This window comes from Spirochaetales bacterium, from assembly GCA_016930085.1.
Taxonomy (GTDB): domain Bacteria; phylum Spirochaetota; class Spirochaetia; order SZUA-6; family JAFGRV01; genus JAFGHO01.
The window spans coordinates 1-53,845 of sequence record JAFGHO010000053.1; the positions used below are offsets into that span (position 1 = coordinate 1).

General features: G+C 47.7%; 42 protein-coding genes and 1 pseudogene. 27 read left to right on the forward strand and 16 right to left on the reverse strand.

Annotated features, from left to right (window positions below):
* Positions 1 to 263 precede the first annotated feature (263 nt).
* Together pgsA and JW881_08495 are read right to left on the reverse strand one after the other, a co-directional pair.
* Positions 264 to 896, reverse strand: a complete 633-nt coding sequence (gene pgsA, locus JW881_08490; protein ID MBN1697536.1) for a CDP-diacylglycerol--glycerol-3-phosphate 3-phosphatidyltransferase — start codon at positions 894 to 896, stop codon at positions 264 to 266.
* Between the two features lie 8 nt (positions 897 to 904).
* Positions 905 to 1,972 carry a M48 family metallopeptidase gene (locus tag JW881_08495; protein ID MBN1697537.1) on the reverse strand — a complete coding sequence of 356 codons (1,068 nt, stop codon included), beginning with the start codon at positions 1,970 to 1,972 and terminating at the stop codon, positions 905 to 907.
* Between the two features lie 192 nt (positions 1,973 to 2,164).
* Here JW881_08495 and JW881_08500 point away from each other — a divergent pair, with 192 nt between their 5' ends.
* Complete coding sequence (locus tag JW881_08500) at positions 2,165 to 3,196, forward strand: diguanylate cyclase (GenBank protein MBN1697538.1); 1,032 nt, start codon at positions 2,165 to 2,167, stop codon at positions 3,194 to 3,196.
* A gap of 150 nt (positions 3,197 to 3,346) precedes the next feature.
* Here JW881_08500 and JW881_08505 read toward each other — a convergent pair whose 3' ends face one another.
* The 5 genes from JW881_08505 to JW881_08525 all read right to left on the reverse strand — a co-directional run bounded on the left by JW881_08505 (position 3,347) and on the right by JW881_08525 (position 9,655).
* A complete protein-coding gene (locus JW881_08505) occupies positions 3,347 to 5,116 on the reverse strand; it encodes a hypothetical protein (GenBank protein MBN1697539.1) in 1,770 nt (589 codons plus the stop codon).
* Between the two features lie 21 nt (positions 5,117 to 5,137).
* Entirely contained in the window at positions 5,138 to 6,139 is a 1,002-nt protein-coding gene (locus tag JW881_08510; protein MBN1697540.1) for an ATP-binding protein, read from the reverse strand.
* A 16-nt stretch (positions 6,140 to 6,155) separates the two neighbouring features.
* Complete coding sequence (locus JW881_08515; protein ID MBN1697541.1) at positions 6,156 to 7,091, reverse strand: hypothetical protein; 936 nt, start codon at positions 7,089 to 7,091, stop codon at positions 6,156 to 6,158.
* Between the two features lie 3 nt (positions 7,092 to 7,094).
* Positions 7,095 to 9,203: a PEGA domain-containing protein gene (locus JW881_08520; protein MBN1697542.1), complete on the reverse strand. Its 2,109-nt coding sequence runs from the start codon at positions 9,201 to 9,203 to the stop codon at positions 7,095 to 7,097.
* A gap of 233 nt (positions 9,204 to 9,436) precedes the next feature.
* Complete coding sequence (locus JW881_08525) at positions 9,437 to 9,655, reverse strand: hypothetical protein (GenBank protein MBN1697543.1); 219 nt, start codon at positions 9,653 to 9,655, stop codon at positions 9,437 to 9,439.
* 279 nt (positions 9,656 to 9,934) lie between these two features.
* On the opposite strand from JW881_08525, the pseudogene JW881_08530 reads away from it, so the two are divergent.
* The 3 genes and pseudogenes from JW881_08530 to JW881_08540 all read left to right on the forward strand — a co-directional run bounded on the left by JW881_08530 (position 9,935) and on the right by JW881_08540 (position 10,909).
* A pseudogene (locus tag JW881_08530) lies at positions 9,935 to 10,012 on the forward strand (hypothetical protein).
* A 117-nt stretch (positions 10,013 to 10,129) separates the two neighbouring features.
* On the forward strand, positions 10,130 to 10,720 hold the full coding sequence (locus tag JW881_08535) for a hypothetical protein (protein ID MBN1697544.1): 591 nt from the start codon (positions 10,130 to 10,132) through the stop codon (positions 10,718 to 10,720).
* A gap of 18 nt (positions 10,721 to 10,738) precedes the next feature.
* Positions 10,739 to 10,909: a hypothetical protein gene (locus tag JW881_08540; protein MBN1697545.1), complete on the forward strand. Its 171-nt coding sequence runs from the start codon at positions 10,739 to 10,741 to the stop codon at positions 10,907 to 10,909.
* A 66-nt stretch (positions 10,910 to 10,975) separates the two neighbouring features.
* On the opposite strand, the gene JW881_08545 is transcribed toward JW881_08540, so the two are convergent.
* A complete protein-coding gene (locus JW881_08545; protein ID MBN1697546.1) occupies positions 10,976 to 12,685 on the reverse strand; it encodes a WG repeat-containing protein in 1,710 nt (569 codons plus the stop codon).
* Between the two features lie 275 nt (positions 12,686 to 12,960).
* Positions 12,961 to 13,590, reverse strand: coding sequence for a hypothetical protein (locus tag JW881_08550; protein MBN1697547.1), 630 nt, complete (start codon positions 13,588 to 13,590; stop codon positions 12,961 to 12,963).
* 263 nt (positions 13,591 to 13,853) lie between these two features.
* On the opposite strand from JW881_08550, the gene JW881_08555 reads away from it, so the two are divergent.
* The 4 genes from JW881_08555 to JW881_08570 all read left to right on the forward strand — a co-directional run bounded on the left by JW881_08555 (position 13,854) and on the right by JW881_08570 (position 21,203).
* On the forward strand, positions 13,854 to 14,219 hold the full coding sequence (locus JW881_08555; GenBank protein ID MBN1697548.1) for a hypothetical protein: 366 nt from the start codon (positions 13,854 to 13,856) through the stop codon (positions 14,217 to 14,219).
* Between the two features lie 254 nt (positions 14,220 to 14,473).
* Positions 14,474 to 16,438: an EAL domain-containing protein gene (locus JW881_08560; GenBank protein MBN1697549.1), complete on the forward strand. Its 1,965-nt coding sequence runs from the start codon at positions 14,474 to 14,476 to the stop codon at positions 16,436 to 16,438.
* A gap of 131 nt (positions 16,439 to 16,569) precedes the next feature.
* Positions 16,570 to 18,660: a DNA topoisomerase III gene (locus JW881_08565; protein MBN1697550.1), complete on the forward strand. Its 2,091-nt coding sequence runs from the start codon at positions 16,570 to 16,572 to the stop codon at positions 18,658 to 18,660.
* A gap of 167 nt (positions 18,661 to 18,827) precedes the next feature.
* A complete protein-coding gene (locus JW881_08570) occupies positions 18,828 to 21,203 on the forward strand; it encodes a hypothetical protein (GenBank protein MBN1697551.1) in 2,376 nt (791 codons plus the stop codon).
* Between the two features lie 49 nt (positions 21,204 to 21,252).
* On the opposite strand, the gene era is transcribed toward JW881_08570, so the two are convergent.
* Positions 21,253 to 22,134: a GTPase Era gene (gene era, locus JW881_08575; protein ID MBN1697552.1), complete on the reverse strand. Its 882-nt coding sequence runs from the start codon at positions 22,132 to 22,134 to the stop codon at positions 21,253 to 21,255.
* 182 nt (positions 22,135 to 22,316) lie between these two features.
* On the opposite strand from era, the gene JW881_08580 reads away from it, so the two are divergent.
* The 3 genes from JW881_08580 to JW881_08590 all read left to right on the forward strand — a co-directional run bounded on the left by JW881_08580 (position 22,317) and on the right by JW881_08590 (position 29,325).
* Positions 22,317 to 27,845, forward strand: a complete 5,529-nt coding sequence (locus tag JW881_08580) for a DUF3857 domain-containing protein (protein MBN1697553.1) — start codon at positions 22,317 to 22,319, stop codon at positions 27,843 to 27,845.
* Between the two features lie 104 nt (positions 27,846 to 27,949).
* Positions 27,950 to 28,978 (forward strand): FAD:protein FMN transferase, encoded by a 1,029-nt coding sequence (locus JW881_08585; protein MBN1697554.1) that lies wholly within the window; start codon positions 27,950 to 27,952, stop codon positions 28,976 to 28,978.
* A gap of 152 nt (positions 28,979 to 29,130) precedes the next feature.
* The gene (locus tag JW881_08590; protein ID MBN1697555.1) at positions 29,131 to 29,325 is read left to right on the forward strand and encodes a hypothetical protein; all 195 of its coding nucleotides are present in this window, start codon (positions 29,131 to 29,133) and stop codon (positions 29,323 to 29,325) included.
* A gap of 53 nt (positions 29,326 to 29,378) precedes the next feature.
* Here JW881_08590 and JW881_08595 read toward each other — a convergent pair whose 3' ends face one another.
* Positions 29,379 to 29,831, reverse strand: coding sequence for a UvrD-helicase domain-containing protein (locus JW881_08595; protein ID MBN1697556.1), 453 nt, complete (start codon positions 29,829 to 29,831; stop codon positions 29,379 to 29,381).
* An 831-nt stretch (positions 29,832 to 30,662) separates the two neighbouring features.
* Between JW881_08595 and JW881_08600 the strand changes: the two genes are divergently transcribed.
* Positions 30,663 to 30,881, forward strand: coding sequence for a type II toxin-antitoxin system HicB family antitoxin (locus JW881_08600; GenBank protein MBN1697557.1), 219 nt, complete (start codon positions 30,663 to 30,665; stop codon positions 30,879 to 30,881).
* Between the two features lie 82 nt (positions 30,882 to 30,963).
* On the opposite strand, the gene mtnP is transcribed toward JW881_08600, so the two are convergent.
* Positions 30,964 to 31,830, reverse strand: a complete 867-nt coding sequence (gene mtnP, locus JW881_08605) for an S-methyl-5'-thioadenosine phosphorylase (protein ID MBN1697558.1) — start codon at positions 31,828 to 31,830, stop codon at positions 30,964 to 30,966.
* 213 nt (positions 31,831 to 32,043) lie between these two features.
* Here mtnP and JW881_08610 point away from each other — a divergent pair, with 213 nt between their 5' ends.
* The 3 genes from JW881_08610 to JW881_08620 are packed head-to-tail and all read left to right on the forward strand — an operon-like array spanning position 32,044 to position 34,670.
* A complete protein-coding gene (locus JW881_08610) occupies positions 32,044 to 32,637 on the forward strand; it encodes an ATP-dependent Clp protease proteolytic subunit (protein MBN1697559.1) in 594 nt (197 codons plus the stop codon).
* A 13-nt stretch (positions 32,638 to 32,650) separates the two neighbouring features.
* A complete protein-coding gene (locus tag JW881_08615; protein MBN1697560.1) occupies positions 32,651 to 33,613 on the forward strand; it encodes a phosphoribosylaminoimidazolesuccinocarboxamide synthase in 963 nt (320 codons plus the stop codon).
* Positions 33,614 to 33,629: 16 nt separating this feature from the next.
* Positions 33,630 to 34,670, forward strand: coding sequence for an endonuclease/exonuclease/phosphatase family protein (locus tag JW881_08620; protein ID MBN1697561.1), 1,041 nt, complete (start codon positions 33,630 to 33,632; stop codon positions 34,668 to 34,670).
* A 31-nt stretch (positions 34,671 to 34,701) separates the two neighbouring features.
* Here JW881_08620 and JW881_08625 read toward each other — a convergent pair whose 3' ends face one another.
* Both JW881_08625 and JW881_08630 read right to left on the reverse strand, forming a co-directional pair.
* Positions 34,702 to 35,136, reverse strand: a complete 435-nt coding sequence (locus JW881_08625) for a hypothetical protein (GenBank protein ID MBN1697562.1) — start codon at positions 35,134 to 35,136, stop codon at positions 34,702 to 34,704.
* Between the two features lie 129 nt (positions 35,137 to 35,265).
* A complete protein-coding gene (locus tag JW881_08630) occupies positions 35,266 to 36,474 on the reverse strand; it encodes a VWA domain-containing protein (protein MBN1697563.1) in 1,209 nt (402 codons plus the stop codon).
* 308 nt (positions 36,475 to 36,782) lie between these two features.
* Here JW881_08630 and JW881_08635 point away from each other — a divergent pair, with 308 nt between their 5' ends.
* From JW881_08635 to JW881_08685, 11 genes are all read left to right on the forward strand, one after another.
* Entirely contained in the window at positions 36,783 to 37,772 is a 990-nt protein-coding gene (locus JW881_08635; protein ID MBN1697564.1) for an AAA family ATPase, read from the forward strand.
* The gene (locus JW881_08640; GenBank protein ID MBN1697565.1) at positions 37,769 to 38,644 is read left to right on the forward strand and encodes a DUF58 domain-containing protein; all 876 of its coding nucleotides are present in this window, start codon (positions 37,769 to 37,771) and stop codon (positions 38,642 to 38,644) included. Before JW881_08635 ends, JW881_08640 begins: the two co-directional genes overlap by 4 nt.
* 18 nt (positions 38,645 to 38,662) lie before the next feature.
* On the forward strand, positions 38,663 to 39,739 hold the full coding sequence (locus JW881_08645; protein ID MBN1697566.1) for a hypothetical protein: 1,077 nt from the start codon (positions 38,663 to 38,665) through the stop codon (positions 39,737 to 39,739).
* Positions 39,723 to 40,928: a hypothetical protein gene (locus JW881_08650; protein ID MBN1697567.1), complete on the forward strand. Its 1,206-nt coding sequence runs from the start codon at positions 39,723 to 39,725 to the stop codon at positions 40,926 to 40,928. Before JW881_08645 ends, JW881_08650 begins: the two co-directional genes overlap by 17 nt.
* Positions 40,929 to 42,011, forward strand: coding sequence for a VWA domain-containing protein (locus tag JW881_08655; GenBank protein ID MBN1697568.1), 1,083 nt, complete (start codon positions 40,929 to 40,931; stop codon positions 42,009 to 42,011).
* Positions 42,008 to 43,057 carry a VWA domain-containing protein gene (locus tag JW881_08660; protein MBN1697569.1) on the forward strand — a complete coding sequence of 350 codons (1,050 nt, stop codon included), beginning with the start codon at positions 42,008 to 42,010 and terminating at the stop codon, positions 43,055 to 43,057. The genes JW881_08655 and JW881_08660 overlap by 4 nt, the downstream gene beginning before the upstream one ends.
* Positions 43,044 to 44,138: a tetratricopeptide repeat protein gene (locus JW881_08665; GenBank protein ID MBN1697570.1), complete on the forward strand. Its 1,095-nt coding sequence runs from the start codon at positions 43,044 to 43,046 to the stop codon at positions 44,136 to 44,138. Before JW881_08660 ends, JW881_08665 begins: the two co-directional genes overlap by 14 nt.
* Positions 44,139 to 44,142: 4 nt before the next feature.
* On the forward strand, positions 44,143 to 45,999 hold the full coding sequence (locus tag JW881_08670; GenBank protein ID MBN1697571.1) for a BatD family protein: 1,857 nt from the start codon (positions 44,143 to 44,145) through the stop codon (positions 45,997 to 45,999).
* A complete protein-coding gene (locus JW881_08675; GenBank protein MBN1697572.1) occupies positions 45,996 to 46,832 on the forward strand; it encodes a hypothetical protein in 837 nt (278 codons plus the stop codon). Before JW881_08670 ends, JW881_08675 begins: the two co-directional genes overlap by 4 nt.
* A gap of 209 nt (positions 46,833 to 47,041) precedes the next feature.
* Positions 47,042 to 47,392 carry a PilZ domain-containing protein gene (locus JW881_08680; protein MBN1697573.1) on the forward strand — a complete coding sequence of 117 codons (351 nt, stop codon included), beginning with the start codon at positions 47,042 to 47,044 and terminating at the stop codon, positions 47,390 to 47,392.
* Between the two features lie 11 nt (positions 47,393 to 47,403).
* Positions 47,404 to 48,555 carry a DUF362 domain-containing protein gene (locus JW881_08685; GenBank protein ID MBN1697574.1) on the forward strand — a complete coding sequence of 384 codons (1,152 nt, stop codon included), beginning with the start codon at positions 47,404 to 47,406 and terminating at the stop codon, positions 48,553 to 48,555.
* A gap of 30 nt (positions 48,556 to 48,585) precedes the next feature.
* On the opposite strand, the gene JW881_08690 is transcribed toward JW881_08685, so the two are convergent.
* Complete coding sequence (locus JW881_08690) at positions 48,586 to 49,890, reverse strand: 1-acyl-sn-glycerol-3-phosphate acyltransferase (GenBank protein MBN1697575.1); 1,305 nt, start codon at positions 49,888 to 49,890, stop codon at positions 48,586 to 48,588.
* A 391-nt stretch (positions 49,891 to 50,281) separates the two neighbouring features.
* Between JW881_08690 and ilvE the strand changes: the two genes are divergently transcribed.
* Positions 50,282 to 51,379, forward strand: a complete 1,098-nt coding sequence (gene ilvE, locus JW881_08695) for a branched-chain-amino-acid transaminase (GenBank protein ID MBN1697576.1) — start codon at positions 50,282 to 50,284, stop codon at positions 51,377 to 51,379.
* Positions 51,380 to 51,419: 40 nt separating this feature from the next.
* Here the strand turns inward: ilvE and JW881_08700 are convergent.
* Positions 51,420 to 53,845 (reverse strand): hypothetical protein (locus tag JW881_08700; protein MBN1697577.1); only part of this gene is annotated, 2,426 nt, incomplete at its 5' end.

The window sequence follows — 53,845 nt, forward strand, 5'->3', positions numbered from 1 at the left end:
TATTGTCCACTACTCTTGCGAGTAGCAGATTTCTTGACTCATAACCCGCTCTTGTTTCTCCCTTCCCTCTATATTTCCAAAGATCAAACGCCTTGAGAGGCCGAATTGTAATGTATATAAAAAAACGGCCGCACGTCAAGAGGTAATGAACATTACATCACCCTTTTATTCAGGGCGGGTTCATTAATATTAAGAAAACCATCTCATTCGGAAGTGGTTTTTTGCTATAATTGAGTAGTTTTTCCCGAATTTACCGGAAAAAATTACTTAATCTTTTTATCTATATGTTGCCAGAAAACAGATGAATAGTCAATCACTGAAATTACAGCAATGACCGCACACAATATAAACACAATTTCCTTTACGCATGTCACTATGTCATTGATTTGAGGAAACATCAATAGCTTTCGTAATGAAAAATATATCATACCTGTAATACCCGCGCAGGCATAAAACCATGCCTTAATCTTGCCCGACCATCGGGAACCGAACATAATGCCTCTTTTTGCGATAAAAAGTCTGATAAAGGAAACGGTGATGTCCCTGTAGACGAGGACAAGCAGAATCCAGACGGGCATAAATCCCATTCCGGTAAAACAGATGAAATAGGTAAGCCTGCTGAATGAATCCGCAAACGGATCGAGCACTTTCCCCAGTTCGCTTTCTTCGTTTCGCCTCCGGGCAAGTATACCGTCAAATAGGTCGGATAGTTCAATAGCGATGAAAAGTATCCAGAGAATGATAAAGAGGAACCATGTCGCAGCGGAGCACACATCGATAACAAAAAACAGGATAAAAAAAACAGGTGAGAGAATGATCCGCAGTATTGTTACTTTATTTGCCTGAGTCATGAAATTATAGACGATACCCGCCCGGTATTGAAGAATGATCTGCATCAGGGTGTCTATTTTTCTTTTTCATTTTCGTCCTTTTCTTTGTCCCTTCCGGTATCGAATCCTTTCATCATGTTGTCAAAAAAATCACCGATATCCTCGACCGCCTTATTTACTCCCTTGATGATATTATCAACCGGCTCGGAAAGAACGCTCGCAAGGGGGTCTTTCGATCTTTTCATATCTTCTGTGTATTGTTCGGCCGCCTTTCTCAATCGATTGACGACATCCTCCTTGTTTTCATCTTCTCTCCTGATGTATTCCCCGCCGAGTGTTTTTTCATAATCGCCGCGATCGATCCATGTTTTTAATTCGGTAAGCCGTAATACGGGAAACGGATGTGTCTGCCTGAGAAGGACCAGTATTTTAAAGACGCTGTCGATGATATCACCCCCTTCGTCATACTCCTGTGCCTGTTTGAAAAACTCGTCAATATTCATTTGTTCGACCTTGGTCCCCCCGGCCAGTTTCATAAGCAGCGTATAGGATACATTGGGGTCCTGCACGGCAAGGAGTCCCGCCCTGTCCGCACTCAATTCACTTTTCCTGAACCATTCATACAGGGCGGCGATAATCGCCTCGATGACCATCCGTGAAATCGGCAGCTGGAGAAGGTAGAGGGAAAGGTTGATAAGCAATATAAGAAGAGTTCTGTAGAGGGCGTGACCGCTTATGCAGTGACCGACCTCATGCCCCAGAATGGCCACGGCCTCTTCGTCCGTGAGTTTTTCGACGATTGAAGAGTTGAGAATAATAAATGGTTTTTCATAACCGAGTGCACCTGCGTTCATGAAAGGGTTCTCGGCAACATAGAGTTCGGGAAGATATGGGGTATCGAGTGTGGTGCACACCTCCTGTAAAAGCGTATGGTAGCGGGGAAATTGATATGCGTTCACCCGGACAGCCGAACCCAGAGCGATGAGACGGAAGGCCTTGTCGCTGACGATTCCCAGTAATTTCTGTAATAAAATATCGAGCGCGGGAATCTGTTGCAGCGATGCGAGGGTCGCCCTGTCTGCGGGATGTTCCCATGCGAACGGACTGATATTCGTTAATATCACTTTTTTCTTTTTGCCCATATTCCCTCCTCCTGTCGTCTGTTCATGATTGATATTATCACTATATCGCTCTTTATTGTACAATGTCAAGGTATGGCGTTTCCACCGGTTTGGGTGTGTTTTTCAGGGTTAAACTGTGTTTATACGAATTTATTTTTCTCCAATAAAAGTTGACCAGAAGAAATTTTTATTATAGATTTTTAACTAGTGTCAATGGAAAGGGTAAATCTATTAATAGTCGACGACGAGAGTGAATATCTCGACCAGATGGTCGAAATCCTCAGGGAAGAAGGATATTCCATTTTTACGGCCCCTTCCGGGGACGGCGCTCTTGCCGTTATGCAAAAGGAAAATATCGATATCGTTCTCCTCGATATCCTGATGGGCGGGATGACCGGATACGAGGTCTGCAAGGAAATCAGAAAGCGTTATAATACGAAACCAATGCAAATCGTACTCATTACCGGTCTGACGGAGGATCACTATCTCGAACAGGCGATCGAGGTCGGGGGAGATGATTTCATTCATAAACCCATAACGCCGATCGAACTCCAGCGTCGAATAAAGGCGGCAGTGATCAGGTTACGAAGCCAAAAGAAATTATTCAGCGAGCGCGAACATCTCAAAGAAACGGTTATTGAAAAGGAAAAATTTTCCAATAAAGTACTCGATCAGCATAAAACACTGAAAAAGGAATATGAAACGATCAAGAAAATGAATGTCGAACTCACGACGTCGAACAAGGAATTGAAAATAATCGCCCGCTTCGACATGCTTTCCGGTCTTCTTAACAGGATGAGTCTATTCGATCAGATCGACAAAGAGATAGAACGTTCGGTACGTTCGGGTACGACATTGACCGGTATTATGCTGGATATCGATCATTTCAAGAATATCAATGACAATTTCGGTCATCAGGTTGGCGATATGGTCATCAAAGCCCTCGGCGATATGCTCAGGAAATCACTCAGAAAGTATGATTATGCGGGCAGATACGGGGGGGAGGAGTTCTATATGGTACTCACCTCGGCCAATCTTCAACAGGGGTTTATCATCGGCGAGCGCTTCAGGAGGGAAATGGAAGAAAATCCGATTAATTGTGCGGGGAAAGAGGTTCATGTCACGGTCTCCATGGGAATCGCACAGTATCGTACCGGTGAATCGCGTGATTCCTGGATTCAGCGTGCGGACAAGGCCATGTACAAGGCCAAAAAACTCGGAAGAAACAGGATTGTCCTCGAGTAGGAATAGCCCGTCGAGAAACTGTTACGCCGGGCTGTGATATACGTCAATAAGCCGCAAAACTCGAGCGTCCCTGACTTCCTCGCGCCGCCGGTGTTATCGCTTTCACAAGCGTTGAAAAATTGAACGCGCATGAGGATGCGCACCCATATATCATCTGAATTGCTTTTTTATAAACCGGTCAAACTCGGCGGAAAAACAGGCAAGCGAATCATCTTCGTTTCTTACAATATATCCCTTTCGTTCCAGTGCCTCGGCGGGAGGAGAAGCCCCGTCAGGTTGTTTTCCCCCTGCTATCCTGCCGAATATGTCCCGTTCATCATCCGATAACATTTCGAACACATATTCAAAATGCGGTGTTGCCTCTTCCCTGAACATATCGGTGACATCCCTGGGGGTGGTTTTCCTTACAAAATTTTCGGCGTCACATCCTTCACAATCAAGATATTCGAACCAGGCCGAACAGGCCATCTGGAGGAAGAAAGGGTACGTTCCTCCCAGTTCGAGTATCTTGTCGCAGACAGGGGCAAGTGGAATCCCCCACTGTTCCGAGGGTTTTTCTATCAATTCACGGGCTTCGTTCGTCGTAAAAAGACCGATGTGATGGACCGCGAATATATTGAAAAAGGGAGAATCCGATATCTGGTGCGATACGCACATGTCTTTTAAATTCTTCCCGGAAGCGGTGACAAAGGCCAGGGCGTAATTGTTGGCAAGGGATCGAAAGAATGAATAGAATGCCGGGCCGATATGTTCGTTTTTTGTCACGGATTCAAACTCATCCAGAAAAAGTATAAACTTATACCCGCTTTCCGTTATCTGTTCACAGAGAAAGCGTAACCCGTCAAAGTCTTCCTTGCATACTATCTCTATCTCTTTTCCCATCTGTTTTTTCAAGGCGGAAAAAATCATTGTAATGACCTGGGTTTCGTCCGTTGCGCGCATTTGTTGAAAATCAATGAAGAGAAAAAGGTATTGCTGCGCCTCCTCCATTCCGGACAGCCTTGTTTGAGGAAAGTTGAGATAATTGAGGAGCGATGATTTTCCGATCCGCCTTTCGCCGACAAGCGAGACGGACTGCGGACTTTCTGAGGAAATGCGCCTCAGGATTCTTTTAACCACCGATTTCCTTCCGAAAAACATATCAGGGTGGGGGATCATCACACGGTTGAGATAGGGGTTGCCTTTTGTCATCAGAGGTCTGATCTCTTTCTGTTTTTCCTGCAGATCGACGGGCTTCCTTATGACGACTTTCTGCTTCAGCGGAACGGCTTTTTTTACAGCCTGGGCTGGTTGCATGCGGCTGTTCCATGATTTCCTTATATCTTCTTCCGGCCTGTTGTCCCAGTTCACGACATAGAAATCGATCTGCTTCGTCTTTCCTTTTACGAAATCCTTACCCAGAAAAACGAGGGGGAAATCCTGATCCGCTATTTTTTCCTTTAGTGATCCGGAGATGAGGATTTCGGCGGCTCCGGCACGGGCTTCGACCCTGGCGGATGTATTGACCATATCACCGAAGAGATCCCTGTCGTCGACGACCGCCTCTCCAAAATGAAGCCCCATCCGGACCTGTATCCTCTGATTTTCGTGCTTTGTGGCATTATGTGAGGCGAGGGCGGTCTGCATCTCGATCGCGGATCTGATGCTTTTAACTGGGTCTTCGAAGCTTGCCATAATCGAGTCGCCGATCGTCTTGATGATTTTGCCGCCATACTTCTCGATGATGGGGAAAAGGAGATCGTTATGGGTCTGAATCATCTGCCTTCCCGCGATATCGCCCATTCGTTCGAAATAATGGGTTGAACCCACGATATCGGTAAAGAGAAGGGTAATCGGTTTGGTGTATTCCTTGAGAATCTCACCGTCGATCTCTTCGAGTAATGCTTGTCTCTGTCGTAACAGTTCTTCGATATTTTTCATGGCTTCCTGTACCTTTGGCGGTTAATAATATTTCTGCCCCTTGAAAAGCCCGGCAGCCGGATTTCGTTTGAGAAAAGCGAGAAAAGCAGGTGAAAAAGGAGATAACAATTCATCGTCTTCAACAAGAAATCCATGCCGGATCAAAGGCCGGAGAAGATGAACGTCTTTTTGATCGGGTTGCCTTCCTTTTGCTATGTGCTTGAGCGGTGAAGAGGCTTCTTTCGGTAATATTGTCAATATTTCTTCGAAGTATGGGGAAATGACGGGCAATAATTTTTGTTCGTAATGGTTTTCATCCAATTGTAAAAGAGCGGGATTTTTTTCATATCCGCAAGCGATAAGCTTGATCATATAGGGGATGGGACCAGCCCACGATATGATGTTATCGGCGACCTCTTTTTCGATCCCGGAGATCGTTTGAAGCAGTATTGCGCCGTTTTGCACGGAAAGCGGGCCAATGGCGAAATTGGTAAAGATATTGAAAAAAGGAGATTCTTCTATATCCTTGGCGACACATAATTTCTGGAGTTCCAAAAACGATGTGGTTACATATGCGACATTATAATTGTTGGCCAGTGAACGTAAAAAAGAAAAAAACTCCAGGGGGAATTCCTTGTTTCCGGTGACAAAGTGAAAATCATCGAGCAGGAGAATGAGTTTTTTCCCCGCCTGATGAATATCCTGCACTATTTTCTGAAGCGTCGCATACTGATTCGTATCCGGTTCCATATCCGGTGAGGCGCTGCCGATTATTTTTGAAATGAAGTGTTCGGCCCGTTCCGAGGCATGCTCCTGTGAATGCATCAGATAAAAGATATAGTTATCCGGTTGTTTGAGGTGCTCGTTTCTGATTTTCTCATTGAATATATAGTTTATAATCGATGTTTTCCCGCTTTTTCTTCCGCCGATAATCGCGATCGATTGGGGCCTCTCGGCGCCGATACGGGAAAATATCCGTCTGATGATAGCCGTTCTTCCGAAGAAATCATCGGGATTGGTGACAGGTGCATCGGGATCGATCATGAATATTCGTCTCCTCTTAAAAGTTAAAAAACAGGTATATATTTAAATTGGCAAATAAAAACCGCAGCATATCCGGGATAATGTCAATCGAATCATAGCCTGAAGTAATCTCGGACGTTTTTGAACCGAGCATCAGATCGAGTCTTACGATCTCGACTTCTGCGGCAAGTCCCAGACCTATACGCCAGATCACTTCACCGTGGCCACATAGACCGAGGGAATGGGTAAAGCCATAGTAATTGCGGTCGTTTTCAAGATAATTGTCCAGAGAAAAGATATAATATGTCGATAACCCGAAAACGACCTGTTCTATCCTGAACTCCGGAATCCAGATGATCCCGCCCTGAACGCTGAAATTTTCGAGCAGTCTTGCCGTCAGCTGAACTCGTGCATCGAGGACCAGGCTGAAATCCTCACTCAGGTTATAAGCGTAATGAAGCCCCGGTTGAATGATCGAAAGCAGGGTATCCTGGTGTTTAACAAGCGATGTAATGATACCGATATTGTGCCGTTTTGTCGTTCGTGAGAACCTGGCGAGGTATTCGGTTTTAACTTCATTAAAGAGTTTGATGAGTCTGGGTGGCACGACGGTAGGATCGTCGAGTTCGAGGCCCAGATCGAGACGTATCGCCTGGAGAAAGAGAAATCTAATCTCTTCCTGATAACCTTCGGTCAGAAAAACAAATGAAACCATAGCCCGAAGCACATAGATATCCGACCGGACGCTGACCGGGTAGAATATGTCCTTTTCCAGAAATTCGTAGATATATGAATCAAGAAGCTGTTTGCATTCTTCATATTCTCCCTGATCATAGAGTTCTTTCGCATTCATGTATTTCATCTGCGCTTCTTTTCTCGATTCCGGCGTATCGGCGCCCCCCTGTGCTTGGATTGCCGCGCAAAAAAATGATGTGATTGCGAGCATGGTGATGATATATCCGGTGGTTCTCATCAGCTACTCCTTTAAGATTTCGGGTGGTTGTTTTTTGGTGAGATCCCAATCGATGGTTAGGGTTTTCCCCTCTTCGACCGTGACGGTGACGGTCTCGGATATCTTGAGGCTTTCGTTTTCAATTTTCAGCTGTTGCGTGCCCGCTTCCACCCTCAGGGGTTTCACCCGCGGGGTTTCGACCGGGTGGGCCACTTTTTCCTCGAACTCGATCACCGAGGTATCCTCGAAATAGACAAGTGCAGTGGGCCGTATCCGCAAGACAATGAAGCCGGATATGCGTTCCAGGTCCATTTCGACTGTTATCGGGGCTTCCTTGTCGACGGCGACCTCTTTCGATACCGTTCTGTGACCTTTGAGTTTTAGTTCCACCGTATATGTGCCGGGATCAAGCCCGCTCAAGACATTCGGTGTTTTCAAATCCGTCTTTTCCCCGTTCACGATGATGTCCGCGCCGGGGGGGGTGCTTGAAATGATGATCGAACCGATGGCGGCTTTTTGGACAGTCCGCGGAGTTTGCTTATTTTCCTGCCCGGCAGCCCCCGACTCCTTCTTGAAACTGACCTCGATCGCCTGGTTATCGGTATTCACCAGTGTCGCCATATTGATTTTTTCACCCGTCTTCGGATATATAAATTGAAAAGTATGGTCTCCGGCGGTCATGACCGGGTAGACGATCGTCAAAACATCGTCACCGCCTTCACTTGAAAGGGTCAGGGCTTCGTCGATGACCACACGAAATGGCCCGTAATTCGAACGGAAAACGATATCGTTCACTTCACTCCCGGCTTCAACGCCCGTGCGTATGTCTTGCCCGTTTCCTTCGGCGATACCGGTAGCCTCGGGGCCTTTCAGGTTGGCGCCGGAAAGAATAAAAACCCAGAAGAGAATGATGCCGATGACCGGCACTGAAGCGATGAGGCCGACGATGACGGGATTTACGGGCCTTTTCAATCCCAGACCTATTTCCTTTGTCACTTTCCAGATGGAATGCTCTTTTTTTATCCATCTCCTGAAGATATCCATGCGAAAAGAGTATTCCTGGCGGTCGTTTTTTTTGAGAAATTCCATATGGTAGGCATCTTCAAGCAGAATATTAATACGTTCTTTCTTGAACGGCAGCTGGATCTTGTTTTTCATCAGGTATGCATAGATTTCCTGTGTTCCCGCTACTGCCGCGGGTCCTTTCAGCACTCCGCTTAATGCGGAAAGTATGAGTCTGATATAATCGCCGAGGTTGTTCCACGAGTAGATCATCTGGGGTAATGGATTGTTGACGATATCCTTGATAACGGTTTTGAGATCCTCCGGGGAAACATCGTTACGCTCTTCCTCGATAAGCAGGTCGACGATATTCTGGCATATCACCTGAGTGTAGAAGGGTTGGCCCCCGGTAAGTCTGTAAATCGACCCTATGACATCTTCCGGATAATCGATGTAATCTTTCAAAGGATCGGTAATAAGCCGCGCGGTATCGTTTTCAGAGAAGTAGGAAATTTTTCTGTATATCGATTTTCCGAGTAGCGATTTCCAGAAATCGACCTTCCTGTTTTCCAGATTTGTCGACCCCGTAAAAATAAACGACACCTTGTACGGGCTTTCCAGAATCCCCGAAAGAAAATGGATGACCGATTCACTGAATGTCCCGTCCTTGATCTTTGTTTCGATCAGTTCATATTCGTCGAGAAGAAAGAGTACTATTTTTTCCGGATATCGCTCCCTGACAAGATCCAAAAATGCCGTAAAAAGACTCTCGGTTTTTTTCTCCGGGGCGGTGTTTTTAATCGTATCGATCGTAAGTCCCGGTATTGAGAGTTGTGAACACGCGACATCGAGGATTGCTTTGAAGAAATCAGTATCGTTTTTTATGCCGGCGAGTATCTGCATATCGATAAGAATGGGAAGGAATTCTCCGCCGAGCCGGCCGAGCCGTATCTGAAAAAGAATCGATGTTTTGCCGCTTCTTCTGTCACCGCAGAAAATCAGAACCTGATTCGAGTGGCCGCCTCCGATCTTTCGGATTACATATTGAAAATCGTCTTCCCGGCCGAAGAACATCTCCTTTGTCTTTATAGGATTACCGACAATATAGGGATTATAGGGTATCTTTTTCATCACTGATCAAAATTATAATACATTTTGAACCGTAATGGTAGGTTAATACTTCTTTTTTTTATAATAGAAGAATAAAAATTGAGTCGAATTATTGTATAGCGAATATTGTCGTTCAGCGTGCGATTTTCTCACCGGAATGAAGCATCTCCGCCCTGTTTCGGCGTTTTTTTGAATCACCTCGACGGATATTATTGCGGCTGTACGCGAGAAATTCGCGATAGCCGCTTTATCGGTTACGGTTTACTTCCGATGAGGGTGATATTCATTCCGATCTGGTAACGTTCTCCGCTTTCCGGATTGGTTACCTTTTCACCTGCATAAAAACCGACCGATCCCGTTGAAAAATGTTTTTTCCCGGCGATAAACGATCCCCAGGTCTTCCCCTCCGGGGATGTAATTGTTACTTGAAGAAAATCCGGCGCTTTCTGGTCTCTTTTTTTCGGTTCGGGCATGGAACCTCCTTTTGAAATATATGTTCGACTGGGTGCTGGCTATTTATACATCAGGTTGAGGAATATGTCAATATTTCGGGGGCATTGCAGTTATTTCAAGTATCCGGATGTTTTTATATATCGGTTTTTATATTATACTGTTTCCTGAACAATATAGTTATATATCCGGACGACTCTGAACCGGGTTCGGTTTTATTTAACAGGATAATTCGATATGGTGTTAAATAAAAGACCGGAAAGCAGGCTCCTCATTATACTCCGGAAGGACACAGCGACAGAATCGTTGCGTTATGTATCGCCCCCGGAGGAAAACGAATTATTTCCGTTAGCAGGGACAGGACATTAAGAATCTGGGATGCCGATATGGGGCGGTGCATGATCTCGATTAAAAAGGGTATTAAAGACATTACCTCACTGGCAGTAACGCCCGACGGTAATCATTTTTTGACGGGCGGGAAAAACGGAGTCATAACGATGCGGGCTTTGGAAAACGGAAAAAAATGTAATAGATTCGAAAGTAAATTATCGGCAGTAAATAATGTTCTGGTCACCGGGGACGGGAAATATGTTATATCGGGGAGTGAGGATAAAACGGTGAGAATATGGAACCTGACTTCAGGAAAATGTCTTTGGATTGTCGGGGGATATCATTGGGAAAATAATGCGGCGGTTCGTTCAATGGCTATAACACCCGGCGGCCGCTATATTGTATCGGCAGGTCTGGATATTGTTATCTGGAAATTCGGTAAATTGACGTTAAAGCTGCCGGATTTGATTCGTTTTATATTGTGGGGATTAACGCGGTCAGGTCCGGCACGAATTTTTACAATAGACGGTTATATGTATGCAAATGTGCTATTGATTATTAACGGTAACTATATCGCTTACTCATCGGACCGAATTGGGGAAGTTAATTTGATAAAAAGAAATAATGGGAAATGTGTTTGGGTTTTGGAATCGATGAATACGAAGAACACCGTACTGTCTCATACGGACGGCACACTAATAGCAGCCGGCTGTGAAAACGGCACGATACACCTCTGGGATTTAAAACTTATAGTATAAGCAGGATTTACAGAAATAATGAAACGCACGATAATTATCGGGGACATTCATGGCTGTATCGACACCGGTATATGTCACGGGGGGTATCTTACAGCAGACACTATTCCCGATTTCAAGATATATTCGGTCAAGGCCGCTAAGAATTATTGGTCCAAAATCAAACATGAATGGAAGGGTATTGAATTATGAGTGTTGGTTCATTGAAAACATCATCCGCTCCCTTCACAGGTTTTCGATAGTGGATGTGCTATCGGGTCATTTTACCTTTATTTCAATAAGGCCGTATTTGCCTTTATCCCTGACCGCAATATAGTAAATACCATTTTTTTCTTTTAATATGTAGGCGTTTTCAAACAACGGTTCAATAATAATTCTTCCATCACGGTCGATCACACCGGATTTATCATCTTTCTTGATTCGTCCCCAATTTATGTAATATTCAACCATATCATACCGTGGTTCTACGATTGTGCCGGTTGACGTATCGACAAAGCCCGCTTTTCCGTTCTTGATAATAATTATATATTTATTTTGAACACTGTAAATTGAATCATATTTCGGTTCTACGACTATATGTCCTATTTTATCGATAAAACCCCATTTGCCTTCACTTTCAAAGGACGCCATTTCTTCCAGTATGAAATCACCGACGTCAACAAAAGACGGTTCGATAACAAGTGTGCCGTTTCTGTCCAGGAATCCCCACAAACCGTTTTTATTGATTTTAGCCAGCCCATGATAAAATGTTTTTCCGACATAATCATACTGCGGTTCAATGATTGTTTTCCCGGTCTTATTGATAAAGCCTTCTTTTCCTTCGATTTTTATTGACGCGTAGTCATTCTCGAGTTTCCCGATACTGTCATACACAGAAGCCAACACAATATTGCCGTCAGTATCCATTAATCCGTATTTGCCTTCTTTCGTCACCTTAAGTAAATCCCTGAATTCTTCCCTGTTTTCCGAACAACAAGTGAAATACTCTATTGTATCAAGCTGGGGTTCAAGAAGTGTTTTGTTCCCATATTTATCCATTATTCCCCATTTACCGTTTTTTTCTATCAATAAATTGCCGTCAAGAAGATTTTTAATGCAACTATATTGTGGAGGCTGCTTTATCCTGCCTGTGACATCAATGAGTCCCCATAACATGCCGGATTTTATCTTGAACACATTTGTCACAATTTCCCCCTCATTATTCGAAAAAGAAAGCGCTTCCATTTCATTGTATTCCGGTTCGATTATGATTTCTCCCCGGGATGACATCATTCCCCACCGGTTGTTTTGTTTAATCATGACATAATTTTTTCCCGGATAATCGCTGATTTTCACTTCATCGAACATTGGATTTATCAATAATCTGTATTTAAAGTTGAAAAATCCCCATTTCCCGTTTTTTCTGACCGGTGTTATTCCTGCAAAACCAAGGCGTTCTCCTAATTCGTCAAAGCATGGTTCAATGACGAAGTCTCCATTTATATCAATGAATCCCCATCTGCCTTCTATTTCAACACCCATCATTTTGCCTAAAAACGACACTTCGACGGTATCAAACCTGGGTTCAATAATGAAGTTTCCTTTTTTGTCAATGAATCCCCATTTCCCTTCTTTTTCAACGCCAACCAATCCTTCCGAAAAAAAATAATATGCCCGGTGAAATTGAGGAGGAATCACTATTTCACATTCGGTATTAATAAAGCCTGCTTTTTGATCGAGCCATATCCGGGCGAAATCATCATGCCCGGGATGCTCGATAGATCCGTATTTTATATCCAATACCATATTACCGGATTTATCGATGATACCCCATTTATCATTTTTCTCGATAAGAAAACGATTGTCGTCGAAAACCTCTATTTTCTCGAATTCAGGTTTCAATATATATCGATAACCGTTACCGGAGCTGCATTGGAATAACAGAATGACTGAAAATAATAAAATGAATATAGCTGTAATTTTATTCATTTTTTCTCCTTTTTCACGTATCAGCGTTAATGTAACAAGTATAAAAGCTGTAAAGATAAGGAAAACAGATAATAATAAATTATTTTGATTTACGGGTCAAGGAAAGGAAAATAAACGCTGAAACGGCCATATGACTGTTGGAACTGAGTGGTTACTTATCGAATTATGTTCTCCCCCGCCTCCATCTCCCCAGGTTGGAACGAGAAGTAAATGAAACCGCCATGGCGGAAAGAGATGCTCCTGTTTGCACCGGCGGCAATGCGTAAGACTTTCTGTCAGAACGAAAAATCAAGGAAGAGAACGAGTTTCAAAAACTCGAACCGGTATTCCGGAAGGTCCGGCCGGGGATTAAAAGTGAAGGGGTGGATTATTGCCTTGATTCCCGTAGAAAAACTGAAGAAACGGATCGCAATTCCCGCGCCACTGCACACATACACACAGGTGCCTAAAAGCGCCGCCTCATCTTCGGTAATAAGTCCATATCCTTTACCAAAGCGCCACTGGACTGTCCCCATCCCGATTTCCATGAACGGGTCTATTTTCGCCTCACCGCCGAGGAAGTGAAAAGCGGCAAAAACACTGAAATCAAAAACAATGAAGGTGTATATGGGATTACCGAGTGCGTCATAGCCCGGGTAATTTACCAGTAACAGAAGCATACCGATTCCCAGCTTGTCAAAAGTGATTTCAGTGTGGGCGCCGTACCTGAAGTCCTCTTCCATATGAAAAACCATCTCTGTGTCTCCTGAAACGAGGGCGTCGATATCGAGGTTGGCGGCCATATCGATTCCAAGATGTACATCGGAAAACAGGAATGAAGAGACCAGCAGAAGGGGCGGCACAAAGCACGACATCGCGATCCCGGTAATGTGTCTGCCGGGGGACTTCTTGCATCGGTTTTTCATAATAATGTCCTACATTGATATGATAAGTGATTGCATGACCGAAATCAAGGGAATCCGGATGACAAAGTCCTGTCAGAAGGGGTCATTATAAACAGGTGTATTCAAGATAATTTCGAATCGTAAAACTCAAGCGGGATGAGGGACAGCCTGGTGAAATCGATATTTCGATTGACAAATGACCATAAAATACTAAGATTATCAATGGAGGTGTTTGTAAAAATCGACTCGATTAAATATGAAGTATGTAATACAGGAGAATTAAGTTGAATGATAAACTATCGATAATTACTTACAATGGTCAAAAGATAATATTTCTGGATCTGACGAATTTAAAGGAGGAACATATTCTTGCAACCCATCCTGACCTGGTGGAATTTTCCGTAAAAAACAACATCCGGCTATTATTAATCGATACGACGAATACAATAACGACACCAAAGGTAAAGGAATCATCTGCCAATACGACAAATAGAATTGAAGAAAAAATCGGCAAGACGCTTATTGCCATAATCGGGTTGCGGGGAATTCAAAAATTAATTGCGAATGCTATCGTCAAAGGAATTTATTTTGCAAAAGATAAAGACGATGGCTGCGAGTGGCTGGTTAAAAACTCCGGTAATTTGAGTTAGGCTTGACATTATAAGGAGGATATTCCTGCTTTTTGCCGGAGCCGGAATATTGATTAAAAAAACAATGTCTCACGGACGCCGATCTCCTGAATGTATGTTATATATATGTTGTCTGTAAGCGCAGTTCTGAGAATATTCTTATCTTTTTTCTTGATAGATAAAATGAAAACTCCTATTATTTATAGAAGGGATACCGAGTATCCCCGGGAATCCGCCGGTACGGGTGTTCCCGTGGATGCGAGAGGATAATTCTTGTGATTGATAAAGATTATAAGAAAATAAACAATTCTCTGAAACAGACGATAAAGGACAAGGAAAAATATATCGAATACCTGGAACAGGTCATCGTCTCCCAATTCAATACCATCCTTCTTTCCGATAAAGCCCGCATGGATGCGGATCAAACCGTCAAAGCCTATGAGATGGTTCAACAGCTTTCCGAAAATGAAATAAAGGACAGGGACAATATAATCAAAGCCCATGAGAATCTCATGCAGCTTTCGGCGCAGGAGTTGATTCATAAAGACAGAATATTGAATACGATCCTCGAAACAAATCAGTATATATGCACTATTATAGAAGAGAATGAGGTTCTCAACAAAACATTGACAAATCTCGTCAAGGCACTCAGGTTCAAACGGGGGATATTGTTTCTCGAGAAAAACGAGGAGCTTTCGGGGGAAATATATTACGGGATGGATGAGGGCGAACTGAAAAAAGACTATTTTTCATTCCCACTCGGGCATATCGCTCACGTACGGGAGAAGAGGAAAAGTGTCATTCTGAAAAACTCAAGAATTTCCATTAACGGGCAGGCCACGATCATCTCGATTGTCTGTCTCCCGCTTGTTTACCAGAACGATTTCCTCGGTCTCATTTATATCGATACGATCGGTGAAGAGATACAACTCTCTTCCCACGACCTCGAGACGGCCCATATTTTCGGGACGCAGGCTTCGATATCCGTTAACAGTGTCCTCATTTACAAGGCGCTAAAGGAGCAATCGATCATCGACAAATTTACCGGCCTGCCGAACAGGAAGAAACTCGAAATAGATCTGGAAACCCCCGGTGCTAAAACAATCGCCCTCCTCAATATCGACGGGTTTTCAACCATCAATGTCGCATATGGAATCGAGGCCGGCAATCATGTCCTGTTGACGATGGTTCGACGGTTAAAGGAAATCATGCCCCCGCAGACACAACTCTACCGGCTTTCCGCGGACGAGTTTGTCGTCCTGTCATGGAATAAAGATTTCACGCCCGGACTTATCAAAACGTCGATCAAGAATCACATCGCCAACTCGTCGATCGAATACAGGAAAATCCTCATCAACATCAATCTTTCCATCGGTATTGTCCATGATGAAGAAAAGGAATTGCTGCGAAAAGCCGATATCGCCCTTAAAGCGGCACGGAAAAAGGGGCGGGGATATGTGGTGATTTATGATGAAACCCTGAACGAGATAAAAAAGTACAAGGAAACCTTTTTCTGGATAAACAAAGTAAAAAAGGCCGTCAGACAAGATAAAATGATACCCTATTTTCAGGGAATTCACAACAATACCACCGGTGCTATCGATATCTATGAATGCCTCGTGAGGATCGTCGACCAGGATGAAAATATAATTCCACCGCGAAAATTTCTCGAACCGGCCAAGCAACTCGGGCTTTACAGCACTGTTTCATATTGTATGATCGACAAGACCTTTCAATATTTCGAAGGACGCCGGATTGTTTTTTCTATTAATCTGTCGGATGAGGATTTTACGGATGAAAAACTCCTCGACTATATAAGTTACAAGCTGAACAAGCACAATATTGTTCCGCAAAATGTTGTTTTTGAAATTGTCGAAAATTTCAGCCTTAAAAGTATAGAGATCTCCCTTGATTTTATTAAAAAGCTGAAAAGTCTGGGAGTCAAAATCGCGATCGACGATTTCGGTTCGGAATTTTCGAACTTTTCCCGTCTCCTCTCGATCGACGCCGACTACATTAAAATCGACAGTGACTTTATCATGAATATCAACACGGACAAAAACAGCTATAAAATCGCCCAGTCGATTACCAATTTTTCCCACAGTATCGGCGCCCGCGTCATTGCCGAGTATGTTCACAGCAATCCGATACAGGAAAAGGTGCTCGAACTCGGGATCGATTATTCGCAGGGCAATCTTTTCGGAGAACCGGTCAATCATATCGACGCCGTTGCCATATAACGGTACGTTTCGGCTTTCCTTTTGACGGTTTTATTGCGTTTCACCGTTTATATGCCCTTTCCCTTGACGCCGCTTCATCCATTATGCTATGCTGGCCCCATATACCGTTTATATGATACCGATTCGAATAAATGAAAACGATCGTTCTTGCAGAAAAACCTTCGGTGGGCAAGGATCTTGCCCGTGTTCTCAAATGTACGAATATGCACAAGGAATATATCGAAGGGGAGCGGTATATCGTCACATGGGCATTGGGCCACCTCGTTACCCTTGCCGAACCCGAAGACTACGATCGGCGATACCGGGAGTGGCGGCTCGAATACCTCCCCATGCTTCCCGACCGGATGCGACTCAAAGTCATACCCAAAACATCACATCAATTCAACGTCATAAAGCGGCTTCTCTCGCAGCAGGGGAGCGACCGGCTTGTTATCGCGACCGACGCGGGTCGTGAAGGGGAGTTGGTCGCCCGATGGATTCTCAAACTCTGCGGATGGAAAAAACCGGTACAACGACTCTGGATTTCGTCACAAACGGACAGAGCGATCCGTGAAGGGTTTGCCCGGCTTAAACCGGGCAGTGAGTATGAAAACCTTTTCATGGCGGCCGTCTGCAGGTCGGAGGCCGACTGGCTGGTCGGTCTCAATGTGACCAGGGCAATGACCTGTAAGCTCAATGCGCAATTTACCGCGGGAAGGGTCCAGACACCGACCCTTGCCCTGATCGTGGAACGGGAGGAAGAGATCAGAAATTTCGTGCCCAAGGATTACCGGCTCGTTTATGCCGATTTCGATGGCTATTCCGGTCTGTGGAAGAACGCCCGCGGTGAAAGCCGGTTGTTCGATGAGGCAAAGGCAGAGGAGATCGTCCGGAAAGTCCGGGGGGGCAAGGGGGTTGTCGTCGATTGCAGGCGGGTGGAAAAGAAGGAGTATCCTCCGCTTGCCTATGACCTGACGGAATTACAGCGGGATGCGAATAGGCGGTTCGGATTTTCCGCTAAAAAGACACTTTCCCTTCTCCAGATTCTGTATGAACGATACAAACTCGTTACCTATCCGCGGACCGATTCCCGTCACATTACTGAAGATATGGTCCCCACGCTTCCCGAACGGCTGCATGCGATCGCGGTACCTCCCTATAAAGGCATTGTGCAGCCGCTTCTTGCGAAAAATCCACAGCCGGGGGGCCATTTCGTGGACAACACGAAGGTATCGGATCACCACGCCATTATTCCGACGGAACAGCGACCCGCGCTTGAAAAACTCTCCGGCGACGAAAAGCGGATATACGACCTCATCGTTAGACGGTTCATCGCCGTCCTTTACCCCCCGCACCGTTACATGCAGACCGATATCGTAACGGAGGTCAACGGTGAGCGCTTTTATTCAAAAGGGAGGGAGACCATCGACAAGGGATTCCGTATCGTGACCTCAGGGTATGAGAGTGCCGATGATGAAGCATCCGGTGACGATGAGGAGAGAACACCGCTTCAGCAGGTGGGGGTATTAAAAAAAGGGGATATCAGGGAAGTGAAAAACTGCCGGACCGAAAACCGTAAAACACAACCTCCCCCGCGCTATACGGAAGCGACGCTTCTGACCGCGATGGAACACGCGGGCAGGTTTATCGAGGAAAAGGAGTTGAAGGAATCGATAAAGGGGTGCGGTATCGGTACCCCCGCGACCCGGGCGGAAATTATCGAAAAGCTTTTCTACAACAACTACACGGAGCGTCACGGGAAAACAATTTTCCCGACAAACAAAGGGAAAAAACTGATCGAACTTGTCCCCGATCAGCTTAAGTCCCCCAGGTTGACGGCCGAATGGGAGCAGCGGCTTTCCCGAATTGAAAAGGGGGGAGAAAAAGCAGGACGGTTTATGGAGGATATCAGGAAAAATACCGTATCACTCGTGAATGAGGTGCGTTCGATCAACCAGACCTACACGCCCGATAACGTCACCTCCGTCCCCTGTCCCCTCTGCGGCAAACACATGCTGTCCATGAGGGGAAAGCGGGGAAGGATGCTTGTCTGTCAGGACAGGGAGTGCGGATTCAGACAGCCGGAAAAGCGCGGTGACGGGAAATGGTTTGAAAAATCAAAAGCGGAGCGGATAAGGACAAAAAAGCTTATCGAAACTTATACCGATACATCGGATGAGTCGATTTCGTTCGGGGACCTGCTTAAGAAGGCGATGGAAAATAAGAAAAAGAAGAAGCAATGAACGGAAGGCACCTTTCCTTGTTTTTCCCCTTTTTCTGACGGCATATCCCCGATGCACCCGGTCGGTGATTTTCTTATAGTCTCCGATTCCTTCGGCAATAATTGACATTATGCTTTTTTATATTTACATTAAGTGAGTGACTTATTGAAGAAATGGAGAACAATGACGTGCTTAAGAAGAAGACAGAGCGGAAATTTCGACCTGGTTTTTTTGATCCTGAAACATATGAATATGTGCTTGAAGATCCGAGAACACCGATGCCCTGGATGCATTATCTTTTCAACAGGGAATACACGACGCTTATTTCCGTAACGGGGGGCGGGTACAGTTTTCATAAAACGGCAAAGGACAGACGAATTCTCAGGGCACGTCCGAACAACATTCCCTTCGACCGTCCCGGACGATATATCTATATCCGCAATAACAACACCGGGGATTTCCATAGCGCCGGCTGGGCGCCTGTCATGAAAGATCTCGATGAGCAATCCTACCGGTGCAGGCTTGGTGCCGGATATATCGGTATCGAATCCCTTTATAAAGGGATTTTCTCCGAACTCACCTATTTCGTCCCCTTGAATGACAACCTGGAAGTCTGGCGTCTGCGCATAAAAAACGAGGGGAGGGAGGACCTTGATCTCTCTCTCTTCACCTATGCCGAGTTTGCCATTTTCGACGCCGTCAATGACAGGGATAACTACCAGTATACCTATAATATCGCGACCTGCTACCGGGAGGACGAATACATCTTCCATGATACATTATACTGTCTCTTCGGAATCATCGCCTACCACGGAACTTCCCGCATGATAGAAGGGTTCAGCTGCGACAGGGAAGATTTTATCGGAGGCTACAATACCGAAGCGAATCCGCGGGGTGTCGTCGCGGGGACGCTGAACAATAAAAATATTTCCGGCGGGAATCCGTGCAGCGCAATCCATATCAAGATGCCGCTTTCTCCGGGCGGCAGTGAAGAGATTATCTTTGTCACCGGTCTGGAAGAGACGAAAGAAAGAATCAAGGAGGTTTCCCGGCCTTATTTTTCTCCGGATTTTACCGATGCCCGGTTGCATGAGGTGAAAAATCACTGGAAGCGATTGTTCGACCGTTTTATCATCGACACTCCCTCGAAGGAGATAAACTCGTTTTTAAACGTATGGAATCCATACCAGATACGAACGACATTTTATCTGAGCCGCGGGGCTTCCATATACGAGGGCGGGATCAAACGCGGGATGGGATTCAGGGATTCGAATCAGGACACCCTTGGCCCCGCCTACCAACTCGATGACGAACTGCACGGACTTCTCGCGGAGATCCTGGGTTTTCAATACACGGACGGCAAAGCCTGTCACGGTTATTTCAAGCTGACCGGCGAGGGCTATGGCGAGGCGACCTATTCGGACGACCATCTCTGGCCGATTCTCTCCCTCACGAATTATATAAAAGAGTCGGGAGATATCGGCTTTCTCGAAAAGACGATCCCCTTCTATGGGTCGAATGAAAAGGCCTCGGTGTTCGAACATCTGCTCCGGGCACTCCATTTCAGCAAGACCAATCGCGGAGACCACCGCATACCATTGGCCTTTCACGCGGACTGGAACGACTGTCTCAATCTCCGGGGACCCCGGGGGAAGGGGGAGAGCGTCTGGGTCGGGTTTCTGTATCATAAGGTGCTTATGGATTTCATCGAACTCTGCCGGGCGCTGGGCAAGCAGGATTGCGTCGAGCAATACGAAGATGATGCGCGGGAGATCAGGGATATTATCAACAAAGAGGCATGGGACGGCGCGTGGTATGTGAGGGCGTTCGACGATAACGGGCACGTTATCGGTTCGGATAAAAACACCTACGGAAAGATTTTTCTCAATGCGCAGACATGGGCCGTTTACAGTGGTGTGGCCCCGCTCGAACGGGGACGCGGCGCGATGGATGCGGTACGCGATAAATGTCTTTCCGAACACGGTCTCGCCCTTCTGTGGCCGGCGTACCGGGAATACGATATCGCGATCGGTTCCATTACCTTATATCCTCCGGGACTCAAGGAAAACGCGGGTATATTCTGTCACGCCAACACCTGGGCGATTCTGGCTGAATGCCTGCTGGGGAGGGGGGATATCGCGATGGATTATTATTTCAGACTGCTTCCCCCGCACTCAAACAGGATAGCATCACTTCACAGAAGCGAACCGTACGTCTACGCCCAGGTGATAGCCGGCCCCGAACATCCAGATTTCGGCCTTGCACGGAATTCGTGGCTTACCGGGACGGCAAGCTGGATGTACTATGTCTTTACTCAGTACATACTGGGTATCCGGCCTTTTTATACCGGCCTCCTCGTCGATCCTTGTATTCCCTCTTCCTGGGAAGGCTTTTCCGTAAAGCGGCAGTTCAGAAAGACGGTCTATGACATCACAGTGAAGAATCCGCATCATATCTGCAAGGGGGTGAAGGGAATGATCGTCGACGGGCGGAAGATTGACGGAAATGTGATTCCCCTTTCGCCCGCAGAAACGGTTAAGGCGGAAGTGATCATGGGCCGGTAGATCCGGGGAAAGGGAACCTGGGCTCTCGCCGCTATTCGACTCACAGCCGCTATTCCGTCAATCGTTTGATAATCAGGTCCTTGTTTCTCCATTTTGGCGAAACCTTTACCCGGAAATCGAGATGTATGTAGTAAGGGAAAAGATCTTTCAACTCCTCACGGGAGGTTTCAAGTATTTTTCTGATTTTTTCCCCGTTTTTTCCGATAAGAATCCCTTTCTGCGACTCCCGCTCGACACAGATAAACCCCCTCACCCAGAGCATGTTTTTTTCTTCCCTCATTTCCATATCCTGTATGTCGACAAAGAGGCAATGGGGGAGTTCCTGTTTGGTTTCAGCTATGGCGGCCTCCCGGATGATTTCGGCAATCCGGAAATCCGGCGGCTGATCGGTGTAGAACTCCTCGGGATACATCGCTTCACCTTCCGGGGCCGTTTCGAACAGTGCCTCAAGAAGCTTCTGGAGCCCGCCTCCGGTCGCCGCAGAGATATCGTAAAAAGAAAGGTCCGGCAGCATCTGTTCCAGGTCGGAGACGATCGATTGTCTGTAGTTATGCGTGATATCGATTTTATTCAGACCGACGATGACCGGCTTTTCCGTTTTGCCGATGATCCTCATGATTTCCCGTTCTTCTTCACCGGTATCGCGGGAAATATCGATGAGGTAGAGAACCATATCGCTTTCCTCGATGGAGGAGTGAACGAGTTTTTTCATGTAGATATTGAATTTTTTTTTCGAAGAATGAAAACCCGGGGTATCGATAAAAACAAGCTGTCCGGCCCCTTCATCGGCATTGTATATACCCCTGATTTTATTTCTTGTCGTTTGCGGGACCGGGGAGACAATCGAGACCTTCCGTTGACAGATCCGGTTGATGAACGTTGATTTCCCTGAAGAAGGCCGCCCGACCAGGGATACGAATGCGAATTTCACGCGGTTGGTTGTTCTCCTTTCAGCTTTTGTTCAACCTTTACGGCGGGTCAAGTATGACCGTTTTCGGGAAAAATATCAACATGTTTCGATGCACCGGACGGCCTGTCCTTCCGTATGATTTCGGGTCCGGTCTTGTGAAAAAAAAATCATCATGTATTATAATGAAAGAAGGGGGCGTTGCAATGAGAGAACGAACGGATACGACATATGTCGCAATTATAAAAGCCGCGTATTTTCTTTTTATTCCGATTGTGTTTTGTGTTATTACCGCCTGTACCTCCAATCCGAAACAGGAAGAAAAAGCGGAGGCACCAATCGCGAACGTCAATAAAACCGAATCGACGGAAAAGTCCGATTTATCCGAACTTTTCAAGAAACTGCTGGACGACAAACGGGAGAACGGTACGGTGGATGAAGAGGCGATATCTTTTTTCATCGATCCCGGATTTTATCCGGAAACCGTCACCTGCTCTGTCATGTTTCATGAAAAGAATGAGATGATTACGGGCGGAAATGACGGAATTATCCGTGTTCTGGATCCGGACACCGGAAAGGAAAAGAGGAAAATGCGCTTTGAGCGATCCGGCCGGCCGGATGGGGGAATCGTCCGCTTGGCATTGTCATCGTGGAAAGGGGTGCTTGCGGCCGCCGTTTGTCATGAAGGAGTGGCGAACCCCGTAGTCGAAATATACGAATACGCTACGGGAAAAGAAATCGGGAATATTTCACTGTCGGGAAAGACAATTTCACGGATGGTATTTTCCGGCGACGGAAACCGTCTCGCTGCCGCTTGCGGGGATGATACGGTCATGTACTGGAAGGCAGAGGAGGAGTACCGGACCGGGCGGACGATACACCCCGGGGTTGGGATGATAACCGCTTTGGCGTTTGCGGAAAACGATATTATTATAGCCTCAGGGGACAACCGTGAGGTAAAATGCCATTCCCTTGAAACCGGGACACCGGTTCATGAATACTCATCCGAGACTCCCGTTACCGATCTGGCCGTTCACGCCGACTATATCGCGGCCGGATGCGCCAATAATACAATCGTCGTCTTTGATCGCGAACTCAGACCGGTGAAGACAATCCGCGACGGATATCATTCGGGTATTTTATCGTTTTCGCCTGATGGAGATCACCTGCTTTCGATACGTCCTTCCGGCAAGTTTTTTGTTTATTATGATGTGACATCCGATTTCGAGCAGTCCGTCATCGCCATCGGGAAAGAGATCGACCCTTTCGGCGTACATTTTATCGATAACGATCGTCTGATCATCATCGGGGGCGGGCGTCCCGAATTCAATGTGATGGACATTGCTTCGGGGTCCTTGATAAGGCATGAGGCACCGGCCGTTTACGGGATTTCGGAGGCGATAATCACAGAGAATGCGCTTGTAATAAAAAAAACGTCTGCTGAGGAAGCTTCCGCTTTCAATCTGAATGATTTCACCTTCAACCCCGCTGAAAAATCCCCGGTGACCGGGCGTCTTTCCCCTTCCATCGACGCATACGCCATTTCGCAGTGCGATACTCCGGGCGGAAATGAAAGCGGTCTGAACTATGAAATCAGGCATGGAACATCGACAGCCTCTCTATCCACGGACCTGGTGAACGGCGGTTTTTTCGGTTTCATGGGGGACGATACTATTCTCGTCGAACAATCGGGAGGATATATCGCTGTTTATGACAGGGAAGCGAAGAAAATCTCGACATTGTCCGGACTCTCGGGCCGTCTCAAGGATCTCTCGTTTCATTCCGGTTTTATCGCCGCAATGGACGTCAATAACCTGATCGCCATATGGCGGGAGGAAGACATCGCGGGCGGAACGCCTTTCGTGCCGCAACACCTTCACTTTTTTATGCGCAGCGATAATAGCTGGGTACTTGCAAGCCGGAACGGCTATTACACGGAAAAAAACGGCGGATCGCAGGTATTATGGCTTTATCAAAAGGAGAAAAACGGGACGAAAGCGTTCTGCGGCAGTGTCGGGATCTTCTCGGAAATATATCACCGGAAAGACGTTATCGGACTCCTTGCCGGGGGTAAAAGTTATCGGGAGGCCGCCTCGAGCATTGGTGAAAAACAACCGTTACGGCAGGTGGCAAGAATTTTCCCCGAAGAATCGTATTACCTTTCCGATATCGGCGGTTCATGGTTCCCGATGGACTCGCTTAAAGAGACGAACCAGCTTATTTCAACGGCATACATGCACAAAAATTTCAAATATTCGGTCATGATAATGGAAGAGAAAACGGGGAATCCCTTTGTCTTTCCCGGACTCGAAAATTATTCGGACAGGATGCTTGCCGGTTATTCACATACCATTGCCGACTGCAAACTTCTCTCAAAAAAGGAATTCACGGTGAACGGGAAGAACGGAATTTTATTGATATTGACGGGAAATGCGGGTAAACTCGCCATCCAATATTATATCTGGTTTTATTGCAGTAATGACCGTGTGTATCAGTTGGTGTCATGGAAAATGGATGACGGAATACAATCGACCGATATCCCCGAAGATATCATGGGGTTTTACGGCGGTTTCAATATCTTTTCCACGGATGCAGCGGAACACCGCCCGGACGGCGGGGCTCCCTACGTTTCCGGTTACGGCTATACCATCAATTTCCCTGCGTCGGGATTCAGCCGGTGGGACGATATCGGTGAGTATTACAATATCGCGGAATCGGGAGGGTACCGGGGGAATGATATCGCATTTTTTATTACGCCGATAGATACCGGTGAAATCGATCCTTCGATTGAAGCATTGACAAGGGGATTTCTCGAAGCGCAGGGTATCAATGTTACCAACGCCGATCTCAAGGGATACAAACGGATAGAATACAATGGCCTCCGCGGTGTTGAGTTCAGTTACCTTTCGGATTATCATTACTATTTCCGGATACTGAAGACTCTTCCGGCCCGTCATTGTGCTTATTATATCGCTTTGATCGAGAAAAAAACCGGGCTCGCCGATGCCGGTCTCATGGAAAAATTTTATGACTCGATTTCATTTACCGGCGGAAATGACGGGAAGGAAGAAGGACGAGCGGAAAATCAAAAAACGGGGTCTGACATGGATCTCAATTCAGCTTTAATCATGAACAAGATGGGACTTTTTTATTTCAGCAACTCCCAGTACATAAAATCTCTTTCCTGTTTCCGGGCCGCATTCGAAAAGAACAACCATGATGCGGATTATTTTGAGAATGTCCTTCATTGCCTCTCCATCCTGGAAAAATATAACGAGGGCCTTCAGTATCTCGATACCTACCTCACTCACTTTCCGGATAATATTTCCGTCAGGTCCTATCTCGCCTTTTTTCTGAAACAGACGGGACAAAAAGATAAAGCGGCCGGGGAATATAAAGCCCTTTTCGATCAGGAATACAGACAGGATTACGATTTCGTCGATTATCTGAATCTCCTGTGGGAGATGGAACGGAAAGAGGAGGCCTTCGATGCGATTAAAATGTACCAGAAAGAAAAATTCTCCGTTCTCGTCGCCAGGAAAGAAGCGGATTTGTATGAACGGGAAGGGCAGTACGAGAAGGCCATAACAATGCTAAAGGATGTGTATGAAACAACGGTCTTCGATCAGGATGTCGTTCTGGATCTCTGTATGATTCTCAATCGTGCGGGAAGGAGTCAGGAGGCGATAGATATCTGTGAGGAACTGATTCGTGACGATCATAGATCGGCGGATATCTATTTCGTGATGGGACTCAATCAACTTGAATTGAACTGGTATCAGGAAGCAAAACTTTCTTTCGAAAAGGCACATGAATTGAATCCTACGGACACGGATATAAAAGAATATATCGATTATGTCTCCGGGCTTCTGGGAGAAAAAGACAACACGTCGATAAAAAAAGAAATCAAGGCAGTCATGATCTCACCCGAATACCTGGAGGTCCCGGATCCCGGTGTAATGAAGGATGTAAGCGACCGTGACGCCTTTTATTTGCATCGTGTCACTGCTTTTTTTTATAAAAAAGACCTCGAAATGAAGTATACCATGTATTACCGGATCAAGGTGCTCACGTATCCGGGTATTTCCCATTTCAGCACATTCACCCTGCCGTTCGATCCCCTGGATGAAGGAATATATGTCAACGAATTGAAGGTATTCGACGAAAAGGGAAAACTCGTTTCCGAAGGCGACCCGTCAAAGTACTTTGTCATGGACGATACTTCTTCCGATATGGCCACGGGGGGTAAAGTACTCAATGTACCGATCCCGGGATTGCAGCCGGGCTACTCTTTCAGTATTTCAGCGACATGGAGCAATCATAATTTCAACGATGGCCCCAGGTATTATTTCGATTACCTTGCCCGCACTTACCCGATCATCAACAATTATGTGATCATAACCGGCGACATTGACGCTTTTGCTTACAGCACGAAAAATATGCCGTCCCCCCAGAAAAAGGACGGCGAACTTGTCTTTCGGGTTCCCCGGCACATTGAAATTTCATGGGAGCCGTATCAGGATATGGAGGCGTCGGAGGTGCCCGAAATACATATCGGCTGCGCATCGAACACCTGGAAAGGGGAAGTGGATTCCTACCTTGATGAAATAGAAGAAAAGCTCGTTCCCCGTGAAGATGTCGTCCGGCTTTCAGACGGGCTTGTTTCGGGCTGCACAAATGATGAGGAGAAGATAGAGAAACTGGCCAGATATGTTCAGGCGAACTACACATACAAGGCGATCGAGTTCGGGAGAAGGGGCTGGGTGCCGAACGACGGAGACGTGATCATACATAACAAGTACGGCGACTGCAAGGACCTGTCGTTACTGCTGTACCTGATGCTCAAAGCGGAGGGTATTCTTTCGCATCTTGTGCTGACAAGCACGTCCACCGTCGTGGCGCCCGATCTGCCCGATCTCGACCAGTTCGACCACGTCCTGCTTTATATTCCGGGGGTCGGAGACGGGCAGTTTCTAGACCCGACAAACAAGTCGTACGATATAACCCGCCTGCCGCCCGAGGGTCTATCCGGACAATATTGTCTTGTCCTCGACCGGCAGAATCCCCGAATCATCAGGATGACCTCCTACCCCGCCCACTGTAACGCAATCGAATCGGAAAGAACGCTCGAGGTTGGGGATGACGATTCGATCAATGTGAGGGAAACGCTGTATTTCAAGTTGTACGCGGCCTCTTTTCTCCGGGCGTATTTGAACCAGTTCGACAACAGCCAGCGGCAGACGCAGATACAATCCTATATGGCTTCCATTTTGCCCGGGGTGAAACTGAAGAAGATGGAAACACTCAATCTGGACGATACGGGAAAGGATTTCATTTTACATCTGGAATACACGACGGGGACGGTCGTCAAAGACCATGACAGGCGTTTTATATCGAGACTCCCGGCCGTCTGGGAACGGGCGCATATTTTCCAGCAGCATCTCGCCGAACGGAAAACACCGTTTCGTTTGTATTTACCTCTTTCCTTTAAAAGCCGTATCACGATCAGGGATAAGGGAGACCTTTCCGGGAAAAACGAGTTGAAACAGAAAAAGGAAGAGAATGATTTTACCCGATGGTCGATCGCAGGGAAAATGGAAAATGGCGCTTTCGTTATCAGGTTCGATTTTTATCAGAAACAGGTGGCATACCCGAAGGAGGACTACCATCGCTTCGAAGCTGCCCTGAATGCCGCGGTCGAGCATCTCGAGACAAGGATTAATCTTTTGCGGTAACCGGCGGCAGACCGCATTGCGGCCTGCCGTTCTCTCGCGCCAGCCGATACCGGTTTTCTCCGGGCTTTTCACGATCGCGGGTATTGTGTAGTATTTATCCGGTTATGAAATATATTCCGTTTCTCCTCTGTACAGCGGTTGTCTCATGCGGACCGTATCTTTTTCGCGAATCGCGGCCGGCCCTCTCGCTCACCAATCCGATTCCCGTTACCGTCGTCATTTATACGGAAACGGAGCCGGATTGGGATGCGATGTACCGGTTTCTGAACGAACGGGCCGTGCTTTTCGACCACAGGGCCGGGGAAAGCCCGGTCCGGGAACTCAACGAAAACGGCTGTGCCGATATGCCGGAATCGGTGTATCATGTCATCCGCACGGCCTGTGATATCGCCCGAAAAAGCGGCGGTGCGTTCGATCCCACGGTGCTTCCGCTTCTCGTACTCTGGCAATTCGACAGGGGCGAAAAGCTTTCGGGATTGCATTTTACGGCGGAAACGGACCTTGCTCCTCCTGAAAGCGGCGCGATCGACGAGGTGCTCGATGCAGTCGACTATAAAAAAATCCGCTTCGAAGAAGGGCGGCGCATCTGCCTGCCTGAAGGGACGAGGATCGATCTCGGTGGGATCGCGAAAGGCGCCTGTATCGATCTGCTTGCCGATTATTGCGAATCGATGGGGTATTCGCGGTTTCTCATCGAAGCCGGCGGGGACATTATCGTATCCGGCCTGAAACCGGGAGAAAAACAATGGAAGATCGATGTACAGCATCCCCGCCGGTTGAACGACCGGGCGGGTATACTGAGTATCGGGGAGGCGGGAGAACGGTTTGCGATCGTGACCTCGGGCGATTATGAACGGGGGTTCGAGTACGGCGGCAAATGGTACCACCATCTCCTCGATCCGCATACCGGCTATCCGGCGGAAGGGGCGGTCTCGGTCACCGTCGTCGCCAAAACTGCGACAATCGCCGATGCCCTTTCGACGGCCTGCTTTGTTTTGGGATTCGGAAAGGGCCTCGCTTTGCTCGAAGCGGAAGAAGGGGTGGAAGGACTTGTTCTCCGCGAAGAAGGAGAGGCCCTCGGGGAAGGAACGACGGAAGGGTTCGGAAGGTACTATGAGGATGTGCTGCAATAGACGGGCGGGGGGCGTGTTTCGGCGAAAGGTGTATGTATGGCATTACCGGTACCGGATGCGGCGTGAATGAAACAGATCTGACGATACGGCTGCCTGGGGATTGATTAATCAGAAGTAAAAATATAAAATAATGTTGGAACAAGGAGAATTGTATGAGATTGATTATCAATATAAAAGACAATTCAAAAGCATCTCATTTGATAAAATTTTTAAAGGACATTCCGTTTATCGAGATAGAAGAAAGCAGAAAAAAAGAATCACTCAAGAATATTATGGATTTGTATGGCATATGGGAAAATAGTGATATTTCGATTGATACAATTCGGGCAAAAGCCTGGGGCAGATAGTATATGATTTCCAAAATCCCTAAACCCGCTTATTAATTCCATCTCATCCATACTTAAGCCCAATATCCCCTCAGTGCTTCCGAACCCGGAACCACGTCATATGTCATATTATTGAGCATCGCCAATGACCTTGCATATTCCTTTTTTGCCGACACCACCGGGTCATCGAGGCGGTTGTCGCCTTTTATCTCCACAATCGAATAACTGCCGTCCTTTTTCTTGATGAGAAAATCCGGGAAATAATGACGGAGGGTATGGCTTTCAGGGTCGATATAGCTGATCATGAAATCGGACTGGCCGTGGATGAGCATGCCCGTAAAGGTGGCAACAAGGATTTCAGAGGAAGCTACCAGTTTTTCGACCAGCAGATAGAGAACCCGTTCAACGATTGTAAGTGTCTTGCCCGAACCTGGACCTGCGAGAATAAGGAGTGGCGATTCCGTTGTCGTGATGGCTTCGATTTTGGAAGGTTCGAGGTTTGGACTTGGTAAGTTGTAGTTATTCATATTTATTAAAAATCATATCAGAATAAAACTGTCTATTTTTAAACTTGCCTTTATTAGGATCATAAAAAGATTGTGGTTTTTCAGGTCCACCAAGCAACCATAGACGAAGCCATTGGTCATAGAAATAATTAGTAACACCATAATAAGGTGGAGATGTAAAGAGAAGTGACGGTTTCATCGCTTAATAAGCCTTCTTTTTCGAAGTTTTCACCCATTTATATCGATAACCTCTCATTGCTTTTTTACATAACAGAATTTATGGTAGAAAAATTGTATTAACAATGCTTTCCTATCATAAAACATGTTAACTTAAAATCGGGAAATACCCTACATCCTGCTAAGAGATTCCCTTAGATTATCGAATAAATATTTCACATTAGTAATTTTTTTTCCATTTATAATCAATATAAATTCAACCTGAAGAGAAAGTGTCGTTGTATTTTCTCTTCCGTAATTTTTTATTATAATCGTCAAATTGAACAGTGACAAACAAATTTATTATTTCACGTTGTTTTTTTTGCTGGATAAATTCCCGTAATATATGGTTGATTACCCAATAAGCCATCAGATTCACATGTTGCCCTTTTTACATTGAGGGATCAAAGTAAACGTGGAAAACATATAAATTGACACGAGTATCAGGAATAATATACAATAAAGAGATGAATAAGGATAAATTGCTGAAAAAGCTTTTATTAAACGCTAAAAATATCCGGTTTTCCGATGTCCAATTATGTGTGGAAGCATGTGGATTTTACCTTTCCGGGATAAATGAAAGTCATCATTTACAACTTATTGAAAAGTATAATCACATATGACGGGGGGAAATAAATGAAAGATTATCATATTAATATATTTTATAGTGAAGAAGATGAGGGGTATATTGCCGACATACCCGATCTTGAATTTTGTTCCGCTTTCGGAAATACACCGGATGAAGCGTTACATGAAGTACTCATTGCAAAACAAGCGTGGATTGAATCTGCAAAGGAAAGCGGCAGGCATATTCCTTTACCCGGATATAAACCGGTAATATATCAGGTTTCTTGATATACGAATTACACGTCCGCGAGGATTCAGTCGATTCCTTGGGTATGGATATCCGGCTGGTTCTTTCTTACCGCTTCCCCGCTCACTCCCCGTTCCAGTATTTACCGTAAAACAGGGCGAGTTTTCGCCGGGTTTCAAAGGGAATCCGCGAGGGTTCGGTCATGATCGCGTACTGAGCCGCGTGCCTGCATTCACAGTCGACCCGCGGGGCAAGGCCCTCGATGAGTCTGCCCGTGATCGTCTTTATTGCCGTTACGTTTTTTTTCATGGTCGCGAGCACCATATCGACCGTTACCGCTTCCTCGGCCTCGTGCCAGCAGTCGTAATCCGTCACCATGGCGATCACCGCGTAGCAGATCTCCGCCTCGCGGGCGAGTTTTGCCTCGGGCAGTGCGGTCATGCCGATGAGGTCCGCCTTCCACTGCCGGTAGAGGAGGGATTCTCCCTTTGTCGAAAAAAGCGGACCTTCCATGGTGATGAGTGTTCCCGTTTTATGGAAGGGGTACCGGTTTTTTTCGAAAACGCCGATCACCTTTTCCCGCATGCCGGAGCAGAAGGGTTCCGCGAACCCGATATGGCCGACGATCCCCTCCCCGAAAAAGGTCCACTCCCTTCCCCGCGTCCGGTCGACCAGCTGGTCGCAGACGACGAAGTCGCCCGGTTTGTATCCTTCCCCGAGGGAGCCCACGGCGCTGATCGAAAGGATCTGCGATACGCCGAGGGATTTCAAGGCCCAGATATTCGCCTTCGAGGGTACTTCCGTGGGAAGCAGGCGATGGCCTTTGCCGTGGCGGGGAAGAAACGCCACGTTCGTATTGCGGATATTGACGATCGTGATATAGTCCGACGGCATTCCGAACGGGGTGGGGATATCGATTGTTTCGACGACCGACGCCCCCTCTATTTCATAGATACCGCTTCCGCCGATCACACCGATGGTTGCTGTCATTATTGTACTCCTTGCCGTTATGGTTAAAGGTTCCCTCAGTCACTCTATAACAATCGAGCGTGTTGTGCAACCTGATTTCGAAGGCCGGCGACGGAAGGGGGAAAGTCTGCCTATTACAACCGAAAGCCGAAGAAAGAAGGTAAAGCCGGATTATATGATCTTTTTTTGACGCGCCCGCTTGATTTTTTCTTTACGGCTTACTAATATAAGGTCATGATTTACAATAACATGGCAGAAGAAAACGAGGATAAAGAGCAGGATATCTTTTTTCAGAAAATACTCAAAACCAGATCGATATTTCTGGCCGGTGAAGTCAACAAGGCGTTGGCGGAAAAGATTGTCAAACAGCTTATTCTACTCGAAGCCGACGGCGATGAACCGATCAAGATGTTTATCGATTCACCCGGGGGCGATGCGGATGCGGGATTCGCGATTTATGACATGATTCGATTTATCAGACCGCAGGTCTACACGATCGGTATGGGACTCGTGGCAAGTGCCGCCGCGATCATTCTCCTTGCCGGAGAAAAGGAATCGAGGGTCGGCCTTCCCAATTCCCACTACCTGATTCATCAGCCCCTGAGCGGGATCCGCGGTGTGGCGACGGAAATCGAGATCCACGCGAAGGAACTCGACCGGATCAGGAATAAGATCAACAGACTCATATCGGAAAAAACGGGACAGGATTTGAAAAAAGTCGAAAAAGACACCGACCGTGACTACTGGATGAACGCGGAAGAAGCCCAGAGTTACGGACTGCTTTCACGAATCATCACACGGCAGGAAGAATTAAAAACAAAAGCATAGATTGGAACACGCAATGACGGCAGTAAACGAACTCGATTGTGCGGCATTGAAAAAGAGGGGAGTGCTGTCTGCCGGCGATAAAAGCCGGTATTACCGCGGCAAGGTGAGGGATATCCTCGATTACGGGGAACATCTCTTTATCTATACCACGGACAGGATTTCCGCATTCGACAGGGTCCTTGCCGCAATCCCCCGTAAAGGGGAAATACTGAATCAGTTGTCCCTCTTCTGGTTCAGGAAGACTGAAGATGTCATTCGCAATCACATCGTGAAGGAAGTGACGCCGAGGTCCGTTATAGTAAAAAAATGTTCGATCGTCCCGATCGAGGTAGTCGTTCGCGGTTACCTTACCGGTTCGGCGTGGCGGGATTATAAAAAGGGGAACCCTGTTTCCGGAATCACCCTTCCTCCGGGGATGAAGATGAATCAACGCTTCCGGGAACCGATTATCACCCCGTCAACCAAGGCGGAAAAAGGGCTTCACGACGAACCCGTTTCACGCGAGGAAATAATCCGGCGTGGTATTGTCGGGGAGGATCTCTGGGACAAGATAGAAGCATCTGCTTTGGCCTTATTCAAACGGGGAACAGAACTCGCTTCGGCGCGCGGACTTATTCTCGTCGATACCAAATACGAATTCGGCATGAACGGCGAACATCTTTATGTCGTCGATGAAATCCATACGCAGGATTCGAGCAGGTACTGGTATGCGGACGGTTATGAGGAACGATTCGGGAAAGGGGAGGATCAGCGGGAACTCGACAAGGAGTTTTTCAGAAAGTGGCTGATGGCACGGGGGTACATGGGGGACGGAACACCGCCCGAAATCGATAAGGAGATCGCGATGCAGATATTTCACCGCTACCGTGAAGCCTTTTCCATTATCACGGGAGCCGAGTTTGTCCCGGCGTCCCTTGAACCGGAGGCCGAACTCGATGCGATCGCACAAACCCTCAATGAAATCAGAGGCGATTGATACCTCAAGGAACGTTATGAAGGTCGCCCCCATTGTCTTTACCGTCGTGTTCTCTCTCTTTTTCTCATGCCGGAAAGACATTACCGTCATGAGTTATAATGTCCAGACGCTGTTCGACGATGTCGATGACGGGACGGAATATCCGGCGTTCGATCCGGGTTCCGGAAAATGGAACAGCAACCTCTTTGCGATCAAACTACAGGCGGTGGGCAAGGTGATCAGGGAAGCCTGCCTCAATGGGCCGGATATTCTCGCTTTGCAGGAAGTCGAAAACGGAAATACGCTGACAATGCTGAATACGAGGGTTCTGAAGGAATGCGGCTATACCTGGAAAGTCCTTGTACCCGCGCCGGGATCGGCCACAAATACCGCGATTCTTTCCAGGTACCCGATTCTCCGGACCCACGCCCATCATACCGGGCTGCCGGCGCTTCGCTTTATTCTGGAAGTCGAAATATCGATTGACGGCCGGATACTTTATCTTTTCAACAACCATTGGAAGTCTCACACGGAAGGTTCCCGGGTAACGGAGCCGTCTCGCCGGGAGGCCGCGTATGTCCTGAAGCAAAGAGTCGCGGTCATTCTCGAACGGAATCCGGGCGCGGCTATCATCGTTACCGGTGATTTCAATGAGAATGTCGACGAGTATCGTGAAAGAACGTTTAGCTACCAGACGGCATTCATTCCTTCGGATATCGATGTTCCCGGAGATTTTCACGAAAAAAGCGTTTTTTTAACGCCGGATACCGGGGAAGCCGGATATTCGGAAAACAGACTCGTTCTGTACGATTTGTGGTATGAACTTCCCCGTACAGGATGGGGTAGCTACGCGTATAACGGGAGGTGGTATACGTTCGATCACGTCCTTCTCACGCGTGGATTATGCGATGGGGACGGCCTCGATTACCGTACCGGAAGCTTTTCCGTTGTGAAGCATTCTTTTCTTGTGGATAAGCATACCGGTTTCCCGATAAAATGGGATACCTCCCGGAAAAAGGGATATTCGGACCATCTCCCTCTCCTGATAAAAGTGGGGGTAGCCGGAAACAATGAATAACGGGAGGGGGTGGATTACGCGACTTTCCCGGTCACAGGTAGATTTCGCATTTTTTGAGGAAATATTCGATTTCCTTCATATACTTTCCCATGATATCATTGCAGATCGATATTTTCTGGACGGGCGAACAATAGGCGAGAAGGGACTGGTGTGCTTCGATAATCTCGAGCCATATATCGGGGTCGGAGACGAGACCGAGTTTCCTCATATTCGCGATACACTCTTCTTCGCTGTTCGAAATGGCTCCGAATTCCGAGACCTCGACGATCTTGAAAAAAATATGAACGACGATCTCGATCGCCCGTCCGAACCGGGAGAGAAAGATGCCGTACGAAGCAAACTCGGAATCGGAGTAGTCCTTTTCTTCCGCGAGTGGAGGGAGCGTCTCTTTCCCCGAGAAAAGCGGTTCGACCGCTTTTTTTACCTTTTCAAAATTCGATACAAGCAGATCCTTTTGCTTTTCCATATTCATTTACCATTCAAATGCGAAGTCCGCTTGCCCGCAATCGGACGATGTTCGACTCTACCATTGAACGGATGAAATGGCAACGACGGTGATTGAAAAAGGTGTAAAAATCGAATGTCACGGAGGAGCTTATTTTTCCCTTTTGATAACCGGCGGCCGCCACTTTGTGATTTTTTTCTTATGAATGTTTTCTTGCGTACCCAGGCCCGATTCTTTTTGTTCCGCCTCCGTTCGCGATTTCTCCTCACGAGATGGGGTTTCAAGAAGGTTGAGCAGTCCGAGATACCGGTCATACAACTCCGCCGTGAGAGGCGAGGTGCAGGAGGTATCCGCTATAATATATTGATTTCCGCAGGCCGCATCCGCTATTTCGGTTGCGGCCTCGATGTACTGTCTTTCGGCCCCGCGTTCCTTTCCGCCAAAAACAAGCTGTGTATAGTCGATCCTGTTTTTCTTGAAAAGACCTATGTAATGAAAGGTATCCGCCCGGTCGTCCGGTAATCCGTCGGTAAAAAGAATGATTTTGTTACAGATATCCCTGTCCTTGTGGTGGAGTACTTTTTTAATGAAGGACGCATAACGGCGTTCTTTTTGAGGTATTTCCCTGCCTGAAAGCGGATAGAAAAGCGGTTTGCATTCATCCGAAAATGCGTAAAGACGTAATTCGGTTCCTTTGAGAAGGGGGACGAGACGTGTATGGAGAAACCGTAAAGCGGCGTTGACCGCATCCCAGTTTTCCTTTTCTTTCACGCCCCCCGAATAATCCACGACACAGTGAAGCAGTACCTTTCTGTCCCGCGGCAGGGAAAAAGGAAGAGATGTTCCGCGAGAGAGAAGGTGTCCCAGTGATACAACGGTATCCGGATTTTTGAACAATGAAGGAACAAGCGTCGACGAGCCGGGAGTAAACGGCAGGGTGAATGAGTTGTATCTGTCTTTTATACAGGCCGCCGGGTTCACGCATTCCGTTTCGGAAAGCGGTTTGTCGAGGGGATCGGTAAGGGAGGCTTTTTCAAAGACGATTTTTTTTTCAGAGAAATAGGAGGAGCGGACCGCATTGAGTTTTTGAACGAACTCCTCCCCGTCTCTGATCCGGCGGGATATGGTGACGGGCCTGATACCGGGGTAAACCCGCGCGACCAGAATATCACGTTCATAGAGGAAACGGTACCGGTCTTTGAGTTCTTCGATAAGCCCCGCCGTGAGAACGGGAAAGCCCCTGAGTTCATAGGGAACCGTGTCATTGATGAGGATGCCCCCCAGAAAGATCATCCCCGGTTCTATCTCACGCCATTTGATTTTTTCTATCTTTTTGATTCCTTCAATAGTAAAGAACATACATCAAGTCTAAAGGCAATATGAAAAGATTTCAAGAAGGCGTATCTTCGTTCGAGAGTTTTTACCGGCAATACTGTTGACAAAAACTTTAGAACGATTAATATAGCCTGTAATCGGGAAAAATTGTAACTTTTCCCGCCATGTGTGGTTTATAAAAAAAACATAGTCATCGTTATTTTAATGACATCGAAAATAATGCCCGTTTGTATCTTCCGGAAAGGAAACGGGTATGGAGAGGTCGGTACGGCCTTCACCGTAACGCGTACCGGACTCTTATGCGACTCGATATGACAGAAAGGGGATAAGCAATGGCTTTAGATGTGAAAAAGATCGGGGAAAAGGTTGAAAAGGAAAGCGGTACACTTACGAATATCAGAAAAGAAATACAGGGAGTCATTATCGGACAGGAATATCTTGTCGAACGCCTTCTGATCGGGCTGTTGTGCAACAGCCATATCCTTATCGAGGGAGTACCCGGTCTGGCAAAAACGCTTTCCGTCACCACGCTCGCGAAAACGATCGACGCCTCATTTAAGCGTATTCAATTCACCCCCGACCTCCTGCCGGCAGACCTAGTGGGGACACTCATCTACCATCCGAAAACGGGAGAGTTTACCACCAAAAAAGGTCCTATTTTTTCGAATATCATCCTTGCCGATGAAATCAACCGGGCACCTGCCAAGGTGCAAAGCGCCCTCCTCGAGGCGATGCAGGAGCGCCAGGTAACGATCGGAGACGAAACACACAGGCTCGACGATCCCTTTATGGTCCTGGCTACCCAGAATCCGATCGAACAGGAAGGGACCTACCCGCTCCCCGAAGCCCAGGTCGACAGGTTTATGCTCAAACTCAAAGTCACGTATCCCTCGCGGGCCGAGGAACTCCAGATATTGCGCCGTATGGCGGTGAGTTCGGTGAATATCGATGTAAAGCCGGTCCTAAAGCCAAAGGATATTATCCGGCTGAGGGGACTCGCGGACGAGATCTATATGGATGAGAAGATCGAGGAATATATCGTCGATATCGTCCAGGCGACCAGGACGCCTTCGACCTTCAATCTCGATATCGAGGACCTGATCCAGTACGGGGCGTCCCCGCGTGCGACCATTTATCTTACCGTCGCCTCGAAGGCCCACGCGCTTGTCGAGGGACGCAGTTATGTCACGCCGCAGGATGTCAAATCCATCGGCATGGATGTGCTCAGACATCGGGTCATCGTGAGTTACGAGGCGGAAGCGGAGGAAAAAACGCCCGAGGATATAATACAGCAGATATTTGATACAGTCGAAGTGCCATGATATCGAAAGAACTATCGCGTAAAATAAGGTATATACAGATCTATACCACAAAGGCGGTCAATAATGTATTCGCCGGCGAGTACGAAAGTGCGTTCAAGGGACAGGGGATGGAGTTCGAGGATGTCCGTGAGTACCAGCCGGGCGACGAGGTGAGAAGCATCGACTGGAACGTGACCGCGCGAATGGGAAGACCTTTTATCAAACGGTTTGTCGAAGAGCGCGAACTCACCGTTATTTTTCTCGTCGACCTTTCCGCTTCCGGCTCGTTCGGAAGTGTCAGGAAATCGAAGAATGAAATCGCGGCCGAACTATGCGCACTCCTGTCCTTCGCGGCAATAAAAAACAATGACAAGGTCGGACTCATTGTCTTTACCGATGTGGTTGAAATGTTCATTCCGCCAAAAAAAGGAAATACCCATGTCCTTCGTCTCATACGCGAGCTTCTCATGTTCAGGCCGGGAAAGGTCGATACCGATATCCGTGAAGGACTCAATTATCTGGGCCGGGTGACGAGAAAGCGGGCGGTCGTCTTTCTGGTTTCCGACTTTCTGGAAACGGGATTTGAAAGGCAGATGCGGATCATGGCCAACCGCCACGATTTGATCGCGGTATCGATTACCGATCCCCGTGAAGTAAACATGCCGAATGTGGGGTTGCTCGAGCTGGAAGACGCTGAGACCGGTGAGATTATCACCATCGATACGGGTGATCCGGCGGTAAGAAGGATGTACGAACGCCGGGGAAGGGAACGGGAAGATCTTCTGAAAAAGCTTTTCCATTCCACGGGCGTCGATCATATCGATATACGGACGGACCGGGATTATTTGCAGAAAATCATGCGGTTTTTCCTCGAACGGGAAAAACGGCCTTAAGAAATCCAGGAGTAACAGATGAGTGATAAAAAACTTGATTTCAGTCTTCCGGAAACAAAACAAAAGAATTCCGCCGCACAGCTTGTTATGCTGATCCTGCTCGCGGGTATTCTCGTTGTCGGGACCCTCAATCTCGTCTTCGTCTTTTTCCCTCCGGCAGGAGGAAAGGCGGCGGACGCTTCGAACCGGCTTTCCGCAGGGAAACAGAAGGAACTTGCCCTCAAACTCCAGAAGAGGGGACTCCATGAAGCGGCCGCCGCCGCATGGGAGGATTATCTCGCGAAAGCGGCGATACCGGACCCCGAACGGGCGTCGATCTGGTATACGATAGGAAAAATCCGGCAGGAAGCGGGGGATTACGAAGGGGCCTTAACCGGTTATTATATGTCCGAAGCCGTTTTCCAGGTGGAGGAACTGATACCGGAGATCGGGAGGAGGGTACAGGAATGTATCGAAGCGCTCGGTAAGTTTGCGGCACTCAGGCGGGAACTTTCGGAACGGGTGGGTATGGAAGAATCGGTTTCCGGCGATCACGTTGTCGCCGAGATAGGACCTGAAAAGATCACCAAAGCGGATCTGGACGGCAAGATCGAACAGTATGTGGGGCTGTTGATCTCCCAATATGCCGCATTTATGGAACCGGATGCTTTGAACAAGCAGAAAGAGGAGTTGTTCAAGCAGTTTTCGGGAAAAGACGGCCGGGAACGGATGCTCAATCAATATATTATCGAAGAGATTCTCTACAGAAAGGCGAGGGAGGAACAACTCGCGGAAAAACCGGAGGTGCGTTCGCTTCTCAAGCAGACTGAAAAACAGCTTTTGGCGCAGCAGCTTCTCGCCAAAAGGATCGCCGAACGGATCAACATTACCGAATCGGACCTTAAATCCTATTATGAGGGGAATAAAGGAAAATATATCCAGGACGGCAAACAGAAAAATTACGAGGAGGTAAAATCCGAGGTTTACCGGGATCTACGCGGTGATAAGGAACGGGAAGTTCAGGAAAATTTTCTCGAAGAACTGCGGCAGCAGTATAATGTTGTCGTCTATCCATCTCGTTTGACGGGGGAGACGGGTGGTGAAGATCGGGAATAATCATTCGATATCGTTGCCGGCGCGGCTTTTTTCCGTACTACTCCTCGTTGTTTTCTCCTGCGGTCCCGCTGAAAAGAAATGGGACGAGGCGGCGGTTTTCGAGATCGAAAAAAAATATGAAAGGGGTCCCCTTACCCTGCTTTTAAAAATAGATAAAAAGGAAATCACGATCGCGGATCGAATCACATTTGTTCTGGATGCGACGATCGGGAAGGAGTACCATATACAATTCCCGGAGTTCGGCGAAAATCTCGAACAGTTCAGCATCGTCGATTTCAGGAATCCCGCCCCGAAACTTGTCGACGACCTGCATATTCGCAAGACCGTTACCTACGAACTCGAACCCTTTCTCTCCGGCGAATACACCATTCCGGCCATGACCGTGAAATTCTGGACTGATGAAGAAGATCCGGACGATCCGCACATTCTGCAAACGGAAGCAGAGACGATAACGGTCACATCGATTCTCACGGAAGAGGGAAAGCTTGAAGTGAAGGACGTCACCGGGCCGGTCAGTCCGCCTCCGCCGGATCTCGGCTGGCTTTTTACCCTGATCGGCGGTATCATCCTCGGTGGTGCGGGGATCGCGGGCGGCCTCGTATGGTTTTTTCACTCGAGGAAGGCTGACAACCCGATTATCACGATTCCGGCGCATGAGGCGGCATTCAGGGAGTTGAAATCCCTTGTCGCGATGGGCCTCGTCGAAAAAGGAGCATACAGGGAGTTTTATTTTCGAATCAGCAATATCCTGAGGCACTATCTCGAAAACCGCTTCCACCTCCATGCGCCGGAGCAGACGACGGAAGAGTTTCTCCACGATATAAAACAAAGGGAATTACTTTCCGCCGAACAAAAGAAGCGGCTGTCTGCGTTTCTCACGCACTGCGACCTTGTCAAGTTCGCGACACATCTTCCGACGAATGAAGAGGTCCAGTCGACATTCGATTGCTGCAAGGATTTTATTACGACGACCCGTGACGATAATGCCAGGATTGAAGAGAGGACATCGACGGTTAAAACGGCGGATACGAACGCCGAAACCAAAGCTCCCCCTCACTCCGGCGGTACCATCGGCGAGATGTCCGATGATGCTGTCGCCGACACTTCCGACGGCAAAGCCGTCGATACTTCCAAACATACCACCATCGATTCTTCCCGGCATACGATGGAACGGAAGGAGGGAAAATAAATGCTTCACTTCGATGCTCCGCTGGCATTCCTTCTCCTTCTTATTTTCCCTTTTCTCATCTACATGCATTTTCGAGGGAAAAAGAAAACGGGAATCCGTTTTTCTTCGACGCAACACGCCGCCCGGGTTCCCGTTTCGCTCCGGCAGCGTCTATCCGTCATACCGTTCGTTTTAAGGCTTCTTGCCCTTCTCCTGTTTATAATCGCGATCGCCCGTCCGCAGGAGGGGAAGGAGATGGTCCGGGACATGAGCAGGGGTGTGGCGATCGAGATGGTCCTCGACCGGTCGAGCAGCATGACACTCATGAAGGATATCGGGAATAAAACATATACCCGGCTCGATATCGTAAAAGAAGCTTTCGAGGAGTTTGTCGGGGGCAGCGGGAACGGTCCTTCCGGCGGGTCACTTGCCGGAAGGCCGCAGGACCTGATCGGAATGATCGCGTTCGCCCGTTATGCGGACACGATGTGCCCGCTTACCCTTTCCCACGGCGCGCTGCTCCGTTTCAGTGAAAGCGTCAAAACCGTGGTTCCAGGCGGTCCGGAAGACGGGACCTCGATCGGGGACGCGGTCGCCCTCGCCGCTGCGCGGCTCAAGACGGCGGAGGCGTCCCTTGCCGAACAACTGGAAAATGACGAGTCGGACTACGAGATTAAAAGCAAGGTGATCATTCTTCTGACCGACGGCGAGGATACGGGCATCGGGAAGCGCACCCCCCTCGAAGCGGCGGAACTCGCTGCGGAATGGGGAATTAAGATTTACACGATCGGATTGAGTGGAAGAGACTGGTATGCGATCCAGGAAGATTTTTTCGGCAGGCGGAGGGTGCCCGTTCCCTCGCGAGTCGACACCTCGATTCTGAAGAAAATGGCGGACGAAACGGGCGGGATCTTCCGCATCGCCGAAGACCTCAATTCACTCAAGGACATCTACGGGGAGATCGATTCTCTCGAAAAAAGTGAAATCGAGTCGATCCGTTTCCTCGATTACAGGGAGCTTTTCGTTCCATTCGCCCTGATCGCCTTGATATTGTTGATCGCTGAAGCGGCGCTTTCGGCCACCATATGGAGGCGAATACCATGAACGGGATATTTTTCAGCAATGTCGGGGCATTCTTTCTCTTGTGGGTTCTCCCCCTCATCGTCTTTTTCCATATGTATGCCGGGTATCAACGGAAAAAAAGTCTCATGAGGTTCGCCGACGAACAGATGCTCGCTCGCATCAATGTCAGCGTGCAGCCCGGAAGGCGAAAGGTGAAACTCGTCCTCCTGCTTGCCGCGTTCTCGTTCGTCGTCGTGGCAATGGCACGGCCGGGATGGAATCCCCAGCCGCGAAAGATACAGCGAATGGGGAGGGACGTCGTTTTTGTGATCGATGTCTCGAAGAGCATGCTCGCCGAAGATTTGGCGCCGAACAGACTCGAGCGGGCGAAACTCGCCGTTATCGATTGCGTCGAACGCCTCGAGGGCGACCGGGTGGCGCTCGTCGCCTTTGCCGGAACCGCCGCCGTCAAGTGTCCCCTCACCCTCGATTACGGATTTTTCCGGAACATGGTGGAGGATATATCTGTCTACAGCATCGCGCGGGGGGGGACCAATATCGGGGACGCGATCCGCGCGGTGATCGATAACGTGTTCGACGACAGGGAAAAGCGTTACAAGGACATCATCCTCATCACCGACGGAGAAGACCACGACAGTTACCCGGAAGATGCGGCAAAGGCTGCCGGCGAAAAGGGCATCCGCCTTCTCGCGTTCGGCCTGGGCGACGAGAACACGGGCCGCCGTATTCCGGTTACGGATGAAAACGGTAACAGGACGTTTCTGCGTTATACGGACAAAAACGGGGAGGAAGTGGAGGTCTGGTCCAAACTCGACGCCGATATGCTGAGGAAGATGGTGAACGCGACGCCGGGAGGGAAGTACCTGAATGTCGCGACGGGCACCTTCGACCTGGGAGAGATCTATCTGAACCTCGTCGCGAGCGCGGAAAAAAAGGAACTCGAATCTTCCACCATCACCCTCTATGAAGAACGCTTTCAGTTTTTCCTGCTGTTGGGTGTCGTCCTGCTGTGCGTCGAGGAACTCGTCGCCATACGAAGGGGGAGAAAAAAAGATGAAGCCGGATAAGGTATTTTGCATGCTGTTGGCGATACTGCCGTCTTTCCTTTTCGCGTCGGGAAGCGGAGAAAAGATCGCTTCGGGAAACAGGGCGCTCGCCGGGGGAGATTTCGCGAAGGCGCTTTCACTTTACGAGGAAGCGGCGGTCGCCGAGCCCGAGTCCCCGTATGTGTATTTCAACAAGGGGCTCGCCTATTACGGCCTCGGGGATTACGAAAAGGCCAGAGAGTCCTTTCTGGAATCGGCGGCAAAAACGCCGGATATTTCACTCGAAGCAAAGGCGTATTATAATCTGGGGAACTGCGATTTTTTCGATGCCGCCCGTTTTGTCGAAACCGATCTCGAGAAAGCGATCGAACTCTATCAAAGTGCGATCACCAATTACCGGCTCGCCCTCGAACGCAACGAAACCCTCACGGATGCAACGCAAAATATCGAGGTGACGAGGCTTATCGTGAAAGACCTGCTCGACAAACTCAAACAGCAGCAGGAACAACAGAAAGAGCAGCGCCAGAAGCAGGAGGAGATTGCAAAAAAAATCAAGGAACTGATCGATCGCGAGCAGAAAGAGATCGAACATACGGCGGCACTCAGGGACGAAAAGGCCGGAAAGGGAACTTCGCCGTCGCTTTCGAACAGCGTGAGAAAGGTAAAGGAGAATCAACAGCAAATACGGAAGGAAACGGTCGAAACCTCGGGGAAAATCGAGGCGTTGATGAATCAGGGGATGGGGCAGCAGGGTTCCCCCCTCGGGGCCGCAAAGGAACATGTGGATATGTCCGTCAATCATCAGCAGCTGGCGGAAAATCAGCTTACTTCGATGAATCTCGAGGGGGGGGTGGGGAGTGAAGAGGATGCGCGCGATGAACTCATCAAGGCCCTCGAAGCCCTCACGGGAGAACCGCAGGGGGGTGGTGAGAAACAGCAGGAAGAGCGGGAACGACAGGAAGGAGAGCGGCAAAAGCAGAGTGAGGAGGAAATGAAGGCGCAGGCTGAAAAAGCGGAGGATATTCTCGATGAAGAAGAGGAGAACAGGAAAAAAGTGCAGCAACAGGCAACCGGTTATCAGGCGCCGCCGAAGGATTGGTGATGATATGAAGAACGGGACGAATGTACCATTGAACGTATTCATCATAAGCGTGCTTTTGATTTTTCTGATGACGCCGGCAGCGGCGGCCGCGGATGATCTCGCAGCGGTCGCTTCCGTCGAGAAAAGCGATGTATTCCTGGGTGAGGATTTCATCTACCAGATTTCGGTCAAAGGGAGTAATTCCCCGGAGCAGCCGCAGCTTTCGGGTATTTCGGGATTCGATGTCTCATATCTGGGGGGCGCCGACCAGTCGAATTCGTTTACCATCATCATCAATGGTGAAAAAACGGTCAACGAAAGCAAGGCGTATATTTTTCAGTACCGGCTGACCCCGCGGCAGACGGGCACACTCACGATCCCGTCGGTGATGGTAAGGGCCGAGGGAAAGAACCTCGCGACCTCGCCGATCGTAATACGGGTGTCGAAGCCGGAAGAAGTCGCGGATTACAAGTTTCGTCTCCGGTTTTCGAAGACGAGCTGTTATATCGGTGACAGCATCACGGTCACGGCAGTATGGTATTTCGCGAAGAATGTTCAGGATCCGTCTTTCAATGTGCCGCTGTTCGAGGACAATCACTTCAGGGTCGTCACCCCGGAGATAAAGAGGGAACCGGGAAAGGAATATTTACAGCTTCGGGTCGGTAGCGAACAGGTCGTTACCGAATATTCCGAGAACGGATCGCTCGACGGAAGAAAATACAATACGATCACGTTTAAAAAAATACTTATCCCCAGGCTTCCGGGCAGGGTGACGGTGCCGCAGGCAAGCGTCACTTTTAACGGGGTATATGAATACAGACGGGTAAGGGACTTCTGGGGGACGAGGGAACAGCCCCTTTTCAGGCGTTTTTCCATACCGTCGAACACGGCAACACTTTCGCTGCTTCCATTGCCGGAAGCGACCAAACCGCTTTATTTCTCCGGTCTTGTCGGCACCTACTCACTGTCGGCCCGTGCCGCCCCCACCGACGTCCGCGTGGGCGATCCAATTACCGTCGCGCTTACCCTGAAAGGGGACGGGTATCTCGAAGAAGCCGATCTTCCGCCGCTTCACGAGATTCCGGAACTGGCGGGAGATTTCAAGATTCCGGAGGACATGTCTCCCGGTGAAATAAGGGACGGCGGAAAGGTGTTTACCCAGACATTCAGGGCAAAACACGAACATATAACCGCGATTCCCGAAATCTCGATTCCATTTTTCAATCCGAAATCGGGAAAGTATGATTATATGACGACAAAACCGATTCCAATTTCAGTCCGTCCGGCCGCGAATGAACTCACGGTGCTCGATTTGGAGGGGAGGGACCCCCTCGAACTCCAGCGGATTCTGGAGGTGTGGGAAGAGGGGATCGCCCATAACTACGAGGGTGATGATGTTCTCGGAACATCAATGGCCAACCTGATCGCCTTTATCGGCAATCCTTTCATCTTCCTCGTTATGGTACTCCCCTTTGCCGCTTATCTCGTCCTTCTTTTTATCTTCAGAATACGGCCGGTCCTTCTCGGCGACAGACAGACGTTGATGGTGAAAAACACCCTGATATCGCTTAAAAAGGCGGTGGAAGGGGTTCGCGCCGCCGGGACGCCGGATGCTTCGTTTGCAGAAAAAATCATGGAGTGCCTGAAGGCTTACCTTGCGGCAAAGACGGGTCACAAAGCCGCCTCACTTACCTATAACGATATCGTCGAACCGCTTCTGCGGCACGGGGTATCCGGAAAGGCAATGGAAACCCTGAAAAAGGTGTTCGATGCGTGTGAAGCGAGTCATTATGCCGGCGGCGCTTTCCTCCCCGAAGATATCAAACAGCTTGCCGACCAGACTGAAGCGAGTGCGGAGGAAATCGAAAGGAGTTACGCATGAGACTGTCCGGAATAATGAAAGCCGTCTCTACGATCGCCGCCCTTTTCATCTGCTCTCTCTTTCACGTTACAGCAGCTACACTCGGAGAAGAACAGATCGAATCCCTTTTTAAGGAAGGAAACGAGCTTTTTCGCCAGGCGATCGAATTTTCATCGAAATCACCCTGGCAGTCGAAAGAACTGTTTATCAAGGCGGCCCTTCACTATGAGCGGATTGTCGAAGAAGGCGGAATACGGAATGGAAAGCTTTATTACAATATCGGAAACGCCTATTTCCGGTCCGGAGATATCGGGAGGGCGATTCTGGCATATGTGCGGGCAGCCAGGTTTATCCCGCAGGATCCGAATCTTGCCCGGAATCTCGCCTACGCACGGTCAAAACGTATCGATAAGATCCCGGAAAAACAGCAAACCGTGATATTCAGAACCGTTTTTTTCTGGCATTATGATTTTTCTCCGGGCGCGCGGTTTACCGTTTTCCTTGTCTGTTTTGTCACGATCTGGATATTGGCCGGCCTGCTATTTTTCTTCAAACATCCGTTTGTCAAGTGGGGCATCATTTCCGCCGCCGTTATCGCCGTCCTGTTTTTAGGCTCCCTGGTGATCGACATGACCGCCGCTTCGAATAACAAACCCGGGGTCGTCCTCTCACAGCAGGTGACGGCGCGAAAAGGGGACAGCGAGGCGTATGAACCGGGCTTTCAGGAACCCCTTCACGCCGGGACCGAGTTCAATCTCATCGAAGAGCGTCGCGGGTGGTACAATATCGAACTCGATGACGGAAGAACCTGCTGGATTCCGGCGGAAGACGCGGGCCTCGCATTTCCCGACTGAACGGCTTTGGCGGTTTTATCTCGAAAAGCCGCCGGTGAAAATATCAGGCTGCCATACATTTTTATCTTTTCAAATGAAAAAATTTTTACTATAGTTTATTCAGGGGAAGGGATGTTTTCGATTGACAGAAGCAAACGATTCCCGGAGAGGGTCATCTTCCCGGGGGAGGACTGTTGTTATGAATCCCGCAAACACTCAAGGGGGAGGAGATGAATGAAAAAAGAAAATTCGACAGGTATCTGTTGGTCACCGATGTCGAACAGCATAAAATGCAGTCGAAAGAACGTTCGCGCGGAAAGACGAAAAATATCAGCAGTGGGGGCATTTGCATAACAACGGAAGATGCGCCGTTGGGTCACGGCGAACTCTATCTCCTTCGGTTTACGCTGCCGGAATCCGGAAATTTTATAGTCGAAGTGAAGGCAAAGGTCGTCTACAACCGTCATTATTTTTCGGGGTCACACAATCTCTACGATAACGGCCTCCAGTTTGTCGATATAAAAAAGGAACTGCTTGAACAGATCGATGAATATAAAATCGGAAGTGTGTTCGAGGGATGAGGGCGGATGAAATGAAACCACCTCCCGTGTCAGTCGTCGATGCCGGACGTTATGATCCGCTTGTCATTGGGCCGGCAATACAAAAGGCCCTTGATGCTCTCGATATCAGGATTCCAAATCACAGCACGGTTCTCATCAAACCCAATATAATGGCCCAGAACAGACCCGGGCAGCATACCGTCACTCATTATACGATTATCGACGCCCTGTGCCGGATGTGCGCCGATAACGGCTGTACCATACAGATAGGAGAATCGATCGGTTTTTTCCAGAAAAAACTGACTCGAAAAGGATTTCTCACCTCACACATCCGTAGTGTTGCCGAGCGGTATGGGGCCGAGCTTGTTCCTTTTGATGAGGAGCCCTTGAAAAAGATATCGATCAAGGGAATCGCGAACAATCTTGCTTTCACGGAACTATATATTCCCCGGCGGGTGTTGGAGGCGGAAATGGTCATCAATGCCTGCAAGCTGAAGACACACGGCGGGGCATTGCGTTTTTCCGGAGCCGTCAAGAATATTTTCGGCTGCCTTCCGGGGGGCTACAAACAGCGGCTGCACAAGTTCGCGGGATATGATTTGGGATTGTGCGAACTTTTTATCGTCCTTCATAAAATCATCAAACCGGCGCTGCATGTTATGGATGCGGTTGTCGGACTCGACGGCGGTCCGTCCGCGATCGGGCGGCCCACTCCGATCGGAGTTCTTCTGGCTTCCCCGAATCCGGCCGCACTCGATGTTGTCGCATCCGGAATAATCGGCTACCGTCCGGAAGAAATCGGGATTCTGGTGAAGGCGAAAGAGATGGGGATGATCGAGAATTTCGACACGATCAAGGTGATCGGAAAACCCCCGTCAGTTCCTTTCAAACGCCTCAGGCGGGGTCCTCTTGAAAGAGAAAAACAAAAAGAGGGCTTTTTTATCAAGCATACCTATGTCTTTCCTCGAATTATAAAATCCCGTTGTACCGATTGCAGGGAATGTGTTTCGTTTTGTCCGGCAGGTGCAATTTCAAATGCCGGTCATTCAACCTATCATGTCGATTATGAAAAATGTCTATTCTGTTATTATTGCTTTTCCCGGTGCCCGGAAAAGGCGATTACATTCAGGGCCAAACCGATGAACCGGCTCGTCCGGTTTTTATGGGCACTTCTGAGATTATGAACGAGGACGGTACCTTTTCAGGTAATGCGTTTATTGCGGGTCGAGATGGCGTATCGTATTCCCGTACCAGGTTTGAAGATTCATGTCATGGGAATGGATTCTGCCCGTCCGGCAGGTGAGAAATCTGTTTCCCTTTACACCGGGAATATGAAAAGGCGGATTAATGTTGATTCCCCGCATACTTTTTTCAATAATTTCTTCCACACTCATCATCTCCCCCTGCCGTTGGGAGACTTTTTCAACGTCCACGCTGATCGATGTATAACGGTCGTAAAGGATTTGCATGCGCTTTTCACATTCAGCCAGTGAGAGTTCGTCGTCTTCGTCCATGGCCCGGTAAAGAAGGGTGAGGGGGAAAATGGACTCCAGCAGACCTATTTTCTCTTTCAATTGCTTAGCGTATCGAAGCAGATCCCTCATGGATGAGAAACTGTCCTGATTGAGTATTTCCGGTTTCCCGTAGTGAACCACGATATCGAGTTTCGCATCGTGATGAGTATGGCTGAATCGCGGATAATTGAAATAGGTGAAATGCTGTTCCCGGATATACCGGATCACTTTTTGTATCTTTCCGTTTTTTGCCGGATGGACTATGTAGGGAGCATCCGGCACTTTTGAATACGAGATATTGACAGGTGTTACATAGAGTTTGGTGGATGATATTTTCGTGAGCGCTTTGAGTTTGTCGAAAAAAATATAGCTGATATTCCGTAATTTTCCCGTTTTCGTTCTTCCTCCGCTTCGGGTGCGTGTTGCCGGGTTTTTTTCCTGTTCAGCGTAAATGATCATGTCTTTTTTAATTGAATTGCCGTCGCTACCGTTGAACATTTCCTGTTTCATATAAGCGGGAAATACTTCATTGATATATCGTTTTTTCGTGAGAAAGACCTTCGAATACCCCTTTTTTTTAATCACCGCGTCTTCCCGGAGAAACATGACCGCGCCGTATTTTCTTATAAAATCACCGAAGCCCGATATGAAAAGGTTGTTGCCGGCCAGAAACATGACATTCGGATTAATCAATTTGTTATGCATCGGTTGCTGTATCGCATAATCGAAGAGGCTTCTGTGCCGCGGAACAATCAATTCAACTGCGTCATTCGTCTGCGCAAGCTTAATGTGAGGGGCGATTCCTTTCATAACGAGTTCGGAGTAGAGGGAATCGACCCCTTCCCCATTGAGCTTGAGGATGTCCTCGGATACCCTCGAGATGTGCTCCTCCTCGAAAATGGTGCCGGTAAGATAGATATACGGCTTTGTCGTTGGTATAAAATTCTGATCTATTTCATGTCCGATATACGGAAAATAATCCTCTGTTTTTTCAAGCTCTTTCATCTATTCTCCTTAAGCAAACATTGGTGCTGTTATTTCTCAGTATGAGAACCATACAATGAATCGAAATATTATTCTATCTTTTTTGCTAAAAAAGTATCGTGATTCCGATGATAGTCAATAACATACGCATATGAACCGGAAACCCTTTGAACAAAAAGGGCGAAGCACTTTCCGGCCGGGGATGTATGTTTCGAGTGCTCATATAAATCCCGGTTGCAGAAATCGATTGCCGTTTTGAAAAACTGATAGTGCATCCGATCTCAAAAAGAGAACCGCCTGCAAGTTATTCTTTTGAAGATTTGAGGCTTTCTGGCATTTTATTGCCAGGCACTTGACTTATCTTTTATATTGTGTGTAAAATCTTTCATATTTTCTTGTGAGGGTAAATAAAATGGCAAAGGGTTTTACGCTGGAAATCAATCCTGTCGTTTATATTGCGAAGTACCGTGAAGATGGGAAATGGGACGAACAATACATCGAGAAACCCCATCTTGGGCGTGAAGATGAAAACAGGATGACGGATGAGAAAAAAGCAGAATTATTGGAAAAACGCAATTCCTTCCCGGAGCTGCCGCTTGTCAATTACACGACACAGTATGGATTCGGCTGTTTTGAAGGACTGAAGGCGTTCCCTCAAAAAGACGGCGGTCTCAGACTCTTCCGGCCCGACGAAAATGCAAAACGAATGGCACAGTCAATGGAGGGTTTGATGATGCCGGTATTTCCCGTCGAATCGTTTATCAACGCAGTCAAACGGATCGTGGCAAAGAATCAGGCGCTTGGATTTACTCCGATATACGACAAGGAGTGGGAAAAGGATGATTTTGTGCTTGGCCACTCGATGTATATACGGCCGTTTTCGTATTCCGAACCGGGTATCGGACTCAATCTGAGTCACGCCCCGTGGGTCGTCATGGTGACAACCGCCGTTGGAGCATATTTTATGCCGGGAAACTCGAAAGCGAAAACAACTGAGATGGTACGGGCATATCCCAAAGGAACAGGCTGGATTAAATGCAATGCGAATTATGTCACTTCGACACTTGCAAAAAAAAGGGCGATGTCGGAAGGATATATGGAGGCGGTTTTTCTGGATGCCGCCAATCGTCAATATATAGAGGAAGGTTCTTCATGTAACATTTTTTTCCTGATAAAGAATGATACGCTGGTCACACCCGAGCTCGGGGATACGGTGCTTCCGGGTATTACAAGAAAATCGATATTGCAGATTGCAAAGGATAATGGCCTTGAAACAGAAGAGAGAAAAATTTCGATCGAAGAGGTCATGACGGAAGTCACGGAAACATTTGTTACCGGAACCGCAAGTGGTGTCTGCTATATAGAATCCATGACACATAACGGAAAGACCAAAGTGTTCGGGGACGGAAAAATTGGTGAAAGAACCCGCTATTTTCTCAAGACACTCAAAGGGATACAGTACGGCAAACTCGAAGATAGATACGGTTGGATGATGGAAGCGGCACTATAGACCGGGATCACTCAAAAGGAACAAAGCGGTTTCAAAATCGTCAATATTCGATTTTTGTTGAAAAGAGATTATCGATATCCGGTGTTTCGGTATCGAGAGGGATGTCGTTATAGATGAGAAGCTCATAGCCGGTCTGCGGATAGAGAACATGCCGTTGATTGAGGTATGGTAGGCTTTTCGTCACCTTATCCCGCTCCATCGTTTGGGGGTTTTCAATAAGTCTGTCAAGGATATCGTAATGCTCCGAAGATTTGGTGAGGTAGACAAGTCCTTCGGATTCTTTTCTTTCATTTTTTGAAACATCGGACAGTTTTAAAAGTGTAACACCAAGATTATTGTAGGTTCTCATAATGAAATTGACAAGGGATCTATGTTCGGGCTCTTCCAGCGGTCGCAATATTTCGATTTTATCCATCTTTTTTTGGAGAATATCGAGCAGATGTTGATAATATCCCTGTGCGGCGAAATAATCGCCTCTGAAATAGAGAGCGTTTCCTACCGCAAATATCACATTGATATTATTCCGCAAGCCCCTTTCGGCCTTATAGAATTCAATGAGGGCATTGAGGTAGTCCTCGTTTCTGTAATACACATACCCTGTTTTATAGTTCATCGACGGATTGGAATATAGATTTTCTTGAGCTTTCCCGAAGTACGCAAGAGCGGCATCAAACAGTTTCGCATCGTAATAGAGAGAACCGCGGTTATAATAAACAAGACCGCAATCGGGGTATTTTCCTAAAATATTCCTCGATTGCTTGTCCTCGATAATGGAAATCGCGTCATCAAATTCGATTTCGGCCAGTCCTGTTCTCCCTTCTTCGGTATACCGCTCTCCGAGTCTGTTATAGGTGTCGATATATCTTCTTAATCTTTTTTCAGTGAATGAAAGCGGGGGTACTTTCATAAAGAGGGATTTTGCCTCGATAAGGGCCTTTTTTTCCTCACCGGGTTCATTCATTATTTTGAAATATCTGGCAAGGTGGTAGTGAATTTCAGGGACGGATGAATCGGCTTTTCGTGCGCGATCGAGCATGTCCCTGACATCGGTATATTCATTTTTGTCAATCAAATATCCGCCAAGCTGGGCATATATCTCGGCATTTATATCGGCGTTTTTATCTGCCTGAAAATAATTTTTTAATTCCATGACGCGGTCAATATCATCTTTCAGAATAAAATACCTGAGGTACCGGAATTTTATTGCATCGTCACTATATTTACTCTGATAGACGGCATAGGCATTGCTTGCCTCTTCGTAATATCTTTCATCTTCCTGCGCCCATTCGAGAAAATTGTCTCCTGCTGCGAGAAGTCCTTTTTTGTGATATGGTTCGTGAAAAATGAGATATTGAAGCAGGACTGAGGCCTTCCTGTAATTTCCGCGAATATTGGTTTCAAAGTCAGCGTACGCAATAATGCCGTTATTATCACGGTTGCCCATACCTGCGATGTTATTTCCGTCCCAATAGATGTCGAGGAGGTCTTCATATTTTTCCTGTGCATAATGATACTGGTTTCTTTTTACGAACGTATCAGCGTATTTTATATACCAGCTTTCGTCAGGCCACCTGGTATATGCGCGATCGAACGTTTCATTCCCCAATGAATAGTTGTCTTCCTCGATATATCGAATGCCCTGCTTATACATATTCTGTACGTCAAACCATACATATAGATTGTATATTCCGATACCGACAAAGAAGAGCACGATGAGAGAAGGAATGATGACACTCAGCATCGGCAGAATATTTTCCCTGAGAACATAACCGAAAGATTTTCGCTCTTCCTCGAATACGTCACCGGTTTTTTTCTCGAAACGTTTTGGGAGGATTATTTTCTTGCCGGTTATCTCGGTTACCAGAGCGGCAATATCCGGCGCAGAAGCCTCTTTCACCAACAAATCGACCAGATCTTTTAGCTTTTGGCTTTCTGCCGCCGCTTGCGCAATCAATTCCTCAACGCGGATCTTCAAGTTGATAGGTAGTGTTTCGAGTGTCTTTTGAATCGATTTGAACTCGGTATCCGTTATTAAAATTTCCCGATCAATATCCTTTAGCGGCGGTCCCGACTTTTCCTCGTCAATACCTTCTTCAAGTACCGATTCTTCATTTCGTTTCGCCTCAAACTCTTCGTCCATTTCCGGTAAACTGAACTCATCGATAAAAAACTCTTCTTCATCACCGACTTCAAAAGCTTCAATCCCGGAATCCGCATCGCCCCCGGGAGATGCGGATTCTTCCAGTGTATCCGACGGCGGAACCGCATCGGAGATTTCGCTTTCAGGTTCCTCCTCTTCCCGGGTAAAATCTTCGGGGATTGGTAATTCTCCCAATCCTTCGATTTCTTCGGGCATTTCTTCGGTCACACCGGAAGGGATTGCCGAATCTTCGAGTTCATCGGAAGGCCCTTCTTCGACACTGAAATCGGCGGGGATGCCGAAGTCGGAGAGGTCTTCATCGGAGA

Excerpts from the sequence above, each read along its gene's own strand:
- pgsA (MBN1697536.1), bottom strand. The coding sequence starts at position 896 with ATGCAGATCATTCTTCAATACCGGGCGGGTATCGTCTATAATTTCATG.
- JW881_08495 (MBN1697537.1), bottom strand. The coding sequence starts at position 1,972 with ATGGGCAAAAAGAAAAAAGTGATATTAACGAATATCAGTCCGTTCGCA.
- JW881_08500 (MBN1697538.1), top strand. The coding sequence starts at position 2,165 with ATGGAAAGGGTAAATCTATTAATAGTCGACGACGAGAGTGAATATCTC.
- JW881_08505 (MBN1697539.1), bottom strand. The coding sequence starts at position 5,116 with ATGAAAAATATCGAAGAACTGTTACGACAGAGACAAGCATTACTCGAA.
- JW881_08510 (MBN1697540.1), bottom strand. The coding sequence starts at position 6,139 with ATGATCGATCCCGATGCACCTGTCACCAATCCCGATGATTTCTTCGGA.
- JW881_08515 (MBN1697541.1), bottom strand. The coding sequence starts at position 7,091 with ATGAGAACCACCGGATATATCATCACCATGCTCGCAATCACATCATTT.
- JW881_08520 (MBN1697542.1), bottom strand. The coding sequence starts at position 9,203 with ATGAAAAAGATACCCTATAATCCCTATATTGTCGGTAATCCTATAAAG.
- JW881_08525 (MBN1697543.1), bottom strand. The coding sequence starts at position 9,655 with ATGCCCGAACCGAAAAAAAGAGACCAGAAAGCGCCGGATTTTCTTCAA.
- JW881_08535 (MBN1697544.1), top strand. The coding sequence starts at position 10,130 with ATGCGGGCTTTGGAAAACGGAAAAAAATGTAATAGATTCGAAAGTAAA.
- JW881_08540 (MBN1697545.1), top strand. The coding sequence starts at position 10,739 with ATGAAACGCACGATAATTATCGGGGACATTCATGGCTGTATCGACACC.
- JW881_08545 (MBN1697546.1), bottom strand. The coding sequence starts at position 12,685 with ATGAATAAAATTACAGCTATATTCATTTTATTATTTTCAGTCATTCTG.
- JW881_08550 (MBN1697547.1), bottom strand. The coding sequence starts at position 13,590 with ATGAAAAACCGATGCAAGAAGTCCCCCGGCAGACACATTACCGGGATC.
- JW881_08565 (MBN1697550.1), top strand. The coding sequence starts at position 16,570 with ATGAAAACGATCGTTCTTGCAGAAAAACCTTCGGTGGGCAAGGATCTT.
- JW881_08580 (MBN1697553.1), top strand. The coding sequence starts at position 22,317 with ATGAGAGAACGAACGGATACGACATATGTCGCAATTATAAAAGCCGCG.
- JW881_08585 (MBN1697554.1), top strand. The coding sequence starts at position 27,950 with ATGAAATATATTCCGTTTCTCCTCTGTACAGCGGTTGTCTCATGCGGA.
- JW881_08590 (MBN1697555.1), top strand. The coding sequence starts at position 29,131 with ATGAGATTGATTATCAATATAAAAGACAATTCAAAAGCATCTCATTTG.
- JW881_08595 (MBN1697556.1), bottom strand. The coding sequence starts at position 29,831 with ATGAATAACTACAACTTACCAAGTCCAAACCTCGAACCTTCCAAAATC.
- JW881_08600 (MBN1697557.1), top strand. The coding sequence starts at position 30,663 with ATGAAAGATTATCATATTAATATATTTTATAGTGAAGAAGATGAGGGG.
- mtnP (MBN1697558.1), bottom strand. The coding sequence starts at position 31,830 with ATGACAGCAACCATCGGTGTGATCGGCGGAAGCGGTATCTATGAAATA.
- JW881_08610 (MBN1697559.1), top strand. The coding sequence starts at position 32,044 with ATGATTTACAATAACATGGCAGAAGAAAACGAGGATAAAGAGCAGGAT.
- JW881_08615 (MBN1697560.1), top strand. The coding sequence starts at position 32,651 with ATGACGGCAGTAAACGAACTCGATTGTGCGGCATTGAAAAAGAGGGGA.
- JW881_08620 (MBN1697561.1), top strand. The coding sequence starts at position 33,630 with ATGAAGGTCGCCCCCATTGTCTTTACCGTCGTGTTCTCTCTCTTTTTC.
- JW881_08625 (MBN1697562.1), bottom strand. The coding sequence starts at position 35,136 with ATGGAAAAGCAAAAGGATCTGCTTGTATCGAATTTTGAAAAGGTAAAA.
- JW881_08630 (MBN1697563.1), bottom strand. The coding sequence starts at position 36,474 with ATGTTCTTTACTATTGAAGGAATCAAAAAGATAGAAAAAATCAAATGG.
- JW881_08635 (MBN1697564.1), top strand. The coding sequence starts at position 36,783 with ATGGCTTTAGATGTGAAAAAGATCGGGGAAAAGGTTGAAAAGGAAAGC.
- JW881_08640 (MBN1697565.1), top strand. The coding sequence starts at position 37,769 with ATGATATCGAAAGAACTATCGCGTAAAATAAGGTATATACAGATCTAT.
- JW881_08645 (MBN1697566.1), top strand. The coding sequence starts at position 38,663 with ATGAGTGATAAAAAACTTGATTTCAGTCTTCCGGAAACAAAACAAAAG.
- JW881_08655 (MBN1697568.1), top strand. The coding sequence starts at position 40,929 with ATGCTTCACTTCGATGCTCCGCTGGCATTCCTTCTCCTTCTTATTTTC.
- JW881_08660 (MBN1697569.1), top strand. The coding sequence starts at position 42,008 with ATGAACGGGATATTTTTCAGCAATGTCGGGGCATTCTTTCTCTTGTGG.
- JW881_08665 (MBN1697570.1), top strand. The coding sequence starts at position 43,044 with ATGAAGCCGGATAAGGTATTTTGCATGCTGTTGGCGATACTGCCGTCT.
- JW881_08670 (MBN1697571.1), top strand. The coding sequence starts at position 44,143 with ATGAAGAACGGGACGAATGTACCATTGAACGTATTCATCATAAGCGTG.
- JW881_08675 (MBN1697572.1), top strand. The coding sequence starts at position 45,996 with ATGAGACTGTCCGGAATAATGAAAGCCGTCTCTACGATCGCCGCCCTT.
- JW881_08680 (MBN1697573.1), top strand. The coding sequence starts at position 47,042 with ATGAATGAAAAAAGAAAATTCGACAGGTATCTGTTGGTCACCGATGTC.
- JW881_08685 (MBN1697574.1), top strand. The coding sequence starts at position 47,404 with ATGAAACCACCTCCCGTGTCAGTCGTCGATGCCGGACGTTATGATCCG.
- JW881_08690 (MBN1697575.1), bottom strand. The coding sequence starts at position 49,890 with ATGAAAGAGCTTGAAAAAACAGAGGATTATTTTCCGTATATCGGACAT.
- ilvE (MBN1697576.1), top strand. The coding sequence starts at position 50,282 with ATGGCAAAGGGTTTTACGCTGGAAATCAATCCTGTCGTTTATATTGCG.